The organism is Microbacterium oxydans, assembly GCF_000956525.1.
Taxonomy (GTDB): domain Bacteria; phylum Actinomycetota; class Actinomycetes; order Actinomycetales; family Microbacteriaceae; genus Microbacterium; species Microbacterium oxydans_A.
This window is the reverse complement of the sequence record NZ_JYIW01000022.1, coordinates 56,300-110,676: the sequence shown is the minus strand read 5'-3', so window position 1 is coordinate 110,676 and position 54,377 is coordinate 56,300. Positions and strand designations below refer to the sequence as shown.

The following is a 54,377-nucleotide window of genomic DNA, read 5'->3' as shown; positions in this document are numbered from 1 at the left end:
CGATGACGAGCTGCAGGAGCGCGTCCGTCGACACATCGCCGACGACGTGCTCCTGCGCACCCGGCAGGAGCACAGCAGTTCCCAGGCGCTGTTCATCGCGATCCTGCTCTCGTTCATGTCGCTCGCCGATGTGCCGCCGGCGCGCTGGAGTGCGCGTTCCCGGATCGTCGACCTGCCGGTCACCTGGCACACCTTCTTCAGCTACGTCGCCAGTGGGCCGCCCGCGCACCGGCTCGACGAGCTGCTCGCGCTCGCGCGCGCCGGCATCGTCCGCTTCCTCGGCCCAGATGTCGAGGTGCGGATCGACCCCGACCGCGGCTATGTCGCGTCGAGCCCGCGGGTTCCCGGCGAGACCGTCGCCCTGGCGCTGGTCGATGCGTGGTTGCCCGGCTCTGGGGCGGCGGTGAGCGAGAACGCGGTGCTCCGCGAGCTCGCCACGACGCACGGACGAGAGCTGTGGGTCGCGGATGCCGTGTTCGAGGGGTCGCTCGGGCGGATCGAAGTGGATGCGGACGGTCGCCTGATCGCGCCGGACGGCTCAGCCTCGGCCGCGCTCTTCGGCATCGGGCCGTTCACCTCGTCGACCGAGGCCGGAGCGTTCACCAGGCCGCGGTCGGACTCGCTCTCTTTGCGGCATACGGATCGCGTCGCCGGTGCGATCGCCGCACAGCTCCGGTCTGCCGCGGCTGCTGATGCGGGAAGCCGGCTCGTGCTTCGCTGAGTCGCGGCCCGGGAGTCAGGTGCCGCAGAACGTCTGGTGCCGTGGTGCGCCCTCGGGCGCCGGCCAGGTGAAGCGCTCGTACTCGCGGCCCTCCCGCTCCGTGTAGGGATCGCGCAGCAGATCGAGCAGTCGCTCGAAGGGACCGAGGTCGCCCTCGGTCGCGGCCTGCAGCACCTCCTCGACGACGTGGTTACGAGCGATGTACAGCGGGTTGCTGCGGCGGATGCGTGCCGGGTCGGGCGCCAGCGTGCTCCACCTCGCCAGCCAGGCATCGAGCTCGGCGACCGCGCCGAGGAACCGTCCGCGGACCGGCCGCTCGTCGCCGTCGGCGGCTGCGGCGAGGTCACGCCAGAACCCGGTGAAGTCGACCCTGTGCGCGGCGAGCAGGCGCAGCGCGTCCTCTGCCAGCGTGGCGGTGAGCAGCGCATCGACCTGATCGTGCAGGCCGAGCTTGGCGCGGAACACCGCCGCCCAGCGCACCCGGTAACGCGCGTCGAAGGTGTCGACGAGTTCGTCCGCGACCGTCGCGCCGACGACGGGGTCATCCGCCAGCAGCGGTGCGAGCGCATGGCCGAGCCGCCCGAGGTTCCACCGCATGATCGACGGCTGCCGTTCGTAGGCGTAGCGGCCGCTCGTGTCGAGGGAGCTGAACGAGGCGCGCGGGTCGTACTCGTCCACGAAGGCGCACGGGCCGTAGTCGATGGTCTCAGCCGACACCAGGACGTTGTCGGTGCTGAGCACACCGTGCACGAAACCGGTGCGCATCCAGTCTGCGGTGAGGGCGGCAACGGCATCCACGATCTCGCTGAGGAACGCTCGGTACGGATGCTCGGCGTCCGCCGCGTGCGGATAGTGGCGGGCGATGACGTGATCAGCGATACGGCGGAGCAGTGCCTGGTCGTCCTGTGCTCGTGCGTACTCGAAGGAGCCGAATCGCACATGGCTGGTGGCCGTGCGGGCCAGCACGGCACCGGGCAGCACCTGACCGCCATGGGCGCGAGGAGCACCCGTGCCGACGACAGCCAGCGCCCTGGTCGTCGGAACGCCGAGCGCATGCATCGCCTCGCCCATCAGAAGTTCCCGCAGCATCGGTCCGAGCGCGGCGAAGCCGTCGACGCGAGACATCGAGGTGGGGCCGATGCCCTTCAGGTGCACGTCGTGGAGTCGTCCATCGCGTCCGCGGCGCTCGCCGAGCAACGCTGCACGCCCGTCGCCGAGGATCGGCTGGAAGACACCCCATTGGTGGCCCGCATACACCTGGGCGACCGCCGCGGCATCCGTTCCCGGCGACGCACCGGTGAGGAACTGCACGCCCGAAGCCGACCGCAGGAACGCGGGGTCGAGGTCGAGGCCGCGCGCGACGTCCTCATTCAGCACCAGCAGCTGCGGCTTCGGGGGTCGGACAGGGGATACCTGACGGGACAGCTCCGGAAAGGACGTCGCCCAGACATGCTCGAGTAGCGGAGGCTGCTCGTCGAGTGCGGCACCCCGATGATCCGGTCCCATCAGCAGAGCGTCATCAGTCATGCCGGAAGCGTAGGGCCGCTCCCACATGCGGGCGAGGGTGGACGACTCTTGGGTTCACATGCGGACACGAGCCGCTTCCGGTGTTGCCGCCGCAGCAGCGTCGGGTCAGTCGGCGTCGACGGGCTCGTTGCCGGTGAAGGTCAGCGTGACGGTGGCGATCACGGTGGATGTCGCGGGGTCGACGGCACGAACCGTGTACGGCGTGATGCCCGACAGGACAGGGGTCGTCGTCTGCAGCCAGAAGCTCGCCGTCGGGGTGGCGAGCTGGTAGATCGCACCGGAGGTGAAATCACCGGACAGGTAGGCGAGGTTGACGCTCTGGTCGAAGAGTCCCCAGGTGGTCGTGTCGGCGGGGATCCACTCGATGTTGACGACGGCGGGAAGGTCAGGGCCCGTGAGCACGAAGTCCACGCGGTAGTCCCGGAAGCTCCCGTCGTCGGAATTGCGGTTGACCGTCGGCGTGAGCGTCGCGCCGGCCACGCTGGCTGCAGCGTTCGGGGCGCTGACAGCGACGGCGAGCACCGGTACGGACCAGGCGGACGCCTGCAGCAGGGTGCGTCGTGAGACGTCGGGCATGGAACGGCGTGATCGCGTCTCGTCTGGCATGTGTTCTCCGGTTCAGAAGGCTGAGCGACGCCAGCATATCGGTGGCCGGAGCCCGGCCTCCGCCGTGTGTCAGAGCCCGAGCTGATCCAGCCGTTCCTCGAACCGCACCTGCACGTCCTCCGGCTCCACGTCCTCGAACTCGGTCCAGATCGCGTCGAGCTCCTTCTGCACCGACTCGGGGAGCGCGGCGAACTTCTCGTCCCACGCGGCGATCGGCGTCCAGTAGCCCACGACCTTGAACCGGGTCGCCGGCAGCGCGAGTTCCTTGCGCAGGTACTTGCGCACATCGCGCAGTGCGACGGTCTCTCCGGCGACCCAGACGTAGCCCTCGTCGAGCGGCAGGCGGTCGTCGACGATGCCCCGCACCAGGTGTCCGAGCGCGCTCGGGGCGTGGCCGTTGCCGCCGATGACCCAGGTGACGTCCACATCGGGGCCGACGTCGAACGGCACCCGGTCGTCTTCGTGCGGCACCTCGAGCACGACGCGGGTGCGCACACCTGCCGGAGCATCCGCGGCGATCCGTGCGACGGCCGGCAGACCGGTGAGGTCGGCGACCAGCACCTGCCATGTGATGTCGGCCGGCGGGGAGTACAGACCGGTCGGCGAGTTCAGCCCGAGCACGTGGCCGGGCTCGGCGCGCGCGGCCCACGGACCCGCGATCCCGGCCTCGTGCAGCACGAAGTCGATGTCGAGCTCGCCGGCATCCGGTCGCACGCCGCTGATCGTGTAGGTGCGCATCGGTGCCTCGGGTGCTCCTTCCGGCGTCTCCCACCAGTCGCCGGCAGGCACCGGCAGCGAGACGTCGGTGGGGTCGTCGCCGTGCGGGAAGAACACGCGGACGTACTCGTCGCCGATGCCGGTGCTGAGGAAGTCCTCGATGCCTGGCCCCGCGAGGGTGACGCGGGTCAGGGTCGGGGCGAGGGTGGTCGTACTGCTGACGATGCCGCGGTGGATGTTCACGGGGTCTCCGTCTCTCCGGACTCGTGCTGAGTCCGAGTCTGGTTCGGGTGCTGGTTCGGGTGCTCTGGTGCGCTCTGCGTCTGGGCGAGCCAGGAGCGGCGGTACGGGCCGTCGGTCGCGAGGAGCTCGTCGTGCGTGCCGCGCTGCGTCGCCCTGCCGTCGGCGAAGACGACGATCTGATCGGCGGTGGACGCCTGCTGCAGCCGGTGCGCGATGAGCAGGGCGGTGCGGCCATCGCGCAGCGCGGTGATGGCGTCTTCCACGGCATCGCGGTGATGCAGGCCGACATCGGCGGTGGCCTCGTCGAGGATCACGATCGCCGGATCGGCGAGCAGTGCTCGTGCGACGGCGAGCTGCTGGATGCGCCCTTCGTCGAGTGCGACAGTCGCGGCCATCGCCTCGACCGCCCAATCGGCGCCGACGGCGCGCAGCACCGCGATCATCTCGTCGTCGCTCGCCTCCGGCGCGACCAGCCGCAGGTTGTCGGCGATCGTGCCGCGGAACTGGTGCAGCTCCTGCGAGAGGTAGTACGGGTCGGCCGTGCCTGCGGCGAAGTGCACGCTGCCGGAGGTCGGCGGGTGATGCCCGGCGATCACGCGTGCGAGGGTGCTCTTGCCCGATCCGGAGCTGCCGACGAGTGCGACGGTCGTCCCAGCGTCGACGCTGAGCGAGACCTCGCTGATCCCGCGGCCCGTCGTCGGATAGCGGAACGTCACATCGCGCACCTCGATGCCGGTCGTCGTCGCCGGGGCGGCATCCGCTGTCACCGGCTCGGACTGCTGCGGGGCGAGATCGATCACGCCGACGAGACGAGCGAGACCGATCGTCGCGCGCTGGATGTCGTCGAGTCCGAAGATCAGCTGCCCGACCGGACCGAACAGACGGTGGAACAGCAGTGCAGCGGTCGTGACCATGCCGACCGTGATCGCGCCTGCCGACTGCAGCAGGAATCCGGTCGCGAGGATCGCAGCCAGCCCGACGAGCTCGCCGCCGTTGATCCAGCGGAACAGCCGGTTCGTCAGTCGCACGCCCTCGATCTGCATGGCGATCGACCCCTCGGCGCGCTCCCGCACCCGATCGAGCGCGTGCTCCTGCTCGTTGAAGGCGGTGAGGGTCTCGATGCCCTCGACGGCTTCCAACACCGCCTGGCTGCGGGCGGCCTCGCGCACCCGCACCTCTCGGAACACGATGCGCGAACGGCGCAGGAACGCTCGGGTGCCGAGGATGTAGCAGGGGGCCGACGCCAGGCCGGCGAGGGCGAGCCAGGGGTCGAGCGCCGTGAGCGCAGCCACCGAGACCGCGATCGCGAATCCGGCCGACAGCAGGGTCGGCGCCACGTTCCCGCCGGCTTCCGCGACGGCATCCACGTCGCCCGTCACGCGCGACAGCAGATCGGCGCTCTCGCCGTCGTCGACCGAGCTGACCGGCAGCCGCATGGCCGAGGCGAACACATCCTCACGGAGGCTCGCGAGCATGTCCTGGACGAGCCCGGTGAGCACGCGCGTGGCCCACAGCATCATGACGGCGGCACCGATCGCTCCCGCGCCGGCCCCGGCGACCCAGCCGGCGATGGTGGGGATGCCCGCATCGGTCGAGACGGCGTCGACGATGCGTCCGAGGCAGGCCGGCATCACGATGCCGAGGGCGGATGCCGCGAGGAACAGCACCGCGACCGCCGCCGTCCGGCCGGGATGCTGCCGCAGCAGCGCGCCGACGGCCGCGCGCACGCGGGCACTCGAGGCGACCGGCAGCAGGGCGCTGCGCGAGGGGTCAGTCATGTCGAGCATCCGATCCGGCCGAGGGGAGGTCGATGACCCGGTCGCAGGCGCCGAGCAGCAGCGGTGAGGTCGTGATCACGATCGTGGTCGCGGTGTGGTTCGCGAGGGCGCTGGCGATGTGCGCCTCGGTGATGGCGTCCACCGCAGAGGTCGGCTCATCGAGCACGAGCACCTCGGCATCCGAGTGCAGGCCTCTCGCGATGCCGATGCGCTGGCGCTGCCCGCCCGAGAGCCGCCGGCCCGCTTCGCCGACCTGCGCCTCCCACCCGCCGACCTGTGCGACGGTGTCGTGCAGTGCGGCCATCTCGATGAGGTCGGGCTCAGGGGCTGCGGCCGCACCGTGGCCGCGGACGGCTTCGAGCAGCGTGCCGCTCACGATCGTCTGGCCGTGCGGCGGGGCGACGACGCGGCGACGGTACTCCACCGGGTCCAGGTGGGTGAGATCGCGGAACGCGCCGTCGACTGTGATCGAGACTGTACCGGGGGCCGGGCGCGTGCGCAGACCGAGCAGGCGCGACAGCTCGCGCGCGGTGTCGCTGTCGGCCGGGCGGATGCCGAGCAGCTCGCCGTCGCGCACCTCGACGTGCGGCGAGTCCGCCGGTCCTGCGCGGAAGGTCAGCACGACATCGTCGGCGGATGCCGCGAGGTGCGCGCCACCGGCAGCAGGCTCGTCGAGCAGGTCTTCCGCGTCGATGACCTCGGCGAGACGTTTGGCCGAGGCCAGCTTGTGGATCCAGTTCGAGGGGAACGACCCCGCGTACGCGAGGTAGCCGCTGATGAACTGCGCGAGTCCGAGCACCGTCACCAGCTCGCCGATGCTGATGCGTCCCTCGGCGGCGAACCATGCCGACATGCCGGCGAGCGCGGTGGTGACCACGGCGGCGAGCGTGCCGCTGACCGCCTCGGAGGCAGCCAGCGAACGACCTGCCGCGGTCGCCGCACGCCGCGAGACGTCACTCGCGGCGACATATCTGCGCACGGCTTCCTCACGGGCGCCGATGCCGACCAGCACGCGGAACCCGCTCATGAAGTCGGCAGCGACCGCTCCTGCTTCGGTCGCGGCGTGCTGCTCGGCGAATCCGCGGCGCTCGAGCGGGCGCGAGACGACCCGCATCACGAGCATCATCGCGATCGTGGAGCCGAACACCACGAGCGTCGCGATGGGCGAGATCACCGACATGGCCAGCGCCGCCCCGATGATCGCCGCGATCGTCGAGCACTGCTGCGCGACCGACCAGGCGACACCGGCGACGCGGTACGTGTCGGAGGTCACGAAAGTCAGTGCCTCACCGGGGCTCACCGCGCGTCGCGAGAGGCGGGGGCGCAGCATCCGCGACAGCGTCAGGTGACGCAGCGCCTGCTCGCCGTACCCGTAGATCGTCACCATGAAGCGGGATGCCGACTGGTAGCTCACGGTCAGCACCAGGAACGTGCCGACCAGCACACCGAGCCAGAGCGCGAGCGCTGCGGGGTCGGCCGGGAGCACGGCGCGGTCGATCGTGGCGCCGATGATGACCGGGATCGCGGCCTCGGCGAGCGAGTGGACGACGAGCAGGGCGGTCGCGGCGGTCAACGCGAGGCCTCGCCCGTCTGCGGCGAGTGCGATCGCGAACAGCCGCCTTGGTGTGCCGGTCATGACGTGCGCCGGCCGAGCGGCAGCACCAGCGGGGTGCCGGACACCGGGTCGGTGATCACGGTGCACGGCAGGTCGTACACGGCCTCGACGATCTCTGCGGTGATGATCTCCCGCGGGTCGCCCTGGGCCACGACCGCGCCGTCGCGCATCGCGACGAGGTGGGTCGCGTAGCGGGCGGCGTGGTTCAGATCGTGCAGCACCGCGACCAGCGTGGTGCCGTTGCGGTGCAGGTCGGCGAAGAGCTCCATCAGGTCGATCTGGTGGGCGATGTCGAGGAAGGTCGTCGGCTCATCGAGCAGCAGGTGCTTGGTCTGCTGGGCGAGTGCCATCGCCACCCAGACGCGCTGGCGCTGTCCGCCGGAGAGCTCGTCGACGAGGCGGCGGGACAGCTCGGTGACCCCGGTGGCCGCCAAGGCATCGGCGACCGCTCGTTCGTCTGCGCTGCTCCAGGTGCGCATCGCGTTCTGGTGCGGGAACCGACCTCGGCCGACGAGATCCGCGACGGTGATGCCGTCCGGTGCGATCGACGACTGGGGGAGGAGGCCGAGCCGCCGGGCTGCCTCCTTCGGCTTGTACGTCTTCAGCTCCGCGCCGTCGAGGAGCACGGCTCCGGTCGTCGGACGCAGCAGCCGTGCGAATCCGCGCAGCAGGGTCGACTTCCCGCAGGCGTTCGGCCCGATGATGATCGTGAACGAGTCGTCGGGCACCTCGAGCGTGAGCGTCGAGATGATGGGGGTGTCCCCGTAGCCCAGGCTGATGTCGCGGGCCAGCAGCGAAGTGGTCATGGGTGTTCCTTTCAGGTGCGGCGCGCGTACTGGGCGGCCAGCAGCCAGGCGAGGTAGATGCCGCCGACAGACACGGTCACGACGCCGACGGGCACGGCGACGAGCTGGGCGACGGCGTCGGAGACCACGACGAGTGCGGCGCCGGTCAGCATCACCGGAGCGGTGCCCATCGGGGTGTTCGAGCGGGTGAGGCGCTGTGAGATCTGCGGGGCGGCGAGCGCGATGAACGAGATCGGGCCGGCAGCGGCGGTGACGAGGGCGACCAGTGCCACGCCGAAGACCATCGCTGCGAGTCGGGTGCGTCCTGGACGGATGCCGAGGGCCGTCGCCGCATCGTCGCCCATCTCGAGCACCGGCAGGGTGCGGTTGAGCGGCAGGGCGGCGAGCGTGACCACGGCGAACACGATCGCTGCAGGGATGAGCTGGTCGAAGCCGAGCGACGCGAGGGAGCCTGTGCCCCAGGTCGCCGCCATCATCGCCTTCTCGATGCTGACCGAGATCATGATCCACGATGTGAGCGAGCCGAGGCCGGCCGAGACGCCGATGCCGACGATGATCAGTCGGAACGACGACATGGTGTGCCTGTTCGCCAGCAGGTACACGAGCAGCGCCGTGATCAGGCCGCCGACCAGCGCGCCGGCAGCTTTGAACATGTACGTGTTCAGCTCGAGAACGATCATGGTGAGCGTGACGCCGAACTGGGCGCCGATGCCGAAGCCGATGATGTCGGGCGAACCGAGCGGGTTGCGGGTGAGCGATTGGAAGATGCCACCGGCGAGTGCGAGCGCGGCTCCGCACAGGATGGCGAACAGTACCCGTGGCAGCCGCCACTCGAACACGACCTGGCGGATGTCCGGGTCCGGCGCGGGGTCGACGATCGCGCGGAGCACGGACGGGAAGTCCACCTCGTATGCACCGATCGTCATGGAGAAGATCCCGGCGGCGATGATCACGACGACGAGCACGGCGCACACGATGATCGAGCGCACCGGGATCAGCGTCGCGAGCCTGCTCGTCTCGATGCGGAGCAGACGCCGACCGAAGTCGACGGGGGTGAACGCGGCAGGTCGGTCGTCGCTGATCGGCTCGGTCGCCGGGCGCTGGTCGATGCTCACAGTCCGCTCACCCGCTTGCGACGCACGAGGAGGATCAGGATCGGGGCGCCGAGCAGGGCCGTCACGATGCCGACGCGCAGCTCGCCGTTCGGGAGCACGATGCGGCCGAGGATGTCGGCGAGCAGCAGGAATGCCGGGCCGATGATCATCGAGTAGGTGAGCACCCAGCGCTGATCGGGGCCGGTGAACCAGCGGACGATGTGCGGGATCATGAGTCCGACGAAGGCGATGGGGCCGGCCGCGGCGACGCTCGTGCCTGCCAGCAGGGTGACGGCGATGATGACGAGGACCCGGGTGACGCGAATGCGGGCGCCGAGCGCCTGAGCCAGATCGTCGCCGAGGGCCAGCACGTTCAGGGACCGTGCGCAGAGCAGGCCGATGACGAGGCCCGCCACGATCAGGGGTGCGGCCCAGGCGAGCTGGTCGAGCGTGCGTCCGCCGATCGAGCCGACGCCCCAGAACCGCATGACCTGCAGCGTGCCTGCGTCGCGCAGCACGATCGCGGTCGTGAAGCCGGTGAACGCCGCACCGAGGGCGACGCCGGCGAGGGTGAGTTTCATGGGGGTGGCTCCGGATGCTCCGAATGACCCCAACGTGTAGACGAGCAGCGTCAGCACGAGAGCGCCGCCGAGGGCGAAGGGCACATATGCCCCCGGGGTCGTCAGGCCGAGCACGCCGACCGCGAAGGTCACGGCGAAGGATGCTCCGGCGTTCACGCCGAGGATGCCGGGGTCGGCGAGCGGGTTGCGGGTGAAGGCCTGGATCAGGCCACCGCACACGGCGAGCGCGGCGCCGACGACGATGCCGAGGAGTGTCCGCGGCACGCGCAGCTCCTGGACCATCAGGTGCAGCGGGTTCTCATCGTCGTACGAGAAGACCGCACTCAGCACGGTCGCCGGGTCGATCGCCCGGTTGCCGATCGCGAGCGAGGCGATGGTGGCGAGCACCAGCACGCCGGTGGCCACGACGAGGCCGATTGCGAGCGCGGCGGTGCGGCGCGGGGAGTCGTCTGCACGACCCCCCGCGCCCGTGTTCGAGACGTCGGTGCCGTCTTCCGTCGCCAGCGGAGCCGGAGGTGACGTCGGCCGCGACATCTCCGGGATCACTCTCCCGCGATCGTCGGCTCGCCCTGCAGCGCGGCTGCGAGGTCGTCGACGTAGGTGGGGAGGATGTACTTCAGCGAGAGCACGGTGGGCGCGCTGATCGCAGACGCCTGGGCGTCGTCGGCGTAGATCACGTACGAGCCGGCCTCGATCGGCTCCCAGCGGGAGACGACCTTGTTCTCGACGGTGTAGGTGCCCTCATCCGCGCTGCTGCCCCATGCGGCGAACAGGTCGGCCTGCACGTCGTAGAGCTTCTCCAGGCTGACGCCGGTGTACCAGTTGTCGCCCTCGGCGGTCGAGAGGAAGTCGTCCATGGCAGACGTCGAGGTGAAGCCGAGGGCTTCGGTGATGCGCACGCGCGGGTCGTATTCGAGGTAGACGCCGAGGTCGGTGCCGCCCTCGTTCAACGTCAGCCCCCAGACGAACGTCTTGCCGTCGAACTCGGGGTGCGCGTCGGCGAGGGTGGTGATCTGCTCCTCGGTCTCGGCGATCAGCTCCTCGGCCTTCGCGTCTTCGGACAGTGCCGTGCCGATCGTGCGCGTCATGTCCTCCCACGTGCTCGGGTCCCACGCGCGCTCGATGTAGGGAACGGTCGGTGCGATCTCGGTGAGGCGCTCGTACTGCACGTCGGTGATGCCCGAGTACAGGCTCAGGATGAGGTCGGGCTTCAGCGCCTTGATGGCCTCGTAGTTGGGGCCGTCGTCGGTGAAGGGGATGATCTCGGGCAGCTCGCCGTACTCCTCGGTGACGTAGTCCTCGAACCACGGCTGGAAGCCGCTCTCGCCGGCGCCCCAGACCTCTTCCATGCCGACCGGGTTGGTGCCGAGCGCGGCGACGATGTCGGAGGTCATCCAGCCGAGGGTCACGACGCGCTGCGGCTTCTCGGCGATCACGGTCTCGCCGTGTGCGTGCTCGATGACCACGCCGTCGGTCGACGTCGGCGCCGATTCGGCGGTGTCGGCTGATGCCGTGCACCCGGCGAGGGTGAGAGCGGCGGCGATGGCGGCTGCGACGAGCGCGGCACCTCGACGTGTGTTCGGGCGCGCGAGAGCGTGCGTCATGATTCTCCTTCAGAGAAAGGGGGGAGGGGAGTGCCGCGTCCACGCGGCGAGAGTTAGGTAAGCATGCCCTAACACATCGATCGTAGGACGGTCATCGCGCGCGAAGTGTCGATGGAACGACGACTTGTATCGTCAGACCGACTCGGCGTACTCCTCCGGCTCACGGGCCAGGCGTGTCGGGCCTCGTCAGCGCCAGTACGACTGGTGCGCGGCATCCGCCTGCACGCGCGCGATGTACTGCCTCGGTGTGAGGCCGAAGCGATCCTTGAAGCTCGCGGAGAATGCGCTCGTGCTGCCGTACCCGCACCGACGCGCTGCCGTTCCGATCGGCGTGCCGTCGACGATGAGCCTGGCCCCGAGCGTCATGCGCACTCCGGTGCGCCAGCGCCCGAACGTCATGCCGATGTCGTGCTGGAAGATGCGCAACACGGTGCGCTCGTGCAGGCCGTGCGCGAGGAAGAGCTCGACGGCGCTGCGCGGATCGCCGGGCTCGTCGAGGACCGCCTGCACGAGCGCGCGCACGCGCTCATCGGCGGGCAGCGGCACCTCGCCCCATTCCTCGAGCGCTTCGGGAGTCGGCTGCTGCAGCATCTCGATCAGCGTGGACTGGATGCGCACACGGAGGTCCGTCGGCATGTCGTTGATTCCGAGGTGCAGGAGCATCTCCTGCACGGCGCGCGGCACGAGCACGCGGGTGACCGTCTCGATCGGGGCGATCGCCGACGCCGCAGGGAGGTAGGTGTAGCAGCCGACCGAATCGCGCTCGTGACGGGCGGTGTGCGGGGTGCGCGCCGGTACCCAGATTCCCTGCCCTGGTGCGAGACGCCACATCGCGTCCTGCAGGTGCACCCAGACGGTGCCGCGGTAGCACCACGCGAGCATCGCGTCGGCATGCGAGTGCGGCGGAGAGAGGGGGCGGGTGCCGGTGTCCTCGCCGGTCACGACCCCGGTGCCCATCAGATACGGCGCGGCGACGGTCGACGGATGCTCCGGGCTCGCCGCCCAGTCATCCTGCCGATATGCGTTCATCGCGTGCGGCGCGTGGTGACCGCCGGCGCATCACCCGTCCCGCCGAGCCGTGCTTCGATCGGCGCCCATCCGCTTTCGAGCACCGCGAATCCCGCTTCGAGCGTGCCGAGCTGGTCATCGGTGTCGTTCACGAGCAGCTGGATCTGCAGGATGAACCGCGAGTAGACGCGGATCTCGGCGGTCGGCGCACCCAGCCCGAACTCCTCGGCGATCGCCTGCGCCAGCGCATCCTCATGGCGCAGCCACATCTTGGCCCCGTACTCGCGAAGTGCGGGGGTCTCGTTCAGGAACTGCGCGAAGATGCGCGTCACATCGTTCCCGTGCTCGTCGATGTTCGTGGCGATCTCGGTCGCGTAGAAGTCGTGGATCGCACGGTGGATCTCGGTGCCGGCCGGTCGATCGCGCACGGCGGAGACGAGCCGCTCCCGCTGCTCGTCGTCTTCGTCGAAGACGAGCGCCTCCTTCTGCGGGAAGTGCGCGAAGACGGTCGTGGGGGAGACGTCGGCGGCATCCGCCACTTCCCGGATGCTCACGTTGTCGAAGCCTCGCTCCAGGAACATCATCGTCGCGACGTCGGAGATCGTCTTGCGGGTCGCCGCCTTCTTGCGCTCGCGGCGTCCCATCGGCTCGGAGGATTTCGGCTCGGGGGTCGTCATGCCTCCAGCGTATCGCGAAGCCGATACAAAACTGGCTTTACACCAAAACTGGTACGGATACACTTTCGGTATGACTTCACTCACATCCTCGATCCGAAACGCGAATCGCGCGTGGATCATGCTCGTCGTCCTGACGATGCTCACCGTCATCGGCATGACGGTCGTCCTGCCCGTCCTCCCCTTCGTCGTCCTCCAGTACGTGTCCGAGGAGAAGGACCTCGCGCTCTGGGTCGGCGTCCTCGAAGCGGTCAACGGCCTCTGCGCCTTCCTCATCGCCCCGTTCCTCGGCCGCCTGTCCGATCGCTTCGGTCGCAGACCCGTCATCATCGCGGCCGCCTTCGGTGCCGCGTTCGCGATGGCCCTGTTCGGCATCGGCTGCGCGCTCTGGGTGCTCGTCCTCGCACGTGTCATCCAAGGCCTCACCGCCGGCGACCTGCCAGCGCTCTTCGCCTACCTCGCCGACATCACCCCGCCCGAGAAGCGCGCACAGCGCTTCGGCCTCCTCGGTGCGCTCTCCGGCATCGGCATGATGATCGGCCCGGCGATCGGCGGTCTCCTGGCATCCGTGAGCCTGCAGCTTCCGGTGTTCCTCACCGCCGCGGTCGGCCTCACGATCGCGATCCTCAGCATCTTCCTGCTCCCGGAGAGCCTCAAGCCCGAGAACCGCATCACCTCGATCTCGGTGCGCGACGTGCAGCCCTTCGCCGTCTTCAAGAACGCCTTCGGCCGCAAGGAGCTCCGCGGTCTCATGATCGGCTTCGGGCTCCTCGCGCTGCCCTTCGGCTTCTTCGTGAACAACTTCAGCGTGCTCGCGCTCGACTCCATCCAGTGGGGACCGACCCAGATCGGACTGATGACGGCCGCCGTCGGCATCATCGACATCCTCATCCAGGGCGTGCTGCTCGGCATCCTGCTGCCTCGCATCGGCGAGCGCGGCGTGATCGTGAGCGGCATCGTCGCGCAGATGGTCGGCCTGATCGGACTCGCCGTGGTGGCGTCGATCTTCGCCCAGCCGTGGCTGTTCATCGTCGGAGCGCTCATGCTCGCGGCCGGCCAGGGCGCCTCGCAGGCCGCCATGGACGGTGCCATGTCGAACGCGGTCGGCGATGACGAGCAGGGCTGGCTGGGCGGCGCGACCCAGTCGCTCAACGCCGCGATGGGCACCATCGCACCGTTGATCGCCGGCGCGCTCTACGTCGCGGTCAGCCACTCCGCGCCGTACTGGCTCGGAGCCGCACTCATGGTCGTCGCGGTGATCGTGGTCGCCCGCGCGCACATCGTCAACACCGCGAAGGTCGGCAGCGCGAAGGTCACGGCGACGGATGCTCCGCTCGAGCTCCTCGACGCCCGCGACTGAGCCTCAGCCAGCGCGCGGCACCCGGAGACCCCGGAGCAGAGGGATGATGGATGTCATGTCCGCACCGCTCCGCCCCGGTCTCCGGGTCTCGTCGGGTCTCACGATCCCCGAGGCCGAGCTGTCGTGGCGGTTCTCGCGGTCATCCGGTCCAGGCGGGCAGGGCGTGAACACCGCCGACTCCCGCGTCGAACTCATCTGGGATGCCGCGAACTCCGCCGTGCTGTCGCCGGTGCAGCGCGAGCGGCTGCTCGAACGACTGGCCGGGCGCCTCATCGACGGGGTGCTCACGATCGCGGCATCCGAGCATCGCGCCCAGCTGCGCAATCGGGATGCCGCGCGTGCTCGCCTCGTGACGCTGGTGGCCGACGCCATCAGTCCGCCGGCCCCGCCGCGGCGCCCGACGAAACCGAGCCGAGGCTCGAAGGAACGTCGACTCAAGGCGAAGCAGCGCCGCACCGACGTCAAGCAGCTGCGGCGGCGCCCGAACGACTCCTGACCGGCCGACGGCATCCGTCGGGTCCCCTCACCCGCCGGGTACCCTCACCCGTGCGACCTGCAGGGCCATGTGCGACCTGCAGGGAGAAACGCCGGCGGATGCTCCTGCACCCCGCACTTCTTCCTGCACGTCGCGCGCCCACACGCACGCACGCAGGCCGCACCGGTCAGTCGTTCCCGCCCCGCACGAGTTCCAGCCCGGCACCCGCGAACTGACGGATCGTCGCATCCGGCAGGAACGCCCGCGTCAGCGCCCCGCCGATGCGGGTGAGGTCGCTCTCATCGCGGAACAGGAGGTACATGGTCTCGTACCGCGGGTGGAACTTCTGCTTGAAGCGGTGCAGCGAGCCGAATCCGTAGACAGGCTCGAGCGCTTCGGCGAGGCGGTCGCTCAGCGCGGCGATCACTCCGGCATCCGGCGGATAGTCGTGCGCGAGCGGCGCACCGGACAGCGACATGATCTGGGCGCCCTCATCCGAGAACTGCCTCGCCGACATGCCGATCAGATACTCCATGACCGGGCCGAAGCCGCCCTCTCGGCGACGCATCAGGTCGAGCGTCCAGCCGTGCACCGTGTCGCCCTCGCCGTGCACCGGCAGCCACGAGAGGAACCCGTCGACATCGCCGTTCGGGGCGAGCGCGAGTGCGAGCCTGACCTCCGGATCCTCGGCCTCCTCCAGGGTGCCGAGCGTGAAGCGCATCTCGGGCAGGTCCTTGTCGCCGACCCAGGCCTCCGAGATCGCTCGCAACTGCTGCTGCACGCCCCACGATTCGGCCTTCAGGTGCGTCATGCGGAACATCATCTCCTCGCGGCCGGCCTTGTTCAGCGAGGTCCGCACGGAGTTCCAGCGCTTGCCGGTGAACTCGAGTCCTGGCAGGTCGACGATCGTGTCGTCCGCCACCACGATGCTCCGCCAGGTCGAGGGCACAGCGTCGCGTGTCGCGGCATCCGCGCTGAAGAAGCAGGGCACCAGCCCGGCGTTCTCGGCGGCGCTGATGAACCCGGTCACGGCCTGTGCTCGCAGCGCGCTCGGGCCGATCGGATCGGCGAGCGCGAGGGCGACGCCGTTGCGGCGCTGGTACGCGACGATGCCGCCGTCGACCCGCGCGTAGCTGTTGCCGTCCCAGGTGGTCATCCACGACAGCGTGCCACCGCCGTGCGCGCGGAGTTCGGTCTTCACGTCGTCGACCGTCGGCGCGGGCTGTGCGCCGATGGTCGACTTGCGCTTGGCGCGGAACGCGCGGCGCACCCAGATCAGATACACGAGCATGATCAGCCAGAGGAAGCCGTTCGCCATCACGAGCTCGGTCTCGCCGTCCCAGCGCACATCGAGCTCGGCCTGACTGGTCAGGATGATGAGTGCGAGCACCAGCGCTGCACCGGCCAGGTTGAACAGCCCGAGCAGGATCGCCAGCACCCACGCGAAGCGTCGCCCTCGCCGCAGACCGTTCACGAGCACGAGGATCACGACGAGGTCGATCGCGAGATCGATGAACCCGCCGGATGCCGGGTCGGTCGGCCCGAACGGACCGTCGGTCGCCACGAACGTCGTGATGATCTCGACCGCGCCGAGCACGAGGATCGCCACCACCGCGATGAGCCGCTGTTCCCGCACGGTGGTGTGCCGCACGCGCAGCGACCGGTCGACGACGAGGATCAGCAGCACGGCGAGCAGGTGCTCGAGGTCGGCGATCTTGCCCCAGAACAGCATCGAGATGAAGACGAAGCCGAGCAGGATCAGCCAGCCGCGCACCCGCCACGGCGGCCGGAACAGGCCGACGGCCGCGGCCATGCAGGCCATCGTGCCGCCGGATGCGCCGACATCGAGCGCCTGCGACTGGGTCATCGCCCACGCCCAGGGGAACTGCGAGAGCGCGAAGAGCACGAGCGCGGTGGCGAAGATCGCGAACAGCTGCCCGACCCAGTAGTAGGCGAGGGCGACGCGGGTCCCTCGACGGAACTCCAGGTACGCCATGCCCCAGAACCCGGCGATCGTGAACAGGTACACCCACGGCTGGTTCACGAAGAACGTGCCGGTGATCGGCGTCCACCACTTGCCGTCCGCGAGGTTCGGCAGCCCGTAGGCGACGGAGCGGAACAGCGCGGTGTCTTCGAACGGCGCCCACAGCCCGTGCCAGGTCACACCGACCACGAGGATCAACGCGATCATCGTCAACGTCGCCGGGATGCGGCGGATGACGCTGAGCACGGCGGGCGTGCGGTGTCGGGGCTCGCTCATGCGCTCAGCGTAGCGACCGGGATATCACCGTGGCGGATCCGCCTCGCCCTTCCCCGTGAGCCGGTGCGGTGGGGGAGCGGGCCGGCCCCCGCCGCGTTCAGCCGTTCACGGCTTTCTCGATCGCCTGCTCGAGGTCGTCCCACTCCTGCAGCTCGACGGCCGTGCCGTCGATGAAGAACGACGGGGTGCTGCTGACCCCGAGGCGCTCGCCGTCCGCCTTGTCCGACTCCACGCGCTGCAGCGTGGCCGGGTCGGCGATCGCGGCGTCGTAGGCATCCATCTCGAGTCCGAGCTCCTGCGCGAACGTCCGGAAGACCTCAGGGGTCTCCTCCGCGCCCTCGCCCCACTGCGCCTGGGTCTCGAACAGCCGGTGGTACATGTCCTCGAACCGGTCCTGCTGTGCTGCGGCCTCGGCGGCGAGCGCGGCCTGCGTCGAGTTGATGTGCCCTGGCAGCGGGAAGTAGCGGACGACGTACGTGATGTCTCCCGCGTACGTCGCGCGGAGTTCTTCGACGATCGGGTAGAACGCGCCGCACGCCTCGCACTCGAAGTCGAGGAACTCGACGACGGTCACGGCATCCGGCCCACCCTGATCGAGCACGTGCGAGTCGGTGCGGGTGGTCTGCAGCCGTTCGCCGTCGGCAGGCGGCTCGGGGGTGGCGGCGCGTTGGCTGATCGCGAACACGATGCCGGCGATGAGCAGGACGACGGCGACGGCGATGGCGATCAGGGTCGCCTTGACAGAGGTCTTCATGGGGGTCTCCAGAGGATGGTGCAACGACAGGGGTGGATGCCGCGCATGGCGGCTCGATAGACGCGCTGTCGGTTCAGGTGCGGGAGACGGAGAGCTGGGTGAGGGTCAGAGCGGGGATGCGGTGCACCGGCCCCGCACGGGTGATGGGACGCAGCCGCGGGGTCCTGCCGAGCAGCGCGGATCCACGCGCCGTGCGCAGCCGCCGCAGCAGCAGGACGAGAGCGATGCAGCAGAGGGCAGCGACCGCGCAGACCGCGGCATCCGATGACAGCACGTCGATCGCACTGATCTCGTCATGGTGCCCGGCATCCGTCGTATCGGCTGCGGAGGCGGATGCGCCCGACCCGAGGCAGATCGTCGCAGGCGACTGGGCGTCGCCGTGCGAGGTCGACCACGCGCCGACGACGAGCAGCAGCGCGAGGCCGAGCGCCGTCACGATCCTGGCCGCCAGCGCCCGCTCGACCCGCCTGCGTGGGGCGGGGAGCGATGACCGGGGCGACATGACCCGCGAAGTCTAACAACGGCTGGTATGGCTGCCCAGTCCGGGCGCCGCCTTCCATGAACGTGCATACACTGGAAGGGTGGCAAGACTACTGATCGTCGGCGGTTTCCTGGCCGCCGTGTTCTGGGTGTTCAGCATCGTCGACTGCGCAGTGCAGCCGGCGACGCGGCACCGTGGCGTGCCCAAGCCGGTCTGGCTCGCGATCGTGGTCCTCATCCCCGTCATCGGCGGGATCCTGTGGTTCGTCCTCGGACGTCGTCGCGCGAACGACAAGGACACGATCCGGCTGGTCGCCCCTGACGACGATCCTGCATTCCTCCGCAGCATCAGCAAGACCGAGCAGGACGCCCGCATCCGTCGCATGGAGGAGGAGCTCGCACGGCTCGACGACGAGACCGACGAGCCCCCTGCCGCGGAACCTCGGGCGTGACCGACTCCGCCGCATCGGATGCCGCTGCATCCCTGATCGCGGAACTCATCGCACACGGTGTGCGCGATCTCGTGCTCTCGCCGGGGTCGAGGTCGCAGGCGCTCGCGCTCGCCGCGGTGCACGCGGCCGACACCGGCGCGCTGCGCGTGCACGTGCGCATCGACGAGCGGGTCGCCGGCTTCACCGCGCTCGGTCTCTCCAGGGAGACGGGCGTGCCGACCGCCGTGCTCTGCACCTCCGGCACGGCTGTCGCGAACCTGCTGCCTGCCACGATGGAGGCCTTCCACTCCGGCATCCCGTTGCTGCTGCTCACCGCAGACCGCCCGCCGGAGCTCCGCGGCGTCGGTGCGAATCAGGCGACCGTGCAGCCGGGCATGTTCGCCGCCTGGGTGCGCGCAGAACTCGATGCGCCGGTCCCTGATGCGGATGCCCCTGACGCCTGGGCCGGGCTCGGTGCGCAGTCGGTGGCCGTCGCGCTGGGCGCTGACGCCGAACGCGGAGTGCCCGGCGTCGCCGGACCGGTGCACCTCAACCTTCCCTCTCGTGAGCCGCTGTCAGGCACCGCGGCCGAGGTTCCGCTGGTGCCCGGCCCCACCCCGCGGATCGACGCGCAGGAGGCGTTCATACTCGAGCGCGGACCGCGCACCGTCGTGATCGCCGGTGCGGATGCCGGGCCGATCGCCGAGGAGATCGCCCATGCCGGCTCCTGGCCGCTGATCGCGGAGATCGTCAGCGGCGCCCGGTTCGGACGACAGATCGTGCACGGCTACCGCGAGCTGCTGCGCCGCGACGAGCTGGGCGGTCGCGTGGAGCGTGCCGTGGTGCTCGGGCATCCGACGCTCAGCCGTGAGGTCACGGCGCTGCTGTCGAACGCGGCCGTCGAGGTCGTCGCAGTCCGGCACGGCGGCGAGGAGCTGAACCTCAACCACCGCACTCGTGCCGTGGCATCCGTCGCCGTCGCCGAGGGCGCAGCTGACCGGGAGTGGCTCGGCGCCTGGCTCGGAGTATCCGCCCAGCTGGCCGTCGACCTCAGCGAGCACGCCCCGGATCAGGACGGACTCGCGTCGACGCACTTCGCGGCCCGGCGGGATGCCGTGAAGGCCGAGCTCGACGCGGTGCGACGCCCCCTCGATCGCGCGCTGCTGGTCGACTCCGTCTGGCGCGCCACCTGGCCGCACGACCGGCTGATGTTCGGCTCCTCGAGACTCGTGCGCGTGGCTGACGGCGTGCTCGGCGGCAAGAAGGTGCCGGTGCACGCGAACCGCGGACTCGCCGGCATCGACGGCACGATCGCGACCGCCACCGGCATCGCCCTCGCGAGCCAGGCGAGCGGCACCCCCGGCATCACGCGGGTGCTGCTCGGCGATCTCGCCTTCCTGCACGACGTCGGCGCCCTGCTGCTGCCGCCCGACGAACCGGAGCCTCGCCTGCAGGTCATCGTCGGCAATGACGGCGGCGGCACGATCTTCGACGGACTCGAGGTCGCGGGTTCCGCCGCGAAGGCCGACCTCGACCGCGCGTTCTACACGCCGCACGCCGTGCGACTGGAGCAGCTGGCGATCGCGTACGGGTGGGAGTACCGCCGCGTGACGACCCGTACGGCGCTCGATCAGGTGCTCACGAGTCCGTTCGGCGGGCGTCAGCTGATCGAAGTGCCGCTGCCCCGCTGAACACGGGGCGTGCACTTCGTGCCGGGACTCGGCAGGATGAGCACATGAACGCACACAGCTGGGCAGACATCCTCCGCGTCGGCGACGGCTTCCGTCTCGCCGATGTCGATCCGGGCAGCAGGCCAGGGTACGACCACGGCAAGGCGCACGGCACGCGCGACCTCGAGACCGGGCTCGCGTCGCTGAGCGGACTGCAGGAGCGCCTGTTCGCCGAGAGCCGGGTGGGGGTCGCGAAGAACGCCGTGCTGCTCGTGCTGCAGGCGATGGATTCCGCCGGCAAGGGCGGCATCGTCCGCCACGTCGTCGGCGGCGTCGACCCGCAGGGCGTCGAGCTCGCTGCGTTCAAGGCGCCGACCGCCGAGGAGCGGGAGCACGACTTCCTGTGGCGCATCGAGAAGCGGCTGCCCGAGCCGGGGTTCATCGGCGTCTTCGACCGCTCGCACTACGAGGACGTGCTGATCGGCAAGGTCCGCGAGCTCGCCGATCCGTCCGAGATCGAGCGCCGCTACGACGCCATCAATCAGTTCGAGGCCGGCGTCGCGGCATCCGGTGTCCGCATCGTCAAGGTCATGCTGCACATCTCGCGCGACGAGCAGAAGGAGCGCCTGCGCGAGCGGCTCGAACGCCCCGACAAGCACTGGAAGTACAACCCCGGCGACGTCGACGAGCGGATGCTGTGGGACCAGTACATGCAGGCGTACCAGACGGTGTTCGAGCGCACCTCGACCGAGGCGGCTCCGTGGTACGTGATCCCGGCGAACAGCAAGTGGTACGCGAGGCTCGCCGTGCAGGAGCTGCTGCTCGCCGCACTCGAGGACATCGACCCGCAGTGGCCGGTCGCCGATTTCGACGTCGAGGCCGAGAAGCAGCGCCTCGACGCGAGCTGATCGCCGCGACGCCGGTTCACAATTCAGCAAGACCGCACGGAGACCCCGACCTGGATCGTTCCGACACGAGCGTCGGCGACGTTCTTGCTGAATTCTGAACCGAGACGGTCGGCGCCTCAGGCGAGCGCGTCGACCAGCGGGCGGAACTTCACCCTGGTCTCGAGCAGTTCCGACTCGGGGTCGGAGCCCGCGACGATGCCAGCGCCCGCATAGGCGGTGACGCGGATGTCGCCGTCGCCGTCCTCGAACTGCGCGCAGCGCAACGCGATCGCCCATTCCCCGTTGCCTGCTGCGTCGACCCAGCCGACCGGGCCGGCATACCGCCCGCGGTCGAAGGGCTCGAGTTCGCGGATCACCCCGATCGCGATGGTGGTCGGGGTGCCGGCGACGGCGGCGGTCGGATGCAGTGCACCGACGAGATCGAGGGCGGATTCCCCCTCGTCCAGCTCACCCTCGACATCGGTCGCGAGGTGGAACAGGTTCGGCAGCTTGAGCAGGAAGGGCTGCTCGCTCGCCGCGAGGACCCGGGTGTGCGGGCGCAGCGATGCGAGCACGCTCTGCACCGCGTACTGGTGCTCGTCGAGATCCTTCGTGCTGGAGGCGAGCGATGCGGATGCCGCGGTGTCCGCATCCGCGTCGGGGCCGCGGCCGATGGTGCCGGCGAGCACGCGGGCGGTGACCGTGCGGTTCTGGACGGTGACGAGCGTCTCAGGGCTCGCGCCGATCAGCCCGTCCACCGAGAACGCCCAGGTGTCGGGGTAGCCGGTCGAGAGTGCCCTGACGAGCCGACGCAGATCGGATCCTGCGGGGATGCTGCCGGTGAGGTCGCGCGCGAGGACGACTTTGCTCAGCTCACCCTGGGCGATACGGCCGAGGGCTTCGCGCACCGAGTTCTGGTAGCCCTGTGGGCTCTGTGCGCCGGGGCCGACGGTGCCGGCCCAGTGCGGCCCGTACGGCTGCTCGACGGCCGCGGCCGGGGTGTCGGCATCCGGGTACCTGATCGTGGTGCGCCAGAACCGATCGCCGTGTCGCCCGAGCACCTCGGAGGGGATCACGAGCACGCTGTCTGCGGCCGAGCGCTCGTCGAATGCGAGCGCGCCGAAGGCGATGAGCCCGGTCCCCGGAAGGCCGACCGGGTCGTCGATCCGCGCATCCGTCGTGAGGCGGCGCCAGGCTGTCGCGAGTGCGGCGCTGCGCTGCATCGGGGCGCCGGCCCTGGCACGCAGCTCGCGCAGCGGCTCGCCGACCGCGACGATGCCGTCTCCGCGTCGCAGCCAGGCCAACGGGCGGGCTGGGTCGGCCGCAGCCAGGAGGTCCTCGATCGGATCGATCTCTCGGGTCTCCACGACCAGCGCGCTGCTCACCGGTCCAGCCTATGACGCGGGCCTGTGCGCGAGAAACCGGCGCGTTCAGCCGGGTGTCACCGCACGCTCCTAGGCTGAGCGGATGAGCGACGCACGGCCCGCACCGGGCACCGAGATGATCTTCCAGTGGCGCAAGTGGGACGGCTCCCCGCACTGGCGTCATGAGTGCGTGTATCTCGGTGCCGACGAGTGGGGCGACTGGATCGGACAGCCGGTCGGCTGGCGCAGCGAGCGACCAGGCGCCGCGTTCATCGCCGCCGGTCCGAACGTCACGCTCGTCCCCAGGCAGACGGACTACGCGCTCACCGTGAACCGCGATCACCCGAAGGGCATGCGCATCTACATCGACCTCGGGTGGGACGTGCGCTGGTCCGACGACCCGCTGCTCGCGACCGGCATCGATATGGACCTCGACGTGGTGCGGGTGGTGGGGGCGCGCGGCACCTGGGTCGACGACCGCGACGAATGGGCGGAGCACAGCATCCGCTACGGCTATCCCGACGAGGTGAAGGCGGTGCTCGAGCCGCTCGCGCTCGACCTCGAAGACCGGGTGCGCAGGCAGGTCGCCCCGTTCGACGATGCGACGGCCGATGCGTGGCTCGATCGACTCGACGCCCTGCGGCTCGCTCCAAGGCCGTGACACCTACACTGGGTCAGGTGACCCCGAACGAGCCCAACCGCGCCGATCTCGGCAAGGACCCCGCCCGCGTCAGCGGCATGTTCGACCAGGTCGCGGCCGGATACGACCGCACCAATACGGCGATGACCTTCGGCAACGACGCGATCTGGCGCGCGGCCACCACCCGCGCGGTCGCACCGAAGCCGGGGGAGCGCATCCTCGACCTCGGCGCCGGCACCGCTTCGTCGTCCGCATCGCTCGCGCGCAGCGGTGCGCAGGTCGTCGCAGCAGACTTCTCGCCCGGCATGCTCGCCGAGGGGCAGCGCCGCCACGGCAGCATCCGCAATCTCTCCTTCGTCGAGGCCGATGCGACCGACCTGCCGTTCGGAGATGCCGAGTTCGACGCCGTCACGATGTCGTACGCGCTGCGCAATGTGAGCGACCCGAAGCAGGGGCTCCGCGAGCTGTTCCGCGTGACCAAGCCGGGCGGCCGGCTCGTGATCAACGAGTTCTCCACCCCTCCCGGCGCGCTGTTCCGCGGCGTCTACCGCTTCTACAACGACCGGGTGCTGCCGCGCGTCGCCCGCGTCGCCGGCACGAACGGCGACGCCTACGACTACCTGAACGAGTCGATCCGCGCCTGGCCGGACCAGAAGAAGCTGTCGGCCTGGATCCGCGAGGCGGGGTGGACCGACGTCGCGTACCGCAACCTCACCTTCGGCATCGTCGCCCTGCACCGCGCCCGCAAGCCGGAGTAGTCCTGTGGACGCTGCACGCATGCGCGACGACGCTAGGCTGGGAACGTGACTTCGAGCCGCGTTGCCCCTGGTTCGCGACTGGCGAGCCGTCTCGGCTTCAGCGACCGTGTTTTCATCGGTCCTGCCGCACGACGGGTCGCCCGTGCCATCGAAGACGGCCTCGAGCTCGTCGAGACGGGACTCGCGGACGACGTGCGTGTCGCCGACCCGCTGGCGGATGCCGCGAGCCGCTACCTGTACGAGGCCGGAGGCAAGCGCATCCGTCCGGTGCTGACGCTGTTGGCCGCGCAGCTCGGCGATGGCAACACCACCGCGGTGATCGACGTCGCCAAGGCGCTCGAGATCACGCACCTCGGCTCGCTCTACCACGACGATGTCATGGACGGTGCCGACCGTCGTCGCGGCGTCCCTGCCGCGCACGCGGTGTGGGGCAACAACATCGCCATCCTCACGGGCGACATCCTGTTCTCCCGCGCGAGCCAGCTCATGTCGCGGCTCGGCGAGCGTGCCATCCGCCTGCAGGCCGACACCTTCGAGCGTCTCGTCCTCGGTCAGATGCACGAGACCCTCGGTGCGCAGCCGGATGACGACCCGATCGAGTTCTACATCCAGGTGCTCGCCGACAAGACGGGTTCGCTGATCGCTGCCGCGACGCAGGGCGGTGTCATCTTCTCCAACGCGCCCAGCGAGTACGAAGAGCCGCTTCGCGTGTACGGCGAGAAGATCGGCGTCGCGTTCCAGCTGCTCGACGACGTGATCGACCTGTCAGCGAAGCCGGAAGACACCGGCAAGGTGCCCGGCACAGACCTGCGCGCCGGCGTGCCGACCATGCCCTACCTGCTGCTGAAGGCCGAGACGGACGACGCGTCCGTCGATCTGGCCGCGCGCATCGACGACGGCGTCGCACGTATCGCTGAGGGTGCTGACCCGGCCATCCTGGACGGGCCGCTCACCGAGCTGCGCGACCACGTCGGAACGCAGAACACGCTCGCGCTCGCGCACACCTGGACCAAGGACGCGATCGACGCGCTCGAACCGCTTCCTCGCGGGACGGTGCGTGAGGCGCTGACCCGATTCGCAGAGACCCTCGTCGAACGCTCCAGCTGAACCCGGCGCGGCCCTCGTCGGTCGCGTGGCTCGCTGCGGCACCAGAAAGGACCCCATGACCAAGCTCAGACTTGCCATCGTCGGAGCAGGGCCCGCCGGCATCTACGCCGCCGACATCCTGCTGAAGGCCGAGCGGAAGTTCGACGTCTCGATCGATCTGTTCGAGCAGCTCCCGGCGCCCTACGGTCTGGTCCGGTACGGGGTCGCCCCCGACCACCCCCGCATCAAGGGGATCATCGGTGCGCTGCGCGACGTGCTCGACCGCGGCGACATCCGCCTGTTCGGCAACGTCCGCTTCGGCGAGGACATCACCCTCGACGACCTCAAGAAGCACTACAACGCGGTGATCTTCGCGACCGGTGCGATCCGTGACACGTCGCTCGACCTTCCCGGCATCGACGCGGTCGCCTCCTACGGTGCCGCGGACTACGTCAGCTGGTTCGACGGCCACCCCGATGTGCCTCGCGAATGGCCGCTGGACGCGGCATCCGTCGGCGTGCTCGGCAACGGCAACGTCGCGCTCGACGTCGCCCGCATGCTCGCGAAGCACGCTGAGGATCTGCTCGTCACCGAGGTCCCGGCGAACGTGTACGAGGGACTCAAGGCGAGCGAGATCACCGACGTCCACGTCTTCGGGCGCCGTGGGCCGGCGCAGGTGAAGTTCACCCCGCTGGAGCTGCGCGAGCTCGGTGAGCTGCGCGACGTCGACATGGTCGTCTACGACGAGGACTTCGACTACGACGATGCGTCGAAGGATGCCGTCGCCAGCAACAAGCAGGTCATGGTGATCGACCGCGTGCTGCAGTCGTGGCGCAAGCGCGACTCGGTCAACAACGCCGGAGGCACGGCATCCCGCCGTCTGCACCTGCACTTCTGGGCTCGCCCCGTCGAGGTGCGCAAGGACGAGAGCGGCCGTGTCGCCGCCCTCGTGTACGAGCGGACCAAGCCGGACGGCCAGGGTGGTGCTGTCGGCACCGGGGAGCTCCGCGAGGTGCCGCTGCAGGCGCTCTACCGTGCGATCGGGTACTTCGGTTCGCCGCTGCCCGACGTGCCGTTCGACAAGAAGCACGGCGTGATCCCGAACCGCGAGGGCCAGGTGCTCGCGAAGGACTCGAACCAGCAGCTCCCCGGCGTCTACGCCACCGGCTGGATCAAGCGCGGTCCGGTCGGGCTGATCGGACACACCAAGTCCGACGCCATGGAGACGGTCCGTCACATCATCAACGACCAGGGCTCGTGGTGGCACCCGGAGGACCCGTCCGAGCAGGCGATCGTCGATCTCCTGCAGGAACGCGGCGTGAAGTGGACCGACCTCGACGGATGGCACCGTCTCGACGAGCACGAGATCTCGCTCGGTGCTCCCGACGAGCGTGCACGCGTCAAGGTGGTTCCGCGCGACGAGATGGTTCGCGTCTCTCGCAGGGAGTGACCTCCGCCACTCTTGCGTGAGGCGTCCGGTGGGCCCGAGTGCGCTCGGCTAGCCTGGCGACATGGCTGACTGGATTCCCGACGTCCTCGGAGACGAGTTCGAGCAGCTCACGCTCGAACTGGACGATGACGACCACGGACCGGTCGTCGCGACGCTGGTGCGGGCGCTGCCGACGGAGCAGGGCTGGTGGGAGCGCATTCGCGGCATCCGGCGTCCGCTCGAGGGTGTCGACGTGCTGTACGTGCACGGCTGGTCGGACTACTTCTTCCAGAAACGGCTCGCACGCTTCTGGACGGCACGGGGTGCGCGATTCCACGCCCTCGACCTGCGTCGCTATGGCCGCAGCTTGCGCGAGGGGCAGATCCCGGGCTTCATCAGCGACCTGAAGACCTACGACGAGGACATCGCCGCGGCGCTCGAAGCGATGGGGCGCGGGGGCGAGGGTGAGGCATCCACTCGGAAACTCGTGCTGCTCGGGCATTCCACCGGTGGACTGACGCTGAGCCTGTGGGCTGCACGGCATCCGGATGCCGCGGATGCCCTGATCCTGAACAGTCCGTGGCTGGAGTTCCAGTTCGCCTCCGTCCGCTCCGCCATCGCGCCGGTGGTCGAACTCACGGCGCGGATCAGGCCGCTCGAGGTCGCGCCGCAGGTCGACCTCGGGTTCTATACGCGCGCTCAGCAGGAGGCGGCCGACCCTGACGACCCGGTGGAGGTGAACACGACGTGGCGGCCGGTGCAGAGCATGGCGGTGTACGCGGGGTGGTTGAACGCGATCCTCTCCGGGCACGCCACGGTGGCGGCGGGGCTGTCGATCACCGCACCGGTCTTCGTGATGCTCTCCGCACGCTCCTCGACGCCGACCAAGTGGACGGAGGACCTGACCAGGACCGACTCCGTGCTGGTCGTCGACGACATCGCGCGCGCGTCGCTGCGTCTCGGATCCTCGGTGACCGTCGATCGGATCGACGGCGCGCTCCACGATGTGTTCCTGTCGCGGCATGCGGCGCGTGAGGATGCCTATCGGCGGCTCGGCCTGTGGGCGACAGCCTGGCGTGCGACCTGGTGACCGTCCGTCACACGTAGTGCATCTCGCGGGTGAGGCGCTCGGCCTCGTCGCCGTCACCCGCCAGCACCGCATCCCGGAAGTCGGCGTAGATCCCGCGCATGCGGTCGTGGTCCTCGGTCGGGACTCGCCAGTCACGCAGATTGCGGAACAGCGCCACGGCCGCATCGTCGAGCAGCGCGGCGAGCGAGGCGTTGCCGCTGTGCTCACCGAGGAACGAGAACACCGGCCACCGAGCCTCGGTGACCGGGATCCCGTCATCGAGTGCGGCGGACATCCGATCGACGAGGGTCGCGACCCGCTCACGCTGTCGGAGCGTGAGCCGGAGCACACCCGTCCGGGCGGCGAAGCCGGTCTGATAGCCGACGAATTCCAGGGACTGCTCGACGATCTCCGGCGTGACATCGGTGACCTCGGTGTACCGACTCGGGTACATCACGACCAGTCCGTGGCGCTCGAGCCGCTGCAGCGCTTCGCGAACCGGCGTTCGCGAGACGTGCAGCTCTTCAGCCACCTCGACGTCCCTGATGCGGTAGTGCGGCGGGAGAACCCCGTCGATGATCTGTCGTCCGATGTGCTGGAACACCTCGTCTGCGAGCGGCTGTTTGGCCTCGCCCTGCGTGTTCGTTGCTGCATTGCTCATGAATCCTGCCCCCGGTCGTGCATCCTGATCCCCAGGCTCCGTGTCGCGTCGAGACGACGGCGACAGGGAGCCCGCCGTCGCTGCTCACGGTGGACGAACCGTGTTCACAGACGAGCAGGGCGCGGGTGCCCACGTCCTGCTCGTCTCTGATCGGTGGGTCCGCATGAGGTCCCACCGAGCCTTCGACGCGAGTCGTGGCGCCACTGAATGCCCGATCCCCATCGGACGGACCCCACGCTTCGAAGGAGCCATCCAGGGATGCCGGACTCCACGAAGTTCGCGTCGTCGGCCGCCTGTGACAGGCGGTCAAGGTCAAGTCTTCGGCATCGGCACCGATATACCGATATCCAATCCGCGCAGCCCCTGAAAGTGGGGGAGAGGCAGCCGGCAGAGCGAAGAAAGACCCCCGCTCACCCAGAGGGGGAGCGGGGGTCGGATGCTGCAGCCGACGCGGGCGTCAGCGGTAGTTGATGAACTGCAGGTCGACGTCGAGATCGGAGCCCTTGAGGAGCGAGATCACGGCCTGGAGGTCGTCGCGGCTCTTGGACTGCACGCGCAGCTCATCGCCCTGGATCTGGCTCTTCACGCCCTTGGGGCCCTCGTCGCGGATGATCTTGTTGATCTTCTTCGCGTTCTCCGAGGAGATCCCGTCCTTGATCGTCGAGACGATCCGGAATTCCTTGCCGCTCGCGAAGGGGTCGCCGGACTCGAGGCTCTTGAGCGAGATGCCGCGCTTGATGAGCTTCGACTGGAACACGTCGAGCACCGCCTTCGCGCGCTCCTCGGAGCCCGCGATGATGAGCACGCTCTCGCCGCTCCATGCGATCGAGGCGCCGGTGCCCTTGAAGTCGTAGCGCTGCTCGATCTCCTTGCGGGCCTGGTTCAGGGCGTTCTCGGCCTCCTGGTGGTCGACTTTCGAGACGATGTCAAAGGAACTGTCAGCCATACAGGCAGTGTACCGAGGTCGTCGCAGATGGGCGATGGCACTAGCGTGCGTCGCATGCTAGCTTGTGATGCATGACAGTCGACATCGGGGCGCAGATGCGCAAGGGAGTCGTCGAGTACTGCGTGCTCGGCCTCCTGGCGCGCGAGCCGATGTACGGCTGGCAGCTCGCGGAGGAGCTCACCGGCGTCGGCCTCATCGCCAGCATCGGCACGCTGTATCCGCTGCTCGGACGCCTTCGAGACAACGGCTGGGTCAGCACCTTCGACCGACCGTCGGAGAGCGGACCCGTTCGCCGGTACTACCGACTGACGGATGCCGGCACCGAGCAGCTCGAGCGCTTCCGCGCGCAGTGGAGTCCGTTCGCCCGTGTGGTCACGGGCATCGTCGGAGAGGGATGAACATGACCGAGAACGCCGCTCAGGAATTGCGCGAGAACTACCTCTCGCGGCTCGACGACGCCATGCGGCAACTGCCGCACGGCGTCGCCACCGAGATCCGTGCCGGAATCGAGGAGGAACTCCAGGGGCTCGACGCCTCCGCGACGGCGGAGCGCATCGCCAGGCTCGGCGACCCTGCGGGGATCGCGCGTGGAGCACAGGAGGAGACCCCTGGCGCGCAGGCGTTCGTGACGCCCGCGCAGGCCGCAGTGCCGCCGACGTCGCGCGGTCCCGTCACGGCGACGCGGGGATTCGCGATCACCGCGGCGCTCACGCTGGGCTTCGGTGGCTTCCTGGTGCCGGTGGTCGGCTGGTTCGTCGGCGTCGTCCTCGTGTCGCTGAGCGCACTCTGGAAGACCTGGGAGAAGGTCGTCGCGATCCTCGTGCCGTTCGTCGTGACCGGGCTGTCGTTCCTCGTCGTCTCGACGATGAGCGGGTTCTCATCCGGTGCGTCCAGCGGCAGCTCCTCTGGCACAGGCCCAGAGAGCCCGGCTGCCAACCCGCTGGTGCCCGGCATCGGAGAGTGGCACGTGCTGATCCTCCTCGGGTTCCTGCTCATCCCGGCATCCGGTCTCTGGCTGCTCTGGCGGCTTCGCGGGCGCGCCGCTCGCTGAGCTCGACGCGATTCCTCTCGGCGTTGCTTCCGGCCGGTCGCGATGCGCCGTCGTACCGTAGTCGCATGGCGCGGGTCGGTGGTCGCAACCTCACGATGAGCTGGATCGCAGGGATCTTCTGCGCCGGCATCGTGGGTGCGCTGCTGTGGCTCTCGCTCCCGATGCTGCCGGTGCTCGCGGAACTCGCGGGCGACACCCTGCGGAGCATCCTTCCCTGACGCCGGGAACCCGTGATCCGGCGGTCCGACGACACGTCGGCACGCCTCCCTGAGCGCCCCGTTCCCCGGCGGTATCCTCGCACTGCACACTTCCGATGAGAGGCGCACCCACATGAGTGACCCCGACGTTCCCCAGTCCGAGCAGCCGAAAGACGTCGACGACGTCGTCGGCAGCGCGAACGCCGGTCTCGACGCCGCCGCCGCGGCAGGTGCCGACATCCCCGGTGCCTCTGCGCAGCCGGCGGCCGATGCGTCGGTCGACCCCGACCTCGCGGCCTTCGAAGCAGCCGAGCGCGACCACCCCGGAACCTTCCAGCCTCCGGCGGCTCCCGCCGCGCCCCCGCGCGTCACCACGGATGCCGACGAGACCGCGGTCGTGTCGACGCCCGCCGTCGACCGCGAGGAGACCACCCCGTTCTCGTACCGCGATGAGGAGCCGACGGTCGCGGACACCGCGTACTCGCATTCCTACGCGGATGACGAGACGCGAGTCCTGCCGTCCGAGCCCCTGGTCGCCGCAGCTGCGACGCCGCTCGTCCCGCAGCCGATCTTCGTCCAGGCTCCCGAGCCTCCTCGTGATCGCGGCAACCGCGGGACCGCGGGAGCGATCGGACTCCTCGCGACCCTCGTGTTCGCGCTGCTCTACCTCGGCACCACGATCGGGCTCGGTGCCCTCGCAGGCGACGTGACCGGCGAGAACATCGGCACCGCGGCGGTCGCACCGCTGACCACCTGGGGTTTCTGGACCCCGGTCGTCGTGTTCTTCCTCGGCTTCTGGTTCCTCGGTGCGATCATCAACCGCGGACGCTGGGGCCTGTGGGTCGTCTTCGGCATCATCGTCGGCGCGATCGCCTACGGCGGCCACATCCTCGGTCAGGTGTTCGAGGCCCGGTTCTGGACCATCAGCCCCTCGGCCGGACTCGAGCTCGTCGGCGAGCAGCTGCTCGCCCCGCTCGCGATCGCGGCCTTCGTGTTCGCCCGCGAGCTGACGATCTGGTTCGGCGCCTGGGTCGCCCGCAGCGGCGCACGCAAGACCGAGCTGAACGCCGAGGCGCAGCGGGAGTACGAGCGCACGCTCGAAGCCGGCCCCACGCTGGCGCGCTGATCGCAGACATGACGACACCGAACCCCCGCGGACCCGAGTCCGCGGGGGTTTCGCTGCCTCTGGCGCTGGTCCTCGCCACCATCGGTTTCTTCGCCCTCGCCGTGTTCGGACTCGGGGCGGTCAGCGTCATGACCGACGCCGACATCATCTCGGTCCAGGGGCTCGGCCAGGCGCCCGGAGTCATCGGGATGATCGTCGCGCTGCTGGCGTTCGCCGTGACGCTGTGGTCAGCGCTGCGCCGGGATCGCCCGTCGTACGTCTCGGCGGCGTCGATCGCGCTCGTCTCGGCTCTCGCGCACCTGATCGCGGTCTGGATGGCTGCGTTGATCGCGACCGGCGGATTCGTCACCGCCACTGCCGTCGCCGGCGACCTCGTGCGCGGCGGGGCGAGCGCGGTGCTCCTGCTCGCAGCCGCCATCGCCGGTTGGGCGGGTGTCGCACTCCGTCGCACGCGTTCGCGGCGTCCGCAATGGCCGTGGGAGCGCGACGACGAGGAGTGACGCCCCGCCGATGGGCGTGGAAATCGGCGCACTGCGGCGCGACGCGCCGTACGCTGTTCCTGTGGAGCGCTCGTTGGAGACGCAGGTCGACCAGGCCGTCGAGGCCTGGCTCCGTTGGGTGCCCCGCTGGGAGCCGGCCACGCATCGCGGCAGGGTCGCCCCATGCCGTCGCTGCCTCGGCTCGCCGATCCTCTCGGCTGCCGGCATCGGGGCCAACGTCCCGCATGGCGTGCAGCACGGACTGTCGACGCGCATCAAGACGATCGTCGATCACGCGGTCGCCGAGTACACGGCGCGCAACCTCCCCACGTTGCAGGGCGAGCTGGATCAGCAGTCGGCTCGCAACCGCGCGCGCGGCTATCGCCCGACCGAGAACCTCGACCCCGAGTTCGACGGGCTCCCGCTCGATCCGGAGCCGGTCGCCGGTGCGCCGTTCCTCTTCACGATCGCCGGGCTCGCCGATGACGCGGCCGCAGAACTGCCACCGCTCCCACCGCTGAGCGACGAGGCGAAGGCGGCCCTCCGTCAGGAGGTCGGGTTGGCTGACGAGTACGCCAACATGGTCGGGCGCGAGGTCTGCGGGCTGCTGCTGCGTCACCGGATCTTCATCCAGGCAGCCATCTCCCAGCATGTCGAGCCGCAGATCGAAGCGCTGCTGGCTGAGCTGACGCAGTCGCTGGACTCGCCGTTCGACCCGGACCGCCCCTGAGGGGCGAGGCCGGCATCCATTTGACCGCCGCGTGACGCGCCACTACACTTGGTCAGGTGTGTGCACGTCTTGACGTGCGCACCGGGCGCCGGCACCTTGCCGGTCCGCCTCCACGGCATACCCACCACACACAAAGCGCGTCGATTCCGGCGTGCGGTGGGGCATGATGTGAAACCCATCACGCTGTCACCGTGCAGCACTATGAGGAGAGAACGTGCCAACCATTCAGCAGTTGGTTCGCAAGGGTCGCTCGCCGAAGGTCACCAAGACCAAGACGCCAGCCCTGAAGTCGAACCCGCAGCAGGCCGGGGTCTGCACCCGCGTCTACACCACCACCCCGAAGAAGCCGAACTCGGCGATGCGCAAGGTCGCTCGTGTGAAGCTCCGCAACGGCACCGAGGTCACCGCGTACATCCCCGGTGAGGGCCACAACCTGCAGGAGCACTCGCTGGTGCTCGTCCGCGGCGGTCGTGTGAAGGACCTCCCCGGTGTGCGTTACAAGATCGTCCGTGGCGCCCTGGACACCCAGGCAGTCAAGAACCGTAAGCAGGCTCGTTCCCGCTACGGCGCGAAGAAGGGTTGAGTTAGATGCCTCGTAAGGGTCCCGCCCCCAAGCGCCCCGTGGTCAACGACCCGGTATACGGCGCTCCCATCGTCACCTCGCTGGTGAACAAGATCCTCGTCGACGGCAAGAAGTCGATCGCCGAGTCGATCGTCTACGGCGCCCTCCGCGGCGTCGAGGCGAAGAACGGCGGCCAGGACGCCGTCGCCACCCTGAAGAAGGCGCTCGACAACGTGCGCCCGACTCTCGAGGTCCGCAGCCGCCGCGTCGGTGGCTCGACCTACCAGGTTCCGATCGAGGTCAAGCCGCACCGTGCGAACACCCTCGCGCTGCGCTGGCTCGTGAGCTACGCCAAGGGTCGTCGTGAGAAGACGATGACCGAGCGTCTCCAGAACGAGATCCTGGACGCGTCGAACGGCCTGGGTGCCGCGGTCAAGCGCCGTGAAGACACGCACAAGATGGCCGAGTCGAACCGCGCGTTCGCTCACTACCGCTGGTAAACAGCTTCGCCTGCCCCCGGCCACTCGCCGGGGGCAGGCACCCCCTCTTCGCAGTACGACTGCACGAAAGATAAGGACACTCCTGTGGCACAAGACGTGCTCACCGACCTGAGCAAGGTCCGCAACATCGGCATCATGGCGCACATCGATGCCGGCAAGACGACGACGACCGAGCGCATCCTGTTCTACACGGGCGTCAACCACAAGCTCGGCGAGACGCACGATGGCGCCTCGACCACTGACTGGATGGAACAGGAGAAGGAGCGCGGCATCACGATCACGTCTGCCGCCGTGACCTGCTACTGGAACAAGAACCAGATCAACATCATCGACACCCCCGGTCACGTGGACTTCACGGTCGAGGTGGAGCGCTCGCTCCGCGTTCTCGACGGTGCTGTCGCCGTGTTCGACGGCAAGGAGGGCGTCGAGCCCCAGTCCGAGACCGTGTGGCGTCAGGCCGACAAGTACAACGTGCCCCGCATCTGCTTCGTCAACAAGATGGACAAGCTCGGCGCGGACTTCTACTTCACGGTCGACACGATCATCAACCGCCTCGGTGCCAAGCCGCTGGTCATCCAGCTGCCGATCGGTGCGGAGAACGACTTCCTCGGTGTCATCGACCTCGTCGAGATGCGTGCACTCGTCTGGGCCGGAGACTCGAAGGGTGACGTCACCATGGGCGCCTCCTACGAGGTCCAGGAGATCCCGGCCGACCTCAAGGAGAAGGCTGACGAGTACCGTCAGACCCTCCTCGAGACCGTCGCCGAGACCGACGACGCGCTGCTCGAGAAGTTCTTCGGTGGCGAGGAGCTCACGGTCGCCGAGATCAAGGGCGCGATCCGCAAGCTGACCGTCGCTTCCGAGATCTACCCGGTCCTCTGCGGCTCGGCCTTCAAGAACCGTGGTGTGCAGCCGATGCTGGACGCTGTCGTCGACTACCTGCCGAACCCGCTCGACGTGGGCTCCATCGAGGCGCACGACCCCAAGGACTACGACACGATCATCGAGCGTCACCCCGACGCGAAGGACCCGTTCGCGGCCCTCGCGTTCAAGGTCGCCGTGCACCCGTTCTTCGGTCGTCTGACCTACGTCCGTGTCTACTCGGGACACCTCGACTCCGGCGCTGCGGTCATCAACTCGACCAAGGGCAAGAAGGAGCGCATCGGGAAGATCTTCCAGATGCACGCCAACAAGGAGATCCCTGTCGCCTCGGTCACCGCCGGCAACATCTACGCGGTCATCGGTCTGAAGGACACCACCACCGGTGACACCCTGACCGACCCCGCCGCCCCGGTCGTCCTCGAGTCGATGACGTTCCCGGAGCCGGTCATCGAGGTCGCCATCGAGCCGAAGACCAAGGCCGACCAGGAGAAGCTGGGTGTCGCCATCCAGAAGCTCGCTGAGGAGGACCCGACCTTCCGCACGGAGCTCAACCCCGAGACCGGTCAGACGACCATCAAGGGCATGGGCGAGCTGCACCTCGACATCCTCGTGGACCGCATGAAGCGCGAGTTCAACGTCGAGGCCAACGTCGGCAAGCCGCAGGTGGCGTACCGCGAGACGATCAAGAAGGCCGTCGAGAAGTACGACTACACCCACAAGAAGCAGACGGGTGGATCGGGTCAGTTCGCGAAGATCCAGTTCAACATCGAGCCGCTCGACCTCGACGGCGAGAAGACCTACGAGTTCGTGAACGCCGTCACCGGTGGTCGCATCCCTCGTGAGTACATCGGCTCGATCGATGCCGGTTTCCAGGACGGCATGAACGTCGGCGTGCTCGCCGGCTACCCGATCGTCGGCGTGAAGGCGACCATCGTCGATGGCGCGGCTCACGACGTCGACTCCTCGGAGATGGCGTTCAAGATCGCAGGGTCGATGGGCTTCAAGGAAGCGCTTCGTCGGGCGAACCCCGTGCTCCTCGAGCCGCTCATGGCGGTCGAGGTGCGTACTCCTGAGGAGTACATGGGCGACGTCATCGGTGACCTGAACTCGCGTCGCGGCCAGATCCAGTCCATGGAGGATGCCGCAGGCGTCAAGGTCGTCCGTGCACACGTCCCGCTGTCCGAGATGTTCGGCTACATCGGCGACCTGCGCTCGAAGACCTCGGGTCGCGCCGTCTACTCGATGGAGTTCAACAGCTACGCTGAGGTTCCCCGCGCTGTGGCCGACGAGATCGTCCAGAAGAACCAGGGCGAGTAATCGTCCTTCTGAGAGCCGGGTTCCGGCCCGGCTCTCAGGTCCCCTACAACTTCACATTCCCTCTCTACTAAACTGAGATTCACACCCGTAGAGAACCGGTCGCAAACCAGTGCCCGGCACCCTCTACATGACGTCCTGAGGAGGACCCAGTGGCTAAGGCCAAGTTCGAGCGGACCAAGCCGCACGTCAACATCGGAACCATCGGTCACGTTGACCACGGCAAGACCACGCTCTCCGCAGCGATCTCGAAGGTGCTTGCTGACAAGTTCCCGTCTGACACCAACGTGCAGCGCGACTTCGCTTCCATCGACTCGGCGCCGGAAGAGCGCCAGCGTGGTATCACCATCAACATCTCGCACATCGAGTACGAGACCCCGAAGCGCCACTACGCGCACGTTGACGCCCCCGGCCACGCCGACTACGTCAAGAACATGATCACCGGTGCGGCTCAGATGGACGGCGCGATCCTCGTGGTCGCCGCCACCGACGGCCCGATGGCTCAGACGCGTGAGCACGTGCTGCTCGCCAAGCAGGTCGGCGTGCCGTACCTGCTGGTCGCGCTGAACAAGTCCGACATGGTCGACGACGAGGAGATCCTGGAGCTCGTCGAGCTCGAGGTCTCCGAGCTGCTCGCATCGCAGGGCTTCGCCGAGGACGCTCCGGTCGTCCGCGTCTCCGCTCTCAAGGCCCTCGAGGGCGACGAGAAGTGGACGCAGTCGATCCTCGACCTCATGGAGGCCGTCGACAACAACGTTCCCGACCCCGTGCGCGACAAGGACAAGCCGTTCCTGATGCCCGTCGAGGACGTCTTCACGATCACCGGTCGTGGAACCGTCGTCACCGGCCGCGCCGAGCGTGGCACGCTGGCCATCAACTCCGAGGTCGAGATCGTCGGACTGCGTCCGACCGTCAAGACCACGGTCACGGGTATCGAGATGTTCCACAAGCAGCTCGACGAGGCATGGGCCGGCGAGAACTGCGGTCTCCTGCTCCGTGGCACGAAGCGTGAGGACGTCGAGCGCGGTCAGGTCATCGTCAAGCCGGGTTCGGTCACGCCGCACACGGACTTCGCTGGCACCGCGTACATCCTTTCCAAGGATGAGGGTGGGCGTCACAACCCGTTCTACACGAACTACCGCCCGCAGTTCTACTTCCGCACCACCGACGTCACCGGCGTCATCACGCTGCCCGAGGGCACCGAGATGGTCATGCCCGGCGACACCACCGACGTGACGGTCGAGCTGATCCAGCCGATCGCCATGGAGGAGGGCCTCGGCTTCGCCATCCGTGAGGGTGGACGCACCGTCGGCGCCGGTACGGTCACGAAGATCATCAAGTAAGCATCTGCTTCCTCGCAGCGGGGTCGGACCTTCGGGTCCGGCCCCGCTGTCGTTTTATCCGGAGACCGCTCGGACACGGCGCGTCGCATTCCCGGCCAGGGGTTCCGTTCACCGCCGACGCCATGCACAATGAGGGTGATCGGCCGAACGGTCGTCAGCACACACCTCTGAAGGGGAACACCATGGGTATCGAGGACGCCGTCAACAAGGGCAAGGATCTCTTCGAGCAGAACAAGGACAAGATCGCCGAGGCCGTCAAGAGCGAGCAGGCGGAGGACATCAGCGACAAGGTCCTCGACGGCGTGGCCGACTTCGCGAAGAAGATCGCCCCGGGTGCTGCCGACAAGATCGACGAGATCCGTGACTCCGCCGACAAGGCGGTCGGCAACGAGTAGCTCTCGTCCGCAGTCCACGACGGCGGTCCGCTCAACCGAGCGGGCCGCCGTTCTGTGTGCGCAGTGGGAATCCCGCGCGTGAAGGTCGCATCGGCCTCGACGAACCCGTAGACTGTCGGATGACCGCCTGGGGATCTTGCGGTCGGGAATGTCGAAGGGGTTCGACATTCCGAAACACGCGGTTGTCCGCGTTCAAACTGGGGAATGACGATCTTGGGGATCATCGTACGACGCGCGCACGCTCTGTGCCTCAGCGTCTCCCTGCCTGCGCGGCGAGAGTCTCTCCGCCGCGCCCTCGGTCGAGGATCCTGGCGTCCCTTCACGCCGGATTCCTCGCGTTCGGTGTGCCCCCTCGCACTGAACGCCCTCCCCAAGCGGGGCGAGGCATGGGGATGCCTCGCCCCGCTATCTCCCGTGATCTGACCTGATCGGGGCGTCACCGGCACCTCGTGGACGAGGCGCGACACGCCCGGGTTTGCAGAAGTGAAATCGGTCGTGGCAGAATAGACAGGTTCGACATTCCGGTGTGCGTCATGCGCGCTGGATCACTGCCAGGGCAGTGCATAGACGGCGCATCCTCCGGGAAGGCGCAGGGTTCTAGGCCGCGGGTAGCAGAACATCCCCGACAACCTTCATATCGAGGGCTTCGCCATGCGTGGTGAAGGGTCGGCATCCTGCAGGTCGAAAGGCGTGCGGGCTGATACAAGAACAGTGGTGCAGCAGATCGACTCGCGAGAGCCGTTCGAGTGCCGAGGCGCGAACAGCGCCGACGTGCGTCCAATGCCCCTGGGTCACCCGGCCCAGGTCGGTACGACGCTTATAGAGAGTGAGCAGACAATGGCGGGACAGAAAATCCGCATTCGCCTGAAGTCGTATGACCACGAGGTCATCGACTCGTCGGCACGCAAGATCGTCGACACCGTGACCCGTGCGGGCGCGACCGTCGTCGGCCCCGTGCCGCTTCCGACCGAGAAGAACGTCGTGTGCGTCATCCGGTCGCCCCACAAGTACAAGGACAGCCGCGAGCACTTCGAGATGCGCACCCACAAGCGTCTGATCGACATCGTCGACCCGACGCCCAAGGCCGTCGACTCGCTGATGCGTCTCGACCTCCCGGCCGACGTCAACATCGAGATCAAGCTCTGAGGATCGACATGGCTGACATCAACGCAAAGATTTCCAAGGGCATGCTGGGCACGAAGCTCGGCATGACCCAGGTGTGGAACGAGAGCGGCAAGCTCATCCCCGTCACCGTCATCGAACTCGCACCGAACGTGGTCACCCAGGTTCGTACCCCCGAGAAGGACGGCTACAACGCCGTGCAGATCGCGTACGGCCAGATCGACCCCCGCAAGGTGAACAAGCCCCTCTCGGCTCACTTCGAGGCTGCCGGCGTCACGCCGCGTCGCCACGTGACCGAGATCCGCACCGCGGATGCTGCTGACTACTCACTCGGTCAGGAGCTCACGGTCGACGGCACGTTCGAAGCCGGTCAGCTCGTCGACGTCGTCGGCACGAGCAAGGGCAAGGGCTTCGCCGGTGTCATGAAGCGTCACAACTTCAAGGGCGTCTCGGCATCGCACGGTTCGCACCGCAACCACCGCAAGCCCGGCTCCATCGGCGCATCGTCGACCCCGAGCCGCGTCTTCAAGGGCATGCGCATGGCCGGCCGTATGGGCGGCGAGCGCGTGACCGTCCTCAACCTCACGGTGCACGCCGTCGACATCGAGAAGGGTCTGCTGCTCGTCAAGGGCGCCGTCCCCGGTGCTCGTGGCCGCATCGTCTATGTCCGCAACGCAGTGAAGGGTGCCTGAACATGGCTGACTCCACTCTCGCGCTCGACGTCCTGAAGGCAGACGGCAAGAAGGCAGGCTCCATCGAGCTTCCCGCCGCCCTGTTCGACGCCAAGACGAACATCCCGCTCATCCACCAGGTCGTCGTCGCGCAGCTCGCGGCGGCACGCCAGGGAACGCACTCGACCAAGCGTCGTGGCGAGGTCTCCGGTGCCGGCCGCAAGCCCTTCAAGCAGAAGGGCACGGGTAACGCCCGTCAGGGTTCCATCCGCGCGCCGCACATGACCGGTGGTGGCATCGTCCACGGACCGAAGCCGCGCGACTACTCGCAGCGCACCCCCAAGAAGATGATCGCCGCCGCCCTCCTGGGCGCGCTCAGCGACCGCTTCCGTGGTGACCGCATCCACGCCATCGAGTCCTTCGGGATCGACGGCACGCCTTCCACGAAGACCGCGGTGAACTTCCTCACCAACGTCGTCTCGTCGAAGAACGTGCTCGTCGTCATCGAGCGCAACGATGACGTGACGCTGAAGAGCATCCGCAACCTGTCGAACCTGCACGTGCTGACGTTCGACCAGCTCAACGCCTACGACGTGCTCGTCTCCGACGACATCGTCTTCACCCAGGCCGCGCTCGAGGGCTTCATCGCCTCCAAGTCCGGCGCCAACCAGGAGGTCTCCGCATGAGCGAGCAGGCATCTGTTCTCCAGACGGCCCTGAACAAGGACCCGCGCGACGTCATCCTGAAGCCGGTCGTGTCTGAGAAGAGCTACGGGCTCATCGATGAAGGCAAGTACACCTTCCTCGTCGACCCCCGCGCTTCGAAGACCGAGATCAAGCTCGCCATCGAGAAGATCTTCGGCGTCAAGGTCGCTGGGGTCAACACCCTCAACCGCGTCGGCAAGTCTCGCCGCACCCGCTTCGGCACCGGCAAGCGCAAGGACACCAAGCGCGCCATCGTCACCCTGAAGTCGGGCACCATCGACATCTTCACGGCAATCGGCTGATCGGGGATAAGGACAATCATGGCTATTCGCAAGTACAAGCCCACGACCCCGGGCCGTCGCGGCTCGTCGGTGGCTGACTTCGCCGAGATCACTCGATCGACGCCGGAGAAGTCGCTGCTGCGCCCGCTCTCGAAGACCGGTGGTCGCAACAACCAGGGCCGCATCACGACCCGTCACATCGGTGGTGGCCACAAGCGCCAGTACCGTGTCATCGACTTCCGTCGCAATGACAAGGACGGCGTCGACGCTCGGGTCGCTCACATCGAGTACGACCCCAACCGCACCGCGCGCATCGCGCTGCTGCACTACTTCGACGGCGAGAAGCGCTACATCCTCGCGCCGGCGAAGCTGAAGCAGGGCGACGTCGTCGAGTCGGGCGCCGGGGCTGACATCAAGCCGGGAAACAACCTCCCGCTGAAGAACATCCCCACCGGTACCGTCATCCACGCGATCGAGCTCCGCCCCGGTGGCGGCGCGAAGATGGCACGTTCGGCCGGAGCATCCGTCCGTCTCGTCGCCAAGGACGGCCCCTACGCCCAGCTGCGTCTGCCCTCGGGCGAGATCCGCAACGTCGATGCGCGCTGCCGCGCGACCATCGGCGAGGTCGGCAACGCCGAGCAGTCGAACATCAACTGGGGTAAGGCCGGCCGCATGCGCTGGAAGGGCGTCCGCCCGACCGTGCGTGGTGTCGCGATGAACCCGGTCGACCACCCCCACGGTGGTGGTGAGGGTAAGACCTCCGGTGGACGTCACCCCGTTTCCCCTTGGGGTCAGGCTGAGGGTCGTACCCGCCACGCCAACAAGGAAAGCGACAAGTACATCGTGCGTCGTCGTAACGCCGGCAAGAAGCGCAAGTAGGAGTAAGAGAAGATGCCTCGCAGTCTTAAGAAGGGCCCCTTCGTCGACGAGCACCTGCTTCGCAAGGTGATCGGTCAGAACGAAAAGGGCACGAAGAACGTCATCAAGACCTGGTCTCGCCGGTCCATGATCATCCCGGCCATGCTGGGTCACACGATCGCGGTCCACGACGGTCGCAAGCACATCCCCGTGTTTGTCTCCGAGACCATGGTCGGCCACAAGCTGGGCGAGTTCGCGCCCACCCGCACCTTCCGCGGCCACGAGAAGGACGACAAGAAGGGTCGCCGGCGCTAACGCGCTGGCGTAGAGGAGAGAGAAATGGTGGAGTCCATCGCACGCGTGCGACACATCCGCGTGACCCCTCAGAAGGCTCGTCGTGTCGTCGCGCTCATCAAGGGCAAGCAGGCCCAGGAGGCTCTGGCGATCTTGAAGTTCGCACAGCAGAGCGCCAGTGAGCCGATCTACAAGCTTGTCGCGTCGGCCATGGCCAACGCACAGGTCAAGGCGGATCGTGACGGCGAGTACCTCGACGAGCAGGACCTGTACGTAGCGAATGCCTACGTCGACGAGGGCACGACGCTCAAGCGTTTCCAGCCCCGTGCACAGGGTCGCGCTTTCCAGATCAAGAAGCGCACGAGCCACATCACGGTCGTGCTCTCGACGCCTGAGGCTGCTCCGGCCGCCACGGGCGACAGCAACAAGAAGGCGAGCAAGTAATGGGACAGAAGGTAAACCCGTACGGCTTCCGTCTCGGTATCACCACGGACCACGTGTCGCGCTGGTTCTCGGACTCGACGAAGCCCGGTCAGCGTTACGCCGACTACGTCGCCGAGGACATCAAGATCCGCAACCTGCTGAAGACGCAGCTCGACCGCGCCGGTGTCTCGAACATCGAGATCGAGCGCACCCGTGACCGCGTCCGCGTCGACATCCACACCGCCCGTCCGGGCATCGTGATCGGTCGTCGTGGCGCCGAGGCCGAGCGCATCCGCGGCGACCTCGAGAAGCTCTCGGGCAAGCAGATCCAGCTGAACATCCTCGAGGTCAAGAACCCCGAGGCTGACGCTCAGCTCGTCGCACAGGGCATCGCCGAGCAGCTCTCTGCTCGTGTGGCGTTCCGTCGTGCGATGCGCAAGGGTCTCCAGGGCGCGCAGCGCGCTGGCGCCAAGGGCATCCGCATCCAGGTCTCCGGCCGCCTCGGCGGCGCTGAGATGAGCCGTTCGGAGTTCTACCGCGAGGGTCGTGTGCCGCTGCACACGCTGCGCGCGAACATCGACTACGGCTTCTACGAGGCGAAGACCACCTTCGGCCGTATCGGTGTGAAGGTCTGGATCTACAAGGGCGACCTGACCGCAAAGGAGCTCGCTCGCGAGCAGGCCAATGCACCCAAGGCCCGTCGTGACGACCGTGGTGGCGACCGCCGCCGCGCGCCGCGCAACGAGGCACCTGTCGCAGAAGGAGCGTCGGCATAATGCTCATCCCCCGTAAGGTCAAGTTCCGCAAGCAGCACCACCCGGGTCGCTCGGGTCAGGCGACCGGTGGCACGAAGGTCTCCTTCGGCGAGTTCGGCATCCAGGCGCTCACGCCTGCGTATGTCACGAACCGTCAGATCGAGTCCGCTCGTATCGCGGTCACCCGTCACATCAAGCGTGGCGGCAAGGTGTGGATCAACATCTACCCCGACCGTCCCCTCACGAAGAAGCCTGCTGAAACCCGCATGGGTTCCGGTAAGGGTTCCCCCGAGTGGTGGGTCGCCAACGTCAAGCCGGGTCGCGTCCTCTTCGAGGTCGGCGGTGTGAGCGAAGAGCTCGCCCGCGAAGCACTGACCCGTGCAATTCACAAGCTGCCTCTCAAGGCACGCATCATCAAGCGCGAGGAGGGCGACGCGTAATGGCGATCGGCACCAAGGAGCTCGCTCCGGCAGAGCTCGACACGTTCGAAGACCAGCGCCTCGTTGAGGAGCTGCGTAAGGCCAAGGAGGAGCTGTTCAACCTCCGTTTCCAGTCGGCCACCGGCCAGCTGGAGAGCCACGGCCGCATCCGCGCCGTCAAGCGCGACATCGCGCGTCTCTACACCGTGATCCGCGAACGCGAGCTGGGCATCCGTGCGACGCCCGCTCCGGTCGAGGTCCCGGCGAAGAAGGCGACCAAGTCGAAGGCGAAGAAGGCGGACTCCGCTGACGACGCCGTGAAGGAAGAGGCTGAGTGATGGCCACCAAGAAGGAAGCCGCCGTCGAGGCTGAGCACGCTGCTCACGATGTGCGCGATGTGGATGCCCGTGGGTACCGCAAGTCGCGTCGTGGCTATGTCGTCAGCGACAAGATGGACAAGACCATCGTGGTCGAGGTCGAGGACCGCGTGAAGCACCCGCTTTACGGCAAGGTCATCCGCCGCACCTCGAAGGTCAAGGCGCACGATGAGACCAACTCCGCCGGTATCGGCGACCTGGTCGTCATCAACGAGACCCGCCCGCTGAGCGCCACGAAGCGCTGGCGTCTGGTGGAGATTGTGGAGAAGGCCAAGTGATCCAGCAGGAATCCCGACTCAAGGTCGCCGACAACACCGGCGCCAAGGAGCTCCTCACCATCCGCGTGCTCGGTGGCTCGAAGCGCCGCTACGCGGGCCTCGGTGACACCATCGTCGCGACCGTCAAGGACGCGATCCCCGGTGGGAACGTCAAGAAGGGCGACGTCGTCAAGGCGGTCATCGTCCGTACCAAGAAGGAGACGCGCCGTCCCGACGGCTCGTACATCAAGTTCGACGAGAACGCCGCCGTGATCCTGAAGAACGACGGGGAGCCTCGCGGCACCCGTATCTTCGGACCGGTCGGCCGTGAGCTTCGCGACAAGAAGTTCATGAAGATCGTCTCGCTGGCGCCGGAGGTCATTTAATCATGGCGAAGATCAAGAAGGGTGACCTGGTTCAGGTCATCACCGGAGCCACGCATGAGCGTGGCGGCGACCGCGGGAAGCAGGGCAAGGTCCTCGAGATCCTTGCCGAGAAGAACCGCGTCATCGTTGAGGGCGTGAACTACGTCACCAAGCACACCCGCGTCGGACAGACGCAGCGTGGCACCAAGACGGGCGGCATCGAGACTGTCGAGGCCTCCATCCACATTTCGAACGTCGCACTCGTCGACCCTTCGACCAAGAAGCCGACCAAGGTCGGCCACCGGGTCGAGGAGCAGGTGAAGGACGGCGTGAAGCGCAACGTCCGCGTGCGCTTCGCGAAGAAGTCAGGTAAGGACCTCTGATGGCAACCACCGACGCCGCGGTGGCTGGCAAGATCCAGCCCCGCCTGAAGGCGAAGTACAACGCTGAGATCAAGAAGGCGATGCAGGAAGAGTTCGGTTACGCGAACGTCATGCAGATCCCCGGACTGGTCAAGGTCGTCGTGAACACCGGTGTCGGCGAGGCAGCTCGCGACAGCAAGGTGATCGATGGTGCGGTCGACGACCTCACCAAGATCACCGGCCAGAAGCCGATCGTCACGAAGGCTCGCAAGTCCATCGCGCAGTTCAAGCTGCGTGAGGGCCAGGCCATCGGCGCGCACGTCACCCTCCGTGGTGACCGCGCGTGGGAGTTCGTCGACCGCCTCGTCTCGCTCGCTCTGCCCCGTATCCGCGACTTCCGCGGCCTCTCGGGCAAGCAGTTCGACGGCAACGGCAACTACACCTTCGGTCTCCAGGAGCAGAGCGTGTTCCACGAGATCGATCAGGACAAGATCGACCGGGTTCGCGGTTTCGACATCACTGTCGTCACCACCGCGAAGACGGATGACGAGGGTCGGGCACTGCTCCGTCACCTCGGCTTCCCGTTCCGCTCGGAAGACGCGCAGGCGTAACCCTTCGACAGGCTCAGAGACCTTCCGGTTTCTGAGCCTGTCGTTCGGTCACTGAGCATGTCGAAGTGGCCGTACAATTGAAGATTGCGTGTCATCGCAGGCCGTCTGTCGTGTAACGGCAGCCGGAACCTCATGAACAAAGGAAAACAACAATGACAATGACAGACCCGGTCGCAGATCTGCTGACCCGTCTGCGCAACGCGAACTCGGCGCACCACGATTCCGTGACCCTGCCGTCGAGCAAGCTGAAGACGCACATCGCCGACATCCTCAAGCAGGAGGGCTACATCGCCGGCTGGGAGACCTCTGACGCTCGCGTCGGGAAGAACCTGACGCTGACGCTGAAGTACGGCCCGAACCGCGAGCGCTCCATCGCCGGCATCAAGCGTGTCTCGAAGCCCGGCCTCCGCGTGTACGCGAAGTCCACCGAGCTCCCCACGGTCCTCGGCGGTCTCGGCGTGGCCATCCTGTCCACCTCCTCCGGTCTTCTCACCGACCGTCAGGCAGAGCAGAAGGGCGTGGGCGGAGAAGTTCTCGCCTACGTGTGGTAATCCGAAATGTCGCGTATTGGACGACTTCCCATCGACGTTCCCGCGGGCGTGACCATCTCGGTCGACGGCCGTGAGGTCGCGGTGAAGGGCCCCAAGGGTGAGCTCACCCTGACGGTGGCCAGCCCCATCGAGGTCGCGGTCGAGGAGAACCAGGTTCTGGTCTCCCGTCCCGACGACGAGCGTGAGTCGCGGTCGCTTCACGGCCTGACCCGCACGCTCATCAACAACAACATCATCGGCGTGACCCAGGGCTACACCAAGGGTCTCGAGGTCGTCGGAACCGGTTACCGCGTGGCGCAGAAGGGCAGCTCGGTCGAGTTCGCCCTCGGCTTCTCGCACCCGGTCCTCATCGACCCGCCCGCCGGTATCACGCTCACGGTCGAGGGCAACAACAAGCTCACCGTCAGCGGAATCGACAAGCAGGCTGTCGGCGAGGCAGCTGCCAACATCCGCAAGATCCGCAAGCCCGAGCCGTACAAGGGCAAGGGTGTGCGCTACGCCGGCGAGAACGTGCGTCGCAAGGCCGGAAAGAGTGGTAAGTAACCATGGCTCTCAAGTCAAAGTCTGACGCCCGCGCGCGTCGTCACGCCCGCCTTCGCAAGAAGGTCGTCGGCACCGAGGTGCGTCCGCGCCTCGTCGTCAACCGTTCGGCTCGCCACGTCTTCGTGCAGCTCGTCGACGACAGCAAGGGTCACACCGTGGCGTCGGCTTCGACGCTCGAGACCGACCTGCGCTCGCTCGAGGGCGACAAGACCGCCAAGGCACGCAAGGTCGGCGAGCTGCTCGCCGAGCGCGCGAAGGCCGCCGGCGTTTCCGAGGCAGTGTTCGACCGTGGTGGCAACCGCTACGCCGGTCGTGTCGCAGCCATCGCCGATGGCGCCCGTGAAGGGGGGCTGGCACTGTGAGTGACAACAAGGAGAACGAAGTGACCGAAACGGCTGCTGCCGCTCCTGAGGCGGCCGCTGTCGTCTCTGAGACGGCCGCCGGCACGACCCAGGCTGAGCCGGCTCGCGAGGGCCGCCGCGGTGGCGGTCGCGATCGCAACCAGGGTGGCGGACGTGACCGCAACTCGCGCGATCGTGGCGACAACCAGTTCCTGGAGCGCGTCGTCACCATCAACCGCGTCTCGAAGGTCGTGAAGGGTGGTCGTCGCTTCAGCTTCACCGCCCTCGTGGTCGTCGGTGACGGCAACGGTCTGGTCGGTGTCGGCTACGGCAAGGCACGAGAGGTCCCCCTGGCGATCTCGAAGGGTGTCGAAGAGGCCAAGCGCAACTTCTTCCGCGTTCCGCGCGTCGGCAGCACCATCCCGCACCCCGTGCAGGGTGAGGCCGCCGCTGGTGTGGTCCTGCTCCGTCCGGCTGCTGCCGGTACCGGTGTTATCGCCGGTGGTCCGGTTCGCGCCGTCCTCGAGTGCGCCGGCATCCACGACGTGCTGTCGAAGTCGCTCGGCTCGTCGAACACGATCAACATCGTGCACGCGACCGTTGCTGCCCTGAAGCAGCTCGAGGAGCCCCGTGCGGTCGCCGCACGTCGCGGCCTCGAGTTCGACCAGGTGGCTCCGGCGCGTCTGGTCCGCGCGGAGGCAGACGCCATCGCCGCACAGAAGGTAGGTGCCTGATGGCTGCGCGCCTCAAGGTCACACAGGTCAAGTCCAAGGTGAGCGAGAAGCAGAACCAGCGGGACACGCTGCGCAGCCTCGGTCTGAAGCGAATCGGTGACAGCACCGTTCGCCCCGACGACGCGCAGACGCGCGGGTACGTCAAGACCGTCGCCCACCTCGTCAAGGTTGAGGAGATCGACTAATGGCTGAGAAGAACGACGCCGTCGAGGCCGAGAAGGCCCCGAAGAAGGCTGCCGCTCCCAAGGCTGCCGCTGAGAAGAAGCCCGCAGCGAAGAAGGCACCGGCCAAGGCCGCCGCCTCCAACGCAACGGCTGACTCTGCGGCCAAGAAGCCCGCTGCCAAGAAGGCTGCGCCGAAGAAGGATGCTCCGGCATCCCGCCCCGGCGTGCTGAAGGTGCACCACCTGCGTCCCGTCCCGGGCGCCAACACCGCGAAGACCCGTGTCGGTCGCGGTGAAGGCTCCAAGGGTAAGACCGCTGGTCGTGGTACCAAGGGCACCAAGGCTCGCAACACCGTTCGCGTCGGCTTCGAGGGTGGGCAGATGCCTCTGCACATGCGCACCCCGAAGCTGCGCGGGTTCAAGAACCCGTTCCGCGTCGAGTACCAGGTCGTGAACCTGGAGAAGCTCGCGGAGCTGTACCCGAAGGGTGGCGATGTCACCATCAGCGACCTGGTCGCCAAGGGTGCCGTTCGCAAGAACGAGAAGGTCAAGGTTCTCGGAAACGGCGACATCGCCGTGAAGCTCACCGTCGCGGTCGACAAGGTCTCGGGTTCTGCCGAGCAGAAGATCGTGGCTGCTGGCGGATCCGTCAAGTAACCATCACACAAGAGGGGCCGGAGATTCTCCGGCCCCTCTTGTGCTTCGGTCTCCCGGCATGGCTGGGGTAGGTTACCCTGGTCATTCAGCCGTCCTTCGGGATTCGGCAACCTTTTCAGGAGGAACGTCCTTGTTTAGCGCCATCGCGCGGATCTTCCGCACGCCCGACCTGCGTCGGAAGATCGGTTTCACCCTGGCCATCGTGGCCATCTACCGTCTCGGGTCAAACGTCCCTGCTCCGTTCGTGAACTTCCCGAACGTCGAGCAGTGCCTCGCGCAGAACCAGGGCGCTGACGGACTCCTGGGACTGGTCAATCTCTTCTCCGGCGGTGCGCTGCTCCAGCTGTCGATCTTCGCGCTCGGTGTGATGCCGTACATCACCGCGACGATCATCACCCAGCTGCTCCGCGTCGTCATCCCGCACTTCGAGGCGCTGCACAAGGAGGGGCAGGCCGGCCAGGCCCGCCTGACCCAGTACACGCGCTACCTGACGATCGCCCTCGCGCTGCTGCAGTCGACGACGCTCGTCACGGTCGCCCGCAGCGGGCAGCTGTTCGGTGCATCCGACGTCGCGGCCTGCCAGAACCTACTCACGAACGATGTGTGGTGGGCGCAGTTGCTCATCATCATGGCGATGACCGCCGGCACCGGCCTCATCATGTGGTTCGCCGAGCTCGTCACCGAGCGCGGTATCGGCAACGGCATGTCGCTCCTCATCTTCACCTCGATCTCGGCCACGTTCCCCGGCGCGATGTGGATGATCTGGGAGAGCCGCGGCTTCGAGACCTTCCTGTTGGTGCTGCTGGTCGGCATCATCGTGATGGGCCTCGTGGTGTTCGTCGAGCAGTCGCAGCGACGGATCCCGGTGCAGTACGCCAAGCGCATGGTCGGACGCCGCACATACGGCGGCACGAACACCTACATCCCGATCAAGGTGAACATGGCGGGTGTGATCCCCGTGATCTTCGCCTCGTCGCTGCTGTACATCCCTGCGCTCATCGCGCAGTTCAACACCCCGCAGGACGGCTCGACGCCGGCTGCGTGGGTCACCTGGGTCAGCGCGAACTTCACCACCGGAAACCACCCGATCTACATGCTGGCGTACTTCCTGCTGATCATCGGGTTCACCTACTTCTACGTCGCGATCACGTTCAACCCCGTCGAGGTCGCCGACAACATGAAGAAGTACGGCGGGTTCATCCCCGGCATCCGTGCCGGTCGACCGACCGCCGAGTACCTCGACTACGTCCTGACGCGCATCACGCTCCCTGGATCCATCTACCTGGGTCTGATCGCGTTGATCCCGCTGATCGCCCTCGCCACGGTCGGCGCCAACCAGAACTTCCCGTTCGGCGGCGCGTCCATCCTGATCATCGTGGGTGTCGGTCTCGAGACGGTCAAGCAGATCGACGCGCAGCTGCAGCAGCGCCATTACGAAGGGCTTCTTCGATGACGACATCCGCACGTCTCCTGATCGTCGGCCCGCAGGGCTCCGGGAAGGGCACGCAGGGTGTCCGCATCGCTGAGTCCTACGGCATCCCGGTCGTCTCGACCGGCGACATCTTCCGCGCGAACATCAAGGAGGGGACGCCGCTCGGCCAGCAGGTCACGCAGATCCTCGACAAGGGCGACCTCGTGCCGGACGAGCTGACCAGCGAGATCGTGCGCGACCGTCTGTCGCAGGATGACGCGGAGAACGGGTTCCTGCTCGACGGGTACCCGCGCAACACCGCGCAGGTGGCGCACCTGGAGTCGTTCCTGGCCGAGCGCGGGTCTGCGCTCGACGCGGTGATCCTGCTCGACGTGCCCCGCGAGGAGAGCCTGGAGCGTCTGACGCTCCGCGCCACCGAGCAGGGACGATCGGATGACACCCCGGAGGCCATCGGCCACCGCCTCGACATCTACGAACGCGAGACCGCTCCGATCCTCGAGGTCTACGGTGCCAAGGGCATCGTCGACCGCATCGACGGGGTTGGGTCGCTCGACGAGATCACCTCGCGCATCGCCGAGGCGCTTGCCGCTCGCGGCCTGCGCCCGGCAGTCTCCGCTTCCTGAGATGTTCCGCCGGTCGATCTACAAGACCCCGGCTCAGCTGCGGTCCATGGTGCAGCCAGGGTTGATCACGGCGGCGGCGCTCGACGCCGTGCGTCCGCTGATCCGTCCCGGGGTCACCACGCTGGAGCTGGATGCGGCCGCGAACGCCGCGATCATCGCCCGCGGCGCCGAGTCGAACTTCCAGCTGGTACGCGGCTATCACCACACGATCTGCGTCTCGGTCAACGAGCAGGTCGTGCACGGCATCCCGGGGGAGCGCGTGCTGCAGGCCGGCGACATCGTCTCAGTCGACTGCGGTGCGCAGTTCGAGGGCTGGAACGGCGACAGCGCTGTGACCTTCGTCGTGCCCGACCCTGAGCGTCCCGAACTCGTCGCACGACGCGAGGAGCTCTCCCGCGTCACTGAGGGATCCATGTGGGCCGGCATCGCTGCCATGGCGTCTGCGAACCACATCGGCGAGATCGGTGCCGCCATCCAGGCGTACATCGAGGCGCAGGGCCCGTCGGAGGTGTCGGGGGAGACCTACGGCATCCTCCGTGAATATGTCGGTCACGGCATCGGACGCAAGATGCACGAGGCGCCCAGCGTCTTCAACTACCGCACCCCCGACCCCGGCGCCGAGATCAAGCCCGGCCTCGTGCTGGCGATCGAGCCCATGGTCACGGCGGGTGGTGAGGCCACGTTCATCGAGGACGACGACTGGACCGTCACGACCGTCGATGGCACTGATGGCTCACATTGGGAACATAGCGTGGCCCTGCATGATGGGGGTATCTGGGTGCTGACCGCGCCCGATGGTGGAAGAGCCGGACTCGCCCCGTTCGGGGTCGAGCCTCGAGAGATCGGAAAGTAATGGCAGCGGCGAAGAGCAACACCAACTGGTTCGCGATCGGTGTCTCGGCCGCTGTGGTCGTGGTGCTGGTGGTTCTCGGTGGACTCGTGGTGTTCCTGAACAACCAGGCGACCGCTCCCGGCCCGACGCCAGACGGCGCTCTGATCAGCCAGGAGACCGGCGCGATCACCGTCGGCAAGGGCGATAAGACGATCGACACGTACATCGACTTCATGTGCCCGATCTGCGGCCAGTTCGAAGAGGCGTACGGTGAGCAGCTCCAGACGGCAGCCGCGAACGACGAGATCACACTCAATATCCACCCAATCGCGATCCTCGACTTCCGCTCGACCACCGAGTACTCGTCCCGCTCCGCGGCAGCCATGTATTGCGTCGCGGAGAATGACCCTGATGCGGCGATCCCGTTCATGAACCTGCTGTTCAAGAACCAGCCCGCAGAGGGCTCGGCTGGCCTCGACGACAACCAGCTCGCGTCCTACGCCGAGCAGGCAGGTGCCACGAAGTCGGCGGACTGCATTGCCGACAAGGAGTACATCAAGTTCCCCGTCGCTCAGGCGAAGGAACATGAGATCAAGGGCACGCCGACCATCGAGATTGATGGAAAGCGCATCGAGAACACAGAAATTGCGACAGAGTTCGCGAAGATCTTCGGTTGATGCCGGTTCGCTGAAGTCGCCGCGGTCTCGGGAACGAACATCAGGCCCAAGACCGCCAATAACCCTCGATAGGTCTGCTCTTCGCGCGGAGTAGTCTCTTCCGCTTCGACTCTGTGGCGCGCGATGGCGGCCCTGCCGAGCACCATGACAGAGATGCCGAGCTCGACCGCTGCTGAGTTGCCCGATGGCCACAGAGGGACTACGATAGATCTTTGGTGCTTTGTGCCTTGATTCGGCGTGTCCGGCGGTGCAGCATCACAAACCCAATCACCCACCGCAGATCGACCGGTCTGCAGAAGCGTCAGCGAGGCTATGGCTAAGAAAGACGGTGTCATCGAGATCGAGGGCGTGATCTCCGAGGCTCTCCCCAACGCGATGTTCCGCGTTGAACTGAGCAACGGACACAAGGTCCTTGCAACGATCTCCGGCAAGATGCGGCAGAACTACATCCGCATCATCCCCGAAGACCGCGTGGTCGTGGAGCTCAGCCCCTACGACCTCACTCGCGGCCGTATCGTCTACCGCTACCGCTAGCCGGTCGAGAAGTAACGGCCTGCCTCGGTCTCGGGGCGGTACGAAGACAGCGAACAGGAAACATCATGAAGGTCAACCCCAGCGTCAAGCCCATCTGCGATCACTGCAAGGTGATCCGCCGTCACGGCCGCGTCATGGTGATCTGCAAGAGCAACCCGCGTCACAAGCAGCGCCAGGGCTAAGCACCTGCGCTGCGCGGCACTGCTCGCGCACATCTCACAACTGAATACACAGACGGCAGGATCAGACGCCTCGACAGGCACAGCGACCCAGTGGGGGAGCTGCGCACATCGGGGCTGACACCTCGGGCGGAGGCCCGGGCACCGATCCTGTTCCACACCTCCACAACATCCAGGAGAACCGCATGGCACGTCTTGCCGGCGTTGACATCCCGCGCGACAAGCGCGTGGTGATCGCCCTTACCTACATCTACGGCGTCGGCCGTACCCGCTCGGTCGAGATCCTCAAGGCAACTGAGATCGACGAGAGCATCCGCGTGAAGGACCTCAGCGACGACCAGCTGATCGCCCTCCGCGACCACATCGAAGGCAACTACAAGGTGGAGGGTGACCTGCGCCGCGAGGTTGCAGCAGACATCCGCCGCAAGGTCGAGATCGGCTCCTACGAGGGCATCCGCCACCGTCGTGGTCTCCCGGTCCGTGGTCAGCGCACCAAGACCAACGCCCGTACCCGCAAGGGCCCGAAGCGCACCGTCGCAGGCAAGAAGAAGGCCCGCTAAGCGCGGCCTCAGGGACTAGGAGAACACTTTCATGGCTGCACCCAAGGCCGCCGCGCGCAAGCCGCGCCGCAAGGAAAAGAAGAACATCGCGCTGGGCCAGGCCCACATCAAGTCGACGTTCAACAACACGATCGTCTCGATCACGGACCCGTCCGGCGCGGTCATCGCGTGGGCATCGTCCGGTGGCGTGGGCTTCAAGGGCTCCCGCAAGTCGACCCCGTACGCCGCCGGAATGGCTGCCGAGTCCGCTGCCCGTCAGGCTGCGGAGCACGGTGTCAAGAAGGTCGACGTCCTCGTGAAGGGTCCGGGCTCCGGCCGCGAGACCGCGATCCGTTCGCTCCAGGCCGCAGGCCTCGAGGTCGGCTCGATCCAGGATGTCACCCCGCAGGCGCACAACGGCTGCCGTCCGCCGAAGCGTCGCCGCGTCTGATCCGGCTCGGTGAGCCGCTCACCCTTCGACAGGCTCGTTGAGCCGACGTCTGAGGGTCGAGCGGCTCTCCGCCCGCATGCGGGCATCGACTTCCACAACTCAAGACCTCACCAACCACATGTCATATAGCGGTCATGTGATCGAAAGGAACACAGAGTGCTTATTGCACAGCGTCCCACACTCACCGAGGAAAAGATCGTCGAGAACCGGAGCCGGTTCATCATCGAGCCTCTGGAGCCCGGCTTCGGATACACGATCGGCAACGCGCTGCGTCGCAGCCTGCTGTCGTCGATCCCCGGCGCCGCTGTCACCAGCGTTCGCATCGACGGTGTGCTGCATGAGTTCAGCACCATCCCCGGCGTGAAGGAGGATGTCACCGAGATCATCCTCAACATCAAGGGCCTGGTCGTCTCCTCGGAGCGCGACGAGCCCATCACCGCGTACCTGCGCAAGACCGGTTCCGGCGAAGTGACCGCCGCTGACATCTCGGCTCCGGCCGGTGTCGAGGTGCACAACCCCGAGCTCGTCATCGCGACGCTCAACGACACCGCGAAGTTCGAGCTCGAGCTCACGATCGAGCGTGGCCGTGGCTACGTCTCGGGCACGCAGAACCGCAACGAGTACGCCGAGGCCGGTCAGATTCCGATCGACTCGATCTACTCGCCCGTCCTGAAGGTCAGCTACCGCGTCGAGGCGACTCGTGCCGGTGAGCGCACCGACTTCGACAAGCTCATCCTCGACGTCGAGACCAAGAACAGCATCGTCCCGCGCGATGCCGTCGCTTCGGCCGCCAAGACGC

The 54,377-nt window shown here is 67.6% G+C and carries 68 protein-coding genes (2 of these 68 running past the window's edge); 51 read left to right on the top strand and 17 right to left on the bottom strand.

The features are described from left to right. Nucleotides 1–721: the final stretch of an FAD/NAD(P)-binding protein gene (locus tag RS83_RS06930; protein WP_045278782.1), read on the top strand. Its footprint begins 1,199 nt before the window's first position; the window shows 721 of its 1,920 coding nt (coding positions 1,200–1,920); its start codon lies off the left edge, out of view; the stop codon is at nt 719–721. A gap of 15 nt (nt 722–736) precedes the next feature. Here RS83_RS06930 and RS83_RS06925 read toward each other — a convergent pair whose 3' ends face one another. The 11 genes from RS83_RS06925 to RS83_RS06875 form a co-directional block, all read right to left on the bottom strand. After that, complete coding sequence (locus RS83_RS06925; protein ID WP_231587737.1) at nt 737–2,248, bottom strand: protein adenylyltransferase SelO; 1,512 nt, start codon at nt 2,246–2,248, stop codon at nt 737–739. Between the two features lie 105 nt (nt 2,249–2,353). Further along, the gene (locus RS83_RS06920; protein WP_156153140.1) at nt 2,354–2,854 is read right to left on the bottom strand and encodes a hypothetical protein; all 501 of its coding nucleotides are present in this window, start codon (nt 2,852–2,854) and stop codon (nt 2,354–2,356) included. A 69-nt stretch (nt 2,855–2,923) separates the two neighbouring features. After that, nucleotides 2,924–3,814: a siderophore-interacting protein gene (locus RS83_RS06915; RefSeq protein WP_045278780.1), complete on the bottom strand. Its 891-nt coding sequence runs from the start codon at nt 3,812–3,814 to the stop codon at nt 2,924–2,926. Further along, nucleotides 3,811–5,592, bottom strand: coding sequence for an ABC transporter ATP-binding protein (locus RS83_RS06910; protein WP_197072079.1), 1,782 nt, complete (start codon nt 5,590–5,592; stop codon nt 3,811–3,813). The genes RS83_RS06915 and RS83_RS06910 overlap by 4 nt, the downstream gene beginning before the upstream one ends. Beyond that, on the bottom strand, nt 5,585–7,228 hold the full coding sequence (locus tag RS83_RS06905) for an ABC transporter transmembrane domain-containing protein (protein ID WP_045278779.1): 1,644 nt from the start codon (nt 7,226–7,228) through the stop codon (nt 5,585–5,587). The genes RS83_RS06910 and RS83_RS06905 overlap by 8 nt, the downstream gene beginning before the upstream one ends. Continuing rightward, nucleotides 7,225–8,013, bottom strand: coding sequence for an ABC transporter ATP-binding protein (locus tag RS83_RS06900; protein ID WP_197072078.1), 789 nt, complete (start codon nt 8,011–8,013; stop codon nt 7,225–7,227). Before RS83_RS06900 ends, RS83_RS06905 begins: the two co-directional genes overlap by 4 nt. An 11-nt stretch (nt 8,014–8,024) precedes the next feature. Continuing rightward, the gene (locus RS83_RS06895) at nt 8,025–9,128 is read right to left on the bottom strand and encodes a FecCD family ABC transporter permease (RefSeq protein WP_082071561.1); all 1,104 of its coding nucleotides are present in this window, start codon (nt 9,126–9,128) and stop codon (nt 8,025–8,027) included. Beyond that, the gene (locus tag RS83_RS06890; RefSeq protein WP_045278882.1) at nt 9,125–10,222 is read right to left on the bottom strand and encodes a FecCD family ABC transporter permease; all 1,098 of its coding nucleotides are present in this window, start codon (nt 10,220–10,222) and stop codon (nt 9,125–9,127) included. Before RS83_RS06890 ends, RS83_RS06895 begins: the two co-directional genes overlap by 4 nt. Nucleotides 10,223–10,230: 8 nt before the next feature. After that, complete coding sequence (locus RS83_RS06885; protein ID WP_045278778.1) at nt 10,231–11,292, bottom strand: ABC transporter substrate-binding protein; 1,062 nt, start codon at nt 11,290–11,292, stop codon at nt 10,231–10,233. A 186-nt stretch (nt 11,293–11,478) separates the two neighbouring features. Beyond that, entirely contained in the window at nt 11,479–12,321 is an 843-nt protein-coding gene (locus RS83_RS06880; protein ID WP_045278777.1) for a helix-turn-helix transcriptional regulator, read from the bottom strand. Then, on the bottom strand, nt 12,318–12,977 hold the full coding sequence (locus RS83_RS06875) for a TetR/AcrR family transcriptional regulator (RefSeq protein WP_045278776.1): 660 nt from the start codon (nt 12,975–12,977) through the stop codon (nt 12,318–12,320). Before RS83_RS06875 ends, RS83_RS06880 begins: the two co-directional genes overlap by 4 nt. A gap of 70 nt (nt 12,978–13,047) precedes the next feature. On the opposite strand from RS83_RS06875, the gene RS83_RS06870 reads away from it, so the two are divergent. Then, nucleotides 13,048–14,334 carry an MFS transporter gene (locus RS83_RS06870; RefSeq protein ID WP_231587736.1) on the top strand — a complete coding sequence of 429 codons (1,287 nt, stop codon included), beginning with the start codon at nt 13,048–13,050 and terminating at the stop codon, nt 14,332–14,334. 55 nt (nt 14,335–14,389) lie between these two features. Continuing rightward, on the top strand, nt 14,390–14,830 hold the full coding sequence (arfB, locus tag RS83_RS06865) for an alternative ribosome rescue aminoacyl-tRNA hydrolase ArfB (RefSeq protein WP_045278880.1): 441 nt from the start codon (nt 14,390–14,392) through the stop codon (nt 14,828–14,830). A 166-nt stretch (nt 14,831–14,996) separates the two neighbouring features. Here the strand turns inward: arfB and RS83_RS06860 are convergent, their stop codons facing one another. The 3 genes from RS83_RS06860 to RS83_RS06850 form a co-directional block, all read right to left on the bottom strand. Beyond that, the gene (locus tag RS83_RS06860; protein ID WP_045278775.1) at nt 14,997–17,069 is read right to left on the bottom strand and encodes a bifunctional lysylphosphatidylglycerol flippase/synthetase MprF; all 2,073 of its coding nucleotides are present in this window, start codon (nt 17,067–17,069) and stop codon (nt 14,997–14,999) included. Between the two features lie 97 nt (nt 17,070–17,166). Then, nucleotides 17,167–17,823, bottom strand: coding sequence for a DsbA family protein (locus RS83_RS06855; RefSeq protein ID WP_045278774.1), 657 nt, complete (start codon nt 17,821–17,823; stop codon nt 17,167–17,169). A gap of 73 nt (nt 17,824–17,896) precedes the next feature. Further along, nucleotides 17,897–18,325, bottom strand: a complete 429-nt coding sequence (locus RS83_RS06850; protein ID WP_045278773.1) for a hypothetical protein — start codon at nt 18,323–18,325, stop codon at nt 17,897–17,899. 79 nt (nt 18,326–18,404) lie between these two features. On the opposite strand from RS83_RS06850, the gene RS83_RS06845 reads away from it, so the two are divergent. The 3 genes from RS83_RS06845 to RS83_RS06835 are packed head-to-tail and all read left to right on the top strand — an operon-like array spanning nt 18,405 to nt 21,312. Further along, nucleotides 18,405–18,755, top strand: coding sequence for a PLD nuclease N-terminal domain-containing protein (locus RS83_RS06845; RefSeq protein WP_045278772.1), 351 nt, complete (start codon nt 18,405–18,407; stop codon nt 18,753–18,755). Beyond that, complete coding sequence (gene menD, locus RS83_RS06840) at nt 18,752–20,425, top strand: 2-succinyl-5-enolpyruvyl-6-hydroxy-3-cyclohexene-1-carboxylic-acid synthase (protein WP_045278771.1); 1,674 nt, start codon at nt 18,752–18,754, stop codon at nt 20,423–20,425. The genes RS83_RS06845 and menD overlap by 4 nt, the downstream gene beginning before the upstream one ends. Nucleotides 20,426–20,469: 44 nt before the next feature. Then, the gene (locus RS83_RS06835; RefSeq protein WP_045278770.1) at nt 20,470–21,312 is read left to right on the top strand and encodes a polyphosphate kinase 2 family protein; all 843 of its coding nucleotides are present in this window, start codon (nt 20,470–20,472) and stop codon (nt 21,310–21,312) included. A 116-nt stretch (nt 21,313–21,428) separates the two neighbouring features. Here RS83_RS06835 and RS83_RS06830 read toward each other — a convergent pair whose 3' ends face one another. Then, entirely contained in the window at nt 21,429–22,676 is a 1,248-nt protein-coding gene (locus RS83_RS06830; protein WP_045278769.1) for an isochorismate synthase, read from the bottom strand. 82 nt (nt 22,677–22,758) lie between these two features. On the opposite strand from RS83_RS06830, the gene RS83_RS06825 reads away from it, so the two are divergent. The 5 genes from RS83_RS06825 (at nt 22,759) to RS83_RS06805 (ending at nt 27,658) form a co-directional block, all read left to right on the top strand. Continuing rightward, nucleotides 22,759–23,316, top strand: coding sequence for a hypothetical protein (locus RS83_RS06825; protein WP_045278768.1), 558 nt, complete (start codon nt 22,759–22,761; stop codon nt 23,314–23,316). Nucleotides 23,317–23,333: 17 nt separating this feature from the next. Next, nucleotides 23,334–24,053 (top strand): class I SAM-dependent methyltransferase, encoded by a 720-nt coding sequence (locus RS83_RS06820; RefSeq protein WP_045278767.1) that lies wholly within the window; start codon nt 23,334–23,336, stop codon nt 24,051–24,053. Between the two features lie 45 nt (nt 24,054–24,098). Further along, entirely contained in the window at nt 24,099–25,160 is a 1,062-nt protein-coding gene (locus RS83_RS06815; protein ID WP_045278766.1) for a polyprenyl synthetase family protein, read from the top strand. A gap of 55 nt (nt 25,161–25,215) precedes the next feature. Next, a complete protein-coding gene (locus RS83_RS06810) occupies nt 25,216–26,589 on the top strand; it encodes an FAD-dependent oxidoreductase (RefSeq protein ID WP_045278765.1) in 1,374 nt (457 codons plus the stop codon). A gap of 61 nt (nt 26,590–26,650) precedes the next feature. Then, complete coding sequence (locus RS83_RS06805) at nt 26,651–27,658, top strand: alpha/beta hydrolase (protein ID WP_045278764.1); 1,008 nt, start codon at nt 26,651–26,653, stop codon at nt 27,656–27,658. A gap of 7 nt (nt 27,659–27,665) precedes the next feature. Here the strand turns inward: RS83_RS06805 and RS83_RS06800 are convergent, their stop codons facing one another. Together RS83_RS06800 and RS83_RS06795 are read right to left on the bottom strand one after the other, a co-directional pair. After that, entirely contained in the window at nt 27,666–28,298 is a 633-nt protein-coding gene (locus RS83_RS06800; RefSeq protein WP_045278763.1) for a GntR family transcriptional regulator, read from the bottom strand. 457 nt (nt 28,299–28,755) lie between these two features. Next, nucleotides 28,756–29,244, bottom strand: coding sequence for a YajQ family cyclic di-GMP-binding protein (locus RS83_RS06795; RefSeq protein WP_045278762.1), 489 nt, complete (start codon nt 29,242–29,244; stop codon nt 28,756–28,758). A gap of 71 nt (nt 29,245–29,315) precedes the next feature. Here RS83_RS06795 and RS83_RS06790 point away from each other — a divergent pair, with 71 nt between their 5' ends. The 40 genes from RS83_RS06790 to RS83_RS06595 all read left to right on the top strand — a co-directional run. Beyond that, a complete protein-coding gene (locus RS83_RS06790) occupies nt 29,316–29,642 on the top strand; it encodes a PadR family transcriptional regulator (RefSeq protein ID WP_045278761.1) in 327 nt (108 codons plus the stop codon). 2 nt (nt 29,643–29,644) lie between these two features. Beyond that, nucleotides 29,645–30,295 (top strand): HAAS signaling domain-containing protein, encoded by a 651-nt coding sequence (locus RS83_RS06785; protein ID WP_045278760.1) that lies wholly within the window; start codon nt 29,645–29,647, stop codon nt 30,293–30,295. A gap of 65 nt (nt 30,296–30,360) precedes the next feature. Continuing rightward, a complete protein-coding gene (locus tag RS83_RS18730) occupies nt 30,361–30,513 on the top strand; it encodes a hypothetical protein (protein WP_156153139.1) in 153 nt (50 codons plus the stop codon). Nucleotides 30,514–30,625: 112 nt separating this feature from the next. Then, a complete protein-coding gene (locus RS83_RS06780) occupies nt 30,626–31,618 on the top strand; it encodes a hypothetical protein (RefSeq protein ID WP_045278759.1) in 993 nt (330 codons plus the stop codon). A gap of 8 nt (nt 31,619–31,626) precedes the next feature. Continuing rightward, the gene (locus RS83_RS06775) at nt 31,627–32,118 is read left to right on the top strand and encodes a hypothetical protein (protein ID WP_045278758.1); all 492 of its coding nucleotides are present in this window, start codon (nt 31,627–31,629) and stop codon (nt 32,116–32,118) included. 61 nt (nt 32,119–32,179) lie between these two features. Next, complete coding sequence (locus RS83_RS06770) at nt 32,180–32,827, top strand: hypothetical protein (RefSeq protein WP_045278879.1); 648 nt, start codon at nt 32,180–32,182, stop codon at nt 32,825–32,827. A gap of 214 nt (nt 32,828–33,041) precedes the next feature. Continuing rightward, complete coding sequence (gene rpsL, locus RS83_RS06765) at nt 33,042–33,410, top strand: 30S ribosomal protein S12 (protein WP_028502478.1); 369 nt, start codon at nt 33,042–33,044, stop codon at nt 33,408–33,410. Nucleotides 33,411–33,415: 5 nt separating this feature from the next. Then, a complete protein-coding gene (rpsG, locus tag RS83_RS06760; RefSeq protein WP_045278757.1) occupies nt 33,416–33,889 on the top strand; it encodes a 30S ribosomal protein S7 in 474 nt (157 codons plus the stop codon). An 84-nt stretch (nt 33,890–33,973) separates the two neighbouring features. After that, a complete protein-coding gene (gene fusA, locus RS83_RS06755; RefSeq protein ID WP_045278756.1) occupies nt 33,974–36,088 on the top strand; it encodes an elongation factor G in 2,115 nt (704 codons plus the stop codon). Between the two features lie 149 nt (nt 36,089–36,237). After that, entirely contained in the window at nt 36,238–37,428 is a 1,191-nt protein-coding gene (gene tuf, locus RS83_RS06750) for an elongation factor Tu (RefSeq protein WP_045278755.1), read from the top strand. Between the two features lie 182 nt (nt 37,429–37,610). Then, nucleotides 37,611–37,823 (top strand): hypothetical protein, encoded by a 213-nt coding sequence (locus tag RS83_RS06745; RefSeq protein WP_045278754.1) that lies wholly within the window; start codon nt 37,611–37,613, stop codon nt 37,821–37,823. Between the two features lie 837 nt (nt 37,824–38,660). After that, a complete protein-coding gene (gene rpsJ, locus RS83_RS06740) occupies nt 38,661–38,969 on the top strand; it encodes a 30S ribosomal protein S10 (RefSeq protein ID WP_030147986.1) in 309 nt (102 codons plus the stop codon). Between the two features lie 8 nt (nt 38,970–38,977). After that, complete coding sequence (gene rplC, locus RS83_RS06735; RefSeq protein ID WP_045278753.1) at nt 38,978–39,637, top strand: 50S ribosomal protein L3; 660 nt, start codon at nt 38,978–38,980, stop codon at nt 39,635–39,637. Between the two features lie 2 nt (nt 39,638–39,639). Continuing rightward, nucleotides 39,640–40,302, top strand: a complete 663-nt coding sequence (gene rplD, locus RS83_RS06730) for a 50S ribosomal protein L4 (protein ID WP_021201122.1) — start codon at nt 39,640–39,642, stop codon at nt 40,300–40,302. Next, nucleotides 40,299–40,622: a 50S ribosomal protein L23 gene (gene rplW, locus RS83_RS06725; protein WP_045278752.1), complete on the top strand. Its 324-nt coding sequence runs from the start codon at nt 40,299–40,301 to the stop codon at nt 40,620–40,622. The genes rplD and rplW overlap by 4 nt, the downstream gene beginning before the upstream one ends. An 18-nt stretch (nt 40,623–40,640) precedes the next feature. Then, the gene (gene rplB / locus RS83_RS06720) at nt 40,641–41,480 is read left to right on the top strand and encodes a 50S ribosomal protein L2 (protein ID WP_045278751.1); all 840 of its coding nucleotides are present in this window, start codon (nt 40,641–40,643) and stop codon (nt 41,478–41,480) included. 12 nt (nt 41,481–41,492) lie between these two features. Beyond that, nucleotides 41,493–41,774: a 30S ribosomal protein S19 gene (gene rpsS, locus RS83_RS06715; RefSeq protein ID WP_045278750.1), complete on the top strand. Its 282-nt coding sequence runs from the start codon at nt 41,493–41,495 to the stop codon at nt 41,772–41,774. A 24-nt stretch (nt 41,775–41,798) separates the two neighbouring features. Continuing rightward, on the top strand, nt 41,799–42,197 hold the full coding sequence (rplV, locus tag RS83_RS06710; RefSeq protein WP_045278749.1) for a 50S ribosomal protein L22: 399 nt from the start codon (nt 41,799–41,801) through the stop codon (nt 42,195–42,197). After that, a complete protein-coding gene (gene rpsC / locus RS83_RS06705) occupies nt 42,197–42,952 on the top strand; it encodes a 30S ribosomal protein S3 (protein WP_017201587.1) in 756 nt (251 codons plus the stop codon). Before rplV ends, rpsC begins: the two co-directional genes overlap by 1 nt. Next, nucleotides 42,952–43,371, top strand: a complete 420-nt coding sequence (gene rplP / locus RS83_RS06700; RefSeq protein ID WP_045278748.1) for a 50S ribosomal protein L16 — start codon at nt 42,952–42,954, stop codon at nt 43,369–43,371. The genes rpsC and rplP overlap by 1 nt, the downstream gene beginning before the upstream one ends. Beyond that, nucleotides 43,371–43,688 (top strand): 50S ribosomal protein L29, encoded by a 318-nt coding sequence (gene rpmC, locus RS83_RS19180; RefSeq protein WP_045278747.1) that lies wholly within the window; start codon nt 43,371–43,373, stop codon nt 43,686–43,688. Before rplP ends, rpmC begins: the two co-directional genes overlap by 1 nt. Further along, nucleotides 43,688–44,005, top strand: coding sequence for a 30S ribosomal protein S17 (gene rpsQ, locus RS83_RS06690; protein WP_052678923.1), 318 nt, complete (start codon nt 43,688–43,690; stop codon nt 44,003–44,005). The genes rpmC and rpsQ overlap by 1 nt, the downstream gene beginning before the upstream one ends. Next, nucleotides 44,002–44,370, top strand: coding sequence for a 50S ribosomal protein L14 (gene rplN / locus RS83_RS06685; RefSeq protein ID WP_045278746.1), 369 nt, complete (start codon nt 44,002–44,004; stop codon nt 44,368–44,370). The genes rpsQ and rplN overlap by 4 nt, the downstream gene beginning before the upstream one ends. Nucleotides 44,371–44,372: 2 nt before the next feature. After that, nucleotides 44,373–44,732, top strand: coding sequence for a 50S ribosomal protein L24 (gene rplX, locus RS83_RS06680; protein WP_045278745.1), 360 nt, complete (start codon nt 44,373–44,375; stop codon nt 44,730–44,732). Further along, complete coding sequence (gene rplE, locus RS83_RS06675) at nt 44,732–45,322, top strand: 50S ribosomal protein L5 (protein ID WP_045278744.1); 591 nt, start codon at nt 44,732–44,734, stop codon at nt 45,320–45,322. Before rplX ends, rplE begins: the two co-directional genes overlap by 1 nt. A gap of 152 nt (nt 45,323–45,474) precedes the next feature. Beyond that, entirely contained in the window at nt 45,475–45,873 is a 399-nt protein-coding gene (gene rpsH, locus RS83_RS06670; protein WP_045278743.1) for a 30S ribosomal protein S8, read from the top strand. 6 nt (nt 45,874–45,879) lie between these two features. Further along, nucleotides 45,880–46,416 carry a 50S ribosomal protein L6 gene (gene rplF / locus RS83_RS06665; RefSeq protein WP_045278742.1) on the top strand — a complete coding sequence of 179 codons (537 nt, stop codon included), beginning with the start codon at nt 45,880–45,882 and terminating at the stop codon, nt 46,414–46,416. Between the two features lie 2 nt (nt 46,417–46,418). Then, nucleotides 46,419–46,778 carry a 50S ribosomal protein L18 gene (gene rplR / locus RS83_RS06660; RefSeq protein WP_029260926.1) on the top strand — a complete coding sequence of 120 codons (360 nt, stop codon included), beginning with the start codon at nt 46,419–46,421 and terminating at the stop codon, nt 46,776–46,778. A 20-nt stretch (nt 46,779–46,798) separates the two neighbouring features. Continuing rightward, the gene (gene rpsE / locus RS83_RS06655) at nt 46,799–47,491 is read left to right on the top strand and encodes a 30S ribosomal protein S5 (protein ID WP_374197751.1); all 693 of its coding nucleotides are present in this window, start codon (nt 46,799–46,801) and stop codon (nt 47,489–47,491) included. After that, the gene (rpmD, locus tag RS83_RS06650) at nt 47,491–47,676 is read left to right on the top strand and encodes a 50S ribosomal protein L30 (protein WP_042538783.1); all 186 of its coding nucleotides are present in this window, start codon (nt 47,491–47,493) and stop codon (nt 47,674–47,676) included. Before rpsE ends, rpmD begins: the two co-directional genes overlap by 1 nt. Beyond that, nucleotides 47,676–48,311: a 50S ribosomal protein L15 gene (gene rplO / locus RS83_RS06640; protein WP_052678921.1), complete on the top strand. Its 636-nt coding sequence runs from the start codon at nt 47,676–47,678 to the stop codon at nt 48,309–48,311. Before rpmD ends, rplO begins: the two co-directional genes overlap by 1 nt. Before the next feature lie 130 nt (nt 48,312–48,441). Then, nucleotides 48,442–49,764: a preprotein translocase subunit SecY gene (gene secY, locus RS83_RS06635; protein WP_045278740.1), complete on the top strand. Its 1,323-nt coding sequence runs from the start codon at nt 48,442–48,444 to the stop codon at nt 49,762–49,764. After that, nucleotides 49,761–50,366, top strand: a complete 606-nt coding sequence (locus tag RS83_RS06630; protein ID WP_045278739.1) for an adenylate kinase — start codon at nt 49,761–49,763, stop codon at nt 50,364–50,366. Before secY ends, RS83_RS06630 begins: the two co-directional genes overlap by 4 nt. A gap of 1 nt (nt 50,367) precedes the next feature. Beyond that, entirely contained in the window at nt 50,368–51,219 is an 852-nt protein-coding gene (map, locus tag RS83_RS06625; RefSeq protein ID WP_045278738.1) for a type I methionyl aminopeptidase, read from the top strand. After that, complete coding sequence (locus RS83_RS06620; protein ID WP_045278737.1) at nt 51,219–51,875, top strand: DsbA family protein; 657 nt, start codon at nt 51,219–51,221, stop codon at nt 51,873–51,875. Before map ends, RS83_RS06620 begins: the two co-directional genes overlap by 1 nt. 312 nt (nt 51,876–52,187) lie before the next feature. After that, nucleotides 52,188–52,409: a translation initiation factor IF-1 gene (infA, locus tag RS83_RS06615; RefSeq protein ID WP_017201569.1), complete on the top strand. Its 222-nt coding sequence runs from the start codon at nt 52,188–52,190 to the stop codon at nt 52,407–52,409. A 65-nt stretch (nt 52,410–52,474) separates the two neighbouring features. Then, nucleotides 52,475–52,591: a 50S ribosomal protein L36 gene (gene rpmJ, locus RS83_RS06610; RefSeq protein WP_005050492.1), complete on the top strand. Its 117-nt coding sequence runs from the start codon at nt 52,475–52,477 to the stop codon at nt 52,589–52,591. 182 nt (nt 52,592–52,773) lie between these two features. After that, nucleotides 52,774–53,148, top strand: coding sequence for a 30S ribosomal protein S13 (rpsM, locus tag RS83_RS06605; protein ID WP_017829190.1), 375 nt, complete (start codon nt 52,774–52,776; stop codon nt 53,146–53,148). A gap of 31 nt (nt 53,149–53,179) precedes the next feature. Beyond that, the gene (rpsK, locus tag RS83_RS06600) at nt 53,180–53,578 is read left to right on the top strand and encodes a 30S ribosomal protein S11 (protein ID WP_017829189.1); all 399 of its coding nucleotides are present in this window, start codon (nt 53,180–53,182) and stop codon (nt 53,576–53,578) included. A gap of 156 nt (nt 53,579–53,734) precedes the next feature. Then, a protein-coding gene (locus tag RS83_RS06595; protein ID WP_045278736.1) for a DNA-directed RNA polymerase subunit alpha crosses the window boundary here: on the top strand, nt 53,735–54,377 show its 5' portion. 347 nt of this gene lie beyond the right edge of the window; the window shows 643 of its 990 coding nt (coding positions 1–643); it begins with the start codon at nt 53,735–53,737; the stop codon falls past the right edge of the window.

Excerpts from the sequence above, each read along its gene's own strand:
- rplV (WP_045278749.1), top strand. The coding sequence starts at position 41,799 with ATGGTGGAGTCCATCGCACGCGTGCGACACATCCGCGTGACCCCTCAG.
- RS83_RS06860 (WP_045278775.1), bottom strand. The coding sequence starts at position 17,069 with ATGAGCGAGCCCCGACACCGCACGCCCGCCGTGCTCAGCGTCATCCGC.
- RS83_RS06790 (WP_045278761.1), top strand. The coding sequence starts at position 29,316 with ATGACAGTCGACATCGGGGCGCAGATGCGCAAGGGAGTCGTCGAGTAC.
- RS83_RS06745 (WP_045278754.1), top strand. The coding sequence starts at position 37,611 with ATGGGTATCGAGGACGCCGTCAACAAGGGCAAGGATCTCTTCGAGCAG.
- arfB (WP_045278880.1), top strand. The coding sequence starts at position 14,390 with ATGTCCGCACCGCTCCGCCCCGGTCTCCGGGTCTCGTCGGGTCTCACG.
- RS83_RS06850 (WP_045278773.1), bottom strand. The coding sequence starts at position 18,325 with ATGTCGCCCCGGTCATCGCTCCCCGCCCCACGCAGGCGGGTCGAGCGG.
- rpsM (WP_017829190.1), top strand. The coding sequence starts at position 52,774 with ATGGCACGTCTTGCCGGCGTTGACATCCCGCGCGACAAGCGCGTGGTG.
- RS83_RS06620 (WP_045278737.1), top strand. The coding sequence starts at position 51,219 with ATGGCAGCGGCGAAGAGCAACACCAACTGGTTCGCGATCGGTGTCTCG.
- RS83_RS06785 (WP_045278760.1), top strand. The coding sequence starts at position 29,645 with ATGACCGAGAACGCCGCTCAGGAATTGCGCGAGAACTACCTCTCGCGG.
- rpsH (WP_045278743.1), top strand. The coding sequence starts at position 45,475 with ATGACAATGACAGACCCGGTCGCAGATCTGCTGACCCGTCTGCGCAAC.
- RS83_RS06905 (WP_045278779.1), bottom strand. The coding sequence starts at position 7,228 with ATGACCGGCACACCAAGGCGGCTGTTCGCGATCGCACTCGCCGCAGAC.
- RS83_RS06835 (WP_045278770.1), top strand. The coding sequence starts at position 20,470 with ATGAACGCACACAGCTGGGCAGACATCCTCCGCGTCGGCGACGGCTTC.
- rplR (WP_029260926.1), top strand. The coding sequence starts at position 46,419 with ATGGCTCTCAAGTCAAAGTCTGACGCCCGCGCGCGTCGTCACGCCCGC.
- RS83_RS06875 (WP_045278776.1), bottom strand. The coding sequence starts at position 12,977 with ATGACGACCCCCGAGCCGAAATCCTCCGAGCCGATGGGACGCCGCGAG.
- infA (WP_017201569.1), top strand. The coding sequence starts at position 52,188 with ATGGCTAAGAAAGACGGTGTCATCGAGATCGAGGGCGTGATCTCCGAG.
- rplW (WP_045278752.1), top strand. The coding sequence starts at position 40,299 with ATGAGCGAGCAGGCATCTGTTCTCCAGACGGCCCTGAACAAGGACCCG.
- RS83_RS06925 (WP_231587737.1), bottom strand. The coding sequence starts at position 2,248 with ATGACTGATGACGCTCTGCTGATGGGACCGGATCATCGGGGTGCCGCA.
- RS83_RS06795 (WP_045278762.1), bottom strand. The coding sequence starts at position 29,244 with ATGGCTGACAGTTCCTTTGACATCGTCTCGAAAGTCGACCACCAGGAG.
- map (WP_045278738.1), top strand. The coding sequence starts at position 50,368 with ATGTTCCGCCGGTCGATCTACAAGACCCCGGCTCAGCTGCGGTCCATG.
- RS83_RS06885 (WP_045278778.1), bottom strand. The coding sequence starts at position 11,292 with ATGACGCACGCTCTCGCGCGCCCGAACACACGTCGAGGTGCCGCGCTC.
- RS83_RS06900 (WP_197072078.1), bottom strand. The coding sequence starts at position 8,013 with ATGACCACTTCGCTGCTGGCCCGCGACATCAGCCTGGGCTACGGGGAC.
- rpsG (WP_045278757.1), top strand. The coding sequence starts at position 33,416 with ATGCCTCGTAAGGGTCCCGCCCCCAAGCGCCCCGTGGTCAACGACCCG.
- RS83_RS06920 (WP_156153140.1), bottom strand. The coding sequence starts at position 2,854 with ATGCCAGACGAGACGCGATCACGCCGTTCCATGCCCGACGTCTCACGA.
- RS83_RS06870 (WP_231587736.1), top strand. The coding sequence starts at position 13,048 with ATGACTTCACTCACATCCTCGATCCGAAACGCGAATCGCGCGTGGATC.
- rplC (WP_045278753.1), top strand. The coding sequence starts at position 38,978 with ATGGCTGACATCAACGCAAAGATTTCCAAGGGCATGCTGGGCACGAAG.
- rplP (WP_045278748.1), top strand. The coding sequence starts at position 42,952 with ATGCTCATCCCCCGTAAGGTCAAGTTCCGCAAGCAGCACCACCCGGGT.
- RS83_RS06800 (WP_045278763.1), bottom strand. The coding sequence starts at position 28,298 with ATGAGCAATGCAGCAACGAACACGCAGGGCGAGGCCAAACAGCCGCTC.
- rpmC (WP_045278747.1), top strand. The coding sequence starts at position 43,371 with ATGGCGATCGGCACCAAGGAGCTCGCTCCGGCAGAGCTCGACACGTTC.
- rplF (WP_045278742.1), top strand. The coding sequence starts at position 45,880 with ATGTCGCGTATTGGACGACTTCCCATCGACGTTCCCGCGGGCGTGACC.
- RS83_RS06780 (WP_045278759.1), top strand. The coding sequence starts at position 30,626 with ATGAGTGACCCCGACGTTCCCCAGTCCGAGCAGCCGAAAGACGTCGAC.
- rpsC (WP_017201587.1), top strand. The coding sequence starts at position 42,197 with ATGGGACAGAAGGTAAACCCGTACGGCTTCCGTCTCGGTATCACCACG.
- rplO (WP_052678921.1), top strand. The coding sequence starts at position 47,676 with ATGGCTGAGAAGAACGACGCCGTCGAGGCCGAGAAGGCCCCGAAGAAG.
- RS83_RS06810 (WP_045278765.1), top strand. The coding sequence starts at position 25,216 with ATGACCAAGCTCAGACTTGCCATCGTCGGAGCAGGGCCCGCCGGCATC.
- rpsQ (WP_052678923.1), top strand. The coding sequence starts at position 43,688 with ATGGCCACCAAGAAGGAAGCCGCCGTCGAGGCTGAGCACGCTGCTCAC.
- rplE (WP_045278744.1), top strand. The coding sequence starts at position 44,732 with ATGGCAACCACCGACGCCGCGGTGGCTGGCAAGATCCAGCCCCGCCTG.
- RS83_RS06775 (WP_045278758.1), top strand. The coding sequence starts at position 31,627 with ATGACGACACCGAACCCCCGCGGACCCGAGTCCGCGGGGGTTTCGCTG.
- rplX (WP_045278745.1), top strand. The coding sequence starts at position 44,373 with ATGGCGAAGATCAAGAAGGGTGACCTGGTTCAGGTCATCACCGGAGCC.
- RS83_RS06630 (WP_045278739.1), top strand. The coding sequence starts at position 49,761 with ATGACGACATCCGCACGTCTCCTGATCGTCGGCCCGCAGGGCTCCGGG.
- rpsJ (WP_030147986.1), top strand. The coding sequence starts at position 38,661 with ATGGCGGGACAGAAAATCCGCATTCGCCTGAAGTCGTATGACCACGAG.
- RS83_RS06805 (WP_045278764.1), top strand. The coding sequence starts at position 26,651 with ATGGCTGACTGGATTCCCGACGTCCTCGGAGACGAGTTCGAGCAGCTC.
- RS83_RS06855 (WP_045278774.1), bottom strand. The coding sequence starts at position 17,823 with ATGAAGACCTCTGTCAAGGCGACCCTGATCGCCATCGCCGTCGCCGTC.
- RS83_RS06910 (WP_197072079.1), bottom strand. The coding sequence starts at position 5,592 with ATGACTGACCCCTCGCGCAGCGCCCTGCTGCCGGTCGCCTCGAGTGCC.
- rpmD (WP_042538783.1), top strand. The coding sequence starts at position 47,491 with ATGGCTGCGCGCCTCAAGGTCACACAGGTCAAGTCCAAGGTGAGCGAG.
- RS83_RS18730 (WP_156153139.1), top strand. The coding sequence starts at position 30,361 with ATGGCGCGGGTCGGTGGTCGCAACCTCACGATGAGCTGGATCGCAGGG.
- RS83_RS06890 (WP_045278882.1), bottom strand. The coding sequence starts at position 10,222 with ATGTCGCGGCCGACGTCACCTCCGGCTCCGCTGGCGACGGAAGACGGC.
- rpmJ (WP_005050492.1), top strand. The coding sequence starts at position 52,475 with ATGAAGGTCAACCCCAGCGTCAAGCCCATCTGCGATCACTGCAAGGTG.
- RS83_RS06825 (WP_045278768.1), top strand. The coding sequence starts at position 22,759 with ATGAGCGACGCACGGCCCGCACCGGGCACCGAGATGATCTTCCAGTGG.
- rpsK (WP_017829189.1), top strand. The coding sequence starts at position 53,180 with ATGGCTGCACCCAAGGCCGCCGCGCGCAAGCCGCGCCGCAAGGAAAAG.
- rplB (WP_045278751.1), top strand. The coding sequence starts at position 40,641 with ATGGCTATTCGCAAGTACAAGCCCACGACCCCGGGCCGTCGCGGCTCG.
- rpsS (WP_045278750.1), top strand. The coding sequence starts at position 41,493 with ATGCCTCGCAGTCTTAAGAAGGGCCCCTTCGTCGACGAGCACCTGCTT.
- RS83_RS06880 (WP_045278777.1), bottom strand. The coding sequence starts at position 12,321 with ATGAACGCATATCGGCAGGATGACTGGGCGGCGAGCCCGGAGCATCCG.
- rplD (WP_021201122.1), top strand. The coding sequence starts at position 39,640 with ATGGCTGACTCCACTCTCGCGCTCGACGTCCTGAAGGCAGACGGCAAG.